Genomic DNA, 54,071 nt, shown 5'->3' on the forward strand with positions numbered 1-54,071 from the left:
TGTCCTTGACCGCCAGCGCGCTGAAGGTGACACCGAGCTTGATGGCGGAGTTGCGGGCCAGGGACATCTCCTCGGTGTCCGTGACGTGGCCGCGCGGGATGACGAACCGGTAGATCACCGAGCTTCCGTCGGTGAACTCGATGCCCAGGGCCCGCTCGTTGACCTCCGGGTTGGTCGCCACCTCGTACTTGTAGACACCGGAGCTGGCGGCGGTCTCGGTGATGCTGCCCCCGCCCATGAAGAAGGGCAGGGTGTCCTCGTTCATCTGCATCATCTGGAACTTGACCGTCAGGTCGCGGTCGGAGAGGACGAACCGGGCCGGGGAGAGCGACTGCCAGGTGTCGATCGGGTCCAGCTTGTCCTTCTTCGACAGCTTGATGCCGTCGGTGGAGGTGTAGCCGAGGTCCTTCCACGCGGCGCCCCACGCGACGGTGGTGTCGGCCGGACCGGCCGTCTCGGCCGGGGCCACCAGGATGCGGCCGCTGCCGGCGACTCGGATCTCCTTGACGCTGTTGCCTGCCATGCGTAACTCCTCTGATTCTTACGGTGGTTGGGCCATCTCCGGGTCCGGACATGGCGAAGGCCCCGCCGATGCCGTGAAAGGCGGGCAGGGCCGGTACGGGGGAGAGCGGGCCGGGTGGCGCGCTCAGGCGGGCTGGATGGCCAGCCGGACCGTGGAGTAGTAGCGGTTCGCCGCGGAGCGGTTCCAGTCGGGCAGCCAGCGCGGTCCGTCGGCCTCGACGACGTCGGCCACGTATGTGGTGCCGTACGTCGTGCCCCGCAGGGCGAGCAGTGCGGAGCGGACCTTCAGGGACAGCGTGTGCGCGGCGGTCTTGTCGGGGCCGTAGACCTCGAAGTCGACCAGCGGCTGGTCCAGGTGCTGGTCGTCGATCCAGGCCCCGCCGGCGCGGGAGACCAGCACGACCGGCTCCGCGCCGGTGAAGCCGGGCGGCGGCACGTTGTCCACGGTGGCGGTTGCGAGTTCGGTGCGATCGGTCAGGAAGTCGACGACGAGTCGCTCGACGTCGGGGAAGGTGACCGCAGGGTCGGCCACGGGGGCCTCCCTTCTGTCAGGCCGACGGCGCGGGGCCGCCGGCGGTACGGCCCGGTGGAGGCGGGCCCATGCGAAACGGCGGGCCGCACCCGGTCGTGGGCACAGCTCCGCCGCTGCATCTACTGTGACATGTTGCGAGCGCGAGCGCAACTAGTGATTCCGGGGCGGGTGGGGCGGTCCCTGGATCCGGGGGAGCGGACGCGGACAGAAAAACGCCCCGCTGCATGTGAATGCGGCGAGGCGGTGCGAGGGGGAGCGGGGGAGGCGGGCGTCAGCGGACCGGCGTCGTCACTCCGCTCCCGTGGACGTTCCCGTGCCGGACGCCGCCCCGGGCTCTGCGGGCAGGAACTGCTCCACGACCCTGACGAAGACCTCGCGCCGGTCCGCGGGCACGCCGAGCAGCTCGGCCACCTCCGCCGGCGTGACCCGGTGGCGGCGCTCGGGGCCGGAGGGGGCGGTCGTCAGGTAGTCGTGCGGGTCGGCCAGTTCCTCGGCGGTCAGCCGGCCGGAACGGATGAGCATCTCGCGCACCGGGACGTCGAGCGCCCTGGCCAGCCGCCGTGTGGTCTCCAGGTCCGGCATGCTCTGGCGCTGGAGCATGCGGGTGACGGCGGCGCGGTGGACGCCCGCCTCGTCCGCGATCCGCGACTTCCCGCCGCCGCGCGGGCTGTCGATGTCGTACCCGCGTGCCCGCATCAGGTCTTCGACCCATGCGGCGAACGTGTTCAGGTCCTGACTGGTCATGTGGTGTTCGCCCCCCTTCGGAAGTCCTGAGTTTAGCTTGCTTGCGCGCGCGGTATTACGTGTCGTCTGCAAGCCCTGTGAAAAAACCGTGCAGAAAGTGGGGGATTTGGCCGGTTGCGACCGGCTCTCCAGGGCGGTACGAGCTTCGGGGCCTGAAAATACGTTGCGAGCGCGCGCGCAATCTGTGAGGCTGGTGGGGCTCGCTCGTCATCCGCCCACCAGGAGGCTCCATGTCCGTGGCCGGCTCATGCCCGCCGAGAGTTCCGGGCGCACCCCATGCCCCTCGCCCTTTCACACACCGGGAACCGCTGGAGCCGACGGGCCGCCCGGTGCCCTGCGGCGGGGAGCGGACGCCGGGAGGTCACGGTGCCTGAGACACGACACCCGCGCCCGTCCGGCCCGCCTGCGACCGACGACCGCCCCGTCGACCAGGCCGCGCTCTGGATCGGCACCCTGCTCCAGCAACTCCCGGAGCTGTCGGCCGAACTCGTACCGGGCCGCACCTCGTCGGCGCACCGCCCCGGCCCGCCCCAGCCGCCACCCGCCGACCTCGCCGCGCGTCTGCGCGAGGAACGCGCCGAGGCACTGCTGCTCCAGCAGCGGCACGGCCTGACCGCCCCCGGCCACAGCGCGGCCCCGCTGCGGCTCCACGTCTCCGACGCCCTGCGCGACATCACCGACGGTGTCGTCGAACTGGAGGAGGCCGTCCGCGACCGGCTCGGCCTGCCGCGCGCCCGCCGGGCCCCGGTGCCCGAGCGGCTGCGCCGGATCGCGGCCCTGCTCGACGAGGTGGCCGCCGACCCCGTTCTCGCCGCGCACGTACGGGACGAGACGCGCCGCATGGCCCGCCGCTGCGCCCATGCCCTCGGCGACACGGAGACTGTGGTCCGGGTCTCCGGCCGCTGCCCCTGGTGCGACTCGGTCTCCCTGCGCGCCTTCGCGGACCGCGGCGCCGTGCTGTGCATCAACCCGGCCTGCCGCTGCACGGACGAACTGTGCGGCTGCCACGACGACCCGGCCTACCGGCACAGCTGGGACGAGACGGAGTGGCGGCGTACGTCCATCGAGGGGGAGGAGTCCCGATGAGCGGCTGCCCCGACCTGCCGACGCTGATCCCCGGGCCCCTCGCGGCCCAGGAGGCCGGCGTCGCGCCCGCCACCATCCGCAAGTGGGTCCAGCTGGGCCGCCTCGCACCGGCCGCGCGGGCCGGACGCGCCCAGCTCTTCCGCCTGGAGGACGTCTTCGCGGCCGAACGCGCCTCCCGCGCGGGCAGGCGCCGATCACGGGCCTCCGCGCCCACCGTCACCCCCGCCCCACGGCCACGCTCCGACCTCCGGCGCGAGGACGCCGCAACCGAGGAGACACCCCGCCCGAAGCGCCCGTGACCGCCCCCGCACTCCCTGATGACGGCCCCCGGAGCCCTGGGCCCGGCAACCAAGGACTCGGCCCTGGGGGCCGGCACCGACGAGCCGCCCCGCCCTCCCGGCGCCCGCCCTCCCGGCGCCCTCCCGGTCGCGCCCGGCGCGGCGCGGACGGCCCGGGTCGCCGTTCCGCGTCAGCTGTGGTATAGCGGCGTTCACCGGAGAAACCCCAGTTCACGCCCCCCTGAGCGGCCGGCTCCCCCGTGCCGTTCCATTGGTTTTGACCGGAGTCTGTGCGGTAGGTACGCTCAGACCTTGTGCCTGGGGTGTGCCCTGGCCCTCGTGCGTGCCTACAAACCGCATACGGGCCGAGAGCGGCCACCGTAATCTGCGCCCTTTTCGCCTCGCGGCGGGAGTCTGCCGGATTCGACACACCCGACCGCGTGGGTCGGCGACGTTCCAGGTTAGCTGTACCCATCGGCACACAGAAACCGGAGAAGTAGTGCCTACGATCCAGCAGCTGGTCCGCAAGGGCCGGCAGGACAAGGTCGAGAAGAACAAGACGCCCGCACTCGAGGGTTCCCCTCAGCGTCGTGGCGTCTGCACGCGTGTGTTCACGACCACCCCGAAGAAGCCGAACTCGGCCCTGCGTAAGGTCGCGCGTGTGCGTCTGACCAGCGGCATCGAGGTCACCGCTTACATTCCGGGTGAGGGACACAACCTGCAGGAGCACTCCATCGTGCTCGTGCGCGGCGGCCGTGTGAAGGACCTGCCGGGTGTTCGCTACAAGATCATCCGTGGCTCGCTCGACACCCAGGGTGTCAAGAACCGCAAGCAGGCTCGCAGCCGTTACGGCGCCAAGAAGGAGAAGTAAGAATGCCTCGTAAGGGCCCCGCCCCGAAGCGCCCGGTCATCATCGACCCGGTCTACGGTTCTCCTCTGGTGACCTCCCTGATCAACAAGGTGCTGCTGAACGGCAAGCGCTCCACCGCCGAGCGCATCGTCTACGGCGCCATGGAGGGTCTGCGCGAGAAGACCGGTAACGACCCGGTCATCACGCTCAAGCGCGCCCTCGACAACATCAAGCCGACCCTCGAGGTCAAGTCCCGCCGTGTCGGTGGCGCCACCTACCAGGTCCCGGTCGAGGTCAAGCCCGGCCGTGCCAACACCCTGGCGCTGCGCTGGCTGGTCGGTTACTCCCGCGCCCGTCGCGAGAAGACCATGACCGAGCGTCTGCTCAACGAGCTCCTCGACGCCAGCAACGGCCTCGGTGCCGCTGTGAAGAAGCGCGAGGACACGCACAAGATGGCCGAGTCCAACAAGGCCTTCGCGCACTACCGCTGGTAGTCGCTACCCACATCGAGACCGAGAGAAGACTGAAGCCTTATGGCTACCACTTCGCTTGACCTGGCCAGGGTGCGCAACATCGGCATCATGGCCCACATCGACGCGGGCAAGACGACCACCACCGAGCGGATCCTGTTCTACACCGGTGTGTCCTACAAGATCGGTGAGGTCCACGACGGCGCTGCCACCATGGACTGGATGGAGCAGGAGCAGGAGCGTGGCATCACGATCACCTCTGCTGCCACCACCTGCCACTGGCCGCTGGAGAACGTCGACCACACCATCAACATCATCGACACCCCGGGTCACGTCGACTTCACCGTCGAGGTGGAGCGCTCCCTGCGCGTGCTCGACGGTGCCGTGACGGTGTTCGACGGCGTCGCCGGCGTTGAGCCCCAGTCCGAGACGGTGTGGCGTCAGGCGGACCGCTACGGCGTTCCGCGTATCTGCTTCGTCAACAAGCTCGACCGTACCGGTGCCGAGTTCCACCGCTGCGTCGACATGATCGTCGACCGTCTGGGCGCCCAGCCGCTGGTCATGCAGCTGCCGATCGGTGCCGAGGCGGACTTCAAGGGCGTCGTCGACCTGGTGAAGATGAAGGCTCTCGTCTGGTCCGCCGAGGCGACCAAGGGCGAGATGTACGACACCGTCGACATCCCCGACACGCACGTCGAGGCCGCCGAGGAGTGGCGCGGCAAGCTGATCGAGGCCGTCGCCGAGAACGACGAAGAGATCATGGAGCTGTACCTGGAGGGCGAGGAGCCTTCCGAGGAGCAGCTGTACGCCGCGATCCGTCGTATCACCATCGCGTCCGGCAAGGGCGGCGGCACCACCGTCACCCCCGTGTTCTGCGGCACCGCGTTCAAGAACAAGGGCGTTCAGCCCCTGCTCGACGCGGTCGTGCGCTACCTGCCGTCGCCGGTCGACATCGAGGCCATCGAGGGCCACGACGTCAAGGACCCCGAGCAGGTCATCAAGCGCAAGCCGTCCGACGACGAGCCGCTCGCGGCGCTGGCGTTCAAGATCATGAGCGACCCGCACCTCGGCAAGCTCACCTTCGTCCGCGTGTACTCCGGCCGCCTGGAGTCCGGCACCGCCGTGCTGAACTCCGTCAAGGGCCGCAAGGAGCGCATCGGCAAGATCTACCGCATGCACGCCAACAAGCGTGAGGAGATCGAGTCGGTGGGCGCCGGTGACATCGTCGCCGTCATGGGTCTGAAGCAGACCACCACCGGTGAGACGCTGTCCGACGAGAAGAACCCGGTGATCCTGGAGTCCATGGACTTCCCGGCCCCGGTCATCCAGGTCGCCATCGAGCCCAAGTCGAAGGGCGACCAGGAGAAGCTCGGCGTCGCGATCCAGCGTCTGGCCGAGGAGGACCCGTCCTTCCAGGTCCACTCGGACGAGGAGACCGGCCAGACCATCATCGGTGGTATGGGCGAGCTGCACCTCGAGGTGCTGGTCGACCGTATGCGCCGTGAGTTCAAGGTCGAGGCCAACGTCGGCAAGCCGCAGGTCGCGTACCGCGAGACCATCCGCAAGGCCGTCGAGAAGGTCGAGTACACCCACAAGAAGCAGACGGGTGGTACCGGCCAGTTCGCCCGCGTCATCATCGCGATCGAGCCCATCGAGAGTGGCGACACCTCGTACGAGTTCGTGAACCAGGTGACCGGTGGCCGCGTGCCGAAGGAGTACATCCCTTCGGTCGACGCCGGTGCGCAGGAGGCCATGCAGTTCGGCATCCTCGCCGGCTACGAGATGACCGGCGTGCGCGTCACGCTGCTCGACGGCGCCTACCACGAGGTCGACTCATCCGAGCTCGCCTTCAAGATCGCCGGTTCGCAGGCCTTCAAGGAGGCCGCGCGCAAGGCGTCCCCCGTGCTCCTTGAGCCGATGATGGCCGTCGAGGTCACCACGCCCGAGGACTACATGGGTGAGGTCATCGGCGACATCAACTCCCGCCGTGGCCAGATCCAGGCCATGGAGGAGCGGGCCGGTGCCCGCGTCGTGAAGGGCCTCGTGCCCCTCTCGGAGATGTTCGGTTACGTCGGCGACCTGCGCAGCAAGACGTCCGGCCGCGCCAGCTACTCCATGCAGTTCGACTCCTACGCCGAGGTTCCGCGGAACGTCGCCGAGGAGATCATCGCGAAGGCCAAGGGCGAGTAACGCACCGCGTTCACACGCCGTAGGCTTGACTCCGGAGCCTCACGGGGCAAACGCACACGATCGTGGGTGTTTGCCCCGGGTTCCGGGACTTAACAGCAAAGATCACCTGGCGCCGATGAAGTAAGGCGTACCAGAACCACTCCCAGGAGGACCCCAGTGGCGAAGGCGAAGTTCGAGCGGACTAAGCCGCACGTCAACATCGGCACCATCGGTCACATCGACCACGGTAAGACGACCCTCACGGCCGCCATTACCAAGGTGCTGCACGACGCGTACCCGGAGCTGAACGAGGCCACCCCGTTCGACAACATCGACAAGGCTCCTGAGGAGCGCCAGCGCGGTATCACCATCTCCATCGCGCACGTCGAGTACCAGACCGAGGCGCGTCACTACGCCCACGTCGACTGCCCCGGTCACGCGGACTACATCAAGAACATGATCACCGGTGCCGCCCAGATGGACGGCGCGATCCTCGTGGTCGCCGCGACCGACGGTCCGATGCCGCAGACCAAGGAGCACGTGCTCCTGGCCCGCCAGGTCGGCGTGCCGTACATCGTCGTCGCCCTGAACAAGGCCGACATGGTGGACGACGAGGAGATCCTGGAGCTCGTCGAGCTCGAGGTCCGTGAGCTCCTCTCCGAGTACGAGTTCCCGGGCGACGACCTGCCGGTCGTCAAGGTCTCCGCGCTCAAGGCCCTCGAGGGCGACGCCGAGTGGACGCAGTCCGTCCTCGACCTGATGAAGGCCGTCGACGAGTCCATCCCGGAGCCCGAGCGTGACGTCGACAAGCCGTTCCTGATGCCGATCGAGGACGTCTTCACGATCACCGGTCGCGGTACGGTCGTCACCGGCCGTATCGAGCGTGGTGTCCTCAAGGTCAACGAGACCGTCGACATCATCGGCATCAAGCCGGAGAAGACCACCACCACGGTCACCGGCATCGAGATGTTCCGCAAGCTGCTCGACGAGGGCCAGGCCGGTGAGAACGTCGGTCTGCTGCTCCGCGGCATCAAGCGCGAGGACGTCGAGCGCGGCCAGGTCATCATCAAGCCGGGCTCGGTCACCCCGCACACGGAGTTCGAGGCCACGGCGTACATCCTGTCCAAGGACGAGGGTGGCCGCCACACGCCGTTCTTCAACAACTACCGCCCGCAGTTCTACTTCCGTACCACGGACGTGACCGGCGTCGTGCACCTCCCCGAGGGCACCGAGATGGTCATGCCGGGCGACAACACCGACATGCGCGTCGAGCTGATCCAGCCCGTCGCCATGGAGGAGGGCCTGAAGTTCGCCATCCGTGAGGGTGGCCGGACCGTGGGCGCCGGCCAGGTCACCAAGATCGTCAAGTAAGTTCCGCTTGCTTGAGGGTCCGTTGACCCGGTAGCTCCATCGAGCTCCAGAGGGGGCCCGTACGACCTCGGTCGTGCGGGCCCCTTCGCCATGTCCGGGGCGGGGCCGGTGAAGGGTTCGGGAACGGGGGAGGGCGAGTGGGGCAACACCTGGTGAGGCGCGGGGGTTATGGGGGCCTGTGTCCGTAACGCGCGGAAGGTGCCCCCGTAGCGTGCCGGTGTGCCCCGATCGTCGATAGCCATGAGCGGTGTCGCCGTCGCCGAGCGCCCCGGGCCGCCGCCCGCGCCGGCCCGCACGCCCCAGGACCCCGCCGCCCGCACACGCCCCCGGCTCTACCTCGTGGACGGCATACGGCTGCTCGCCGCGCTGCTGGTGGTGGCCCACCACTTCGCCGGCACACGGCGCGCCGACCGGCCGGGCAACGCCATCTGGGACCGGCCGGTGTCGGACATCATGCCGACGGTGTTCCGGGTGGCGTCCTTCGGCTGGATCGGCGTCGAGATCTTCTTCGTGATCAGCGGCTTCGTGATCTGCATGTCCTGCTGGGGGCGCACGCCCCGGCAGTTCTTCGTCTCCCGCGTGACCCGCCTCTACCCGGCGTACTGGTTCGCGGTGCTGTTCACCACCGGCGTGCTGGTCGCCCTGCCCGGCGTCTGGGAGCGGCTGCCGCTGCGGGAGGTGCTGGTCAACCTCACGATGCTCCAGTCGGGCTCGCGCGTGCCCCATGTCGACGCCGTCTACTGGACCCTCTGGTCCGAGCTGCGCTTCTACCTGCTGTTCCTGGTCGTCGTCGCGATGGGCCTGACATACCGCCGGGTCGTCGCCTTCGCCTGCCTCTGGGGTGCCGCGGCCATGCTCGCGCCGGTCGCCGGGCTCCCGCTGCTCACCCTCGTGGCCCAGCCCGACGGCGCCTGGTACTTCATCGCGGGCCTCGCCCTGTACCTGATGCACCGCTTCGGCCAGGACCTGCTCCTGTGGGGCATCCTCGGCATGTCCTGGCTGATGGCCCAGCACGAGCTGGCGGAGCGCGTCGCCTACGAGGGCGTCTCCAGCTGGCGCGGCGCGGTCCTGATCTACACCGTGTTCCTGCTGGTCATGGTGGCCGTGGCGCTCGGCCGGGCGGACCGCTTCCAGTGGCGCCGGCTGGCGACGGCGGGCTGTCTGACCTACCCCCTCTACCTCCTGCACTACGTCGCCGGCACGACGCTCATCAACCGGCTGCGCGACACCATGGACGCCCGCCTGCTGCTCGTCCTGGTCACCGCCGGGTTCCTGCTGCTGGCCTGGCTGGTGCACCGGTACGTGGAGCGGCCGGTGTCACGGGTGCTGAAGCGGGGGCTGGACAGGGCGTTCACGCGGCCGCGCGCGGGCACTTCCTGAGAAGGCCGGGGGTTCCTCCGGCCGCGGGCGTGCCCTTCTCCCGCCTCCCGGTCCGCCGGCACCCCCGAAGGACTCGACCGGCGTGCGGGGTGTGTCCGGGCCGTGTTTGACCTGCGTCACTCTCGGGGTATTCTCTCCGGCTCGATTGGCGCCGCACATGCCCCGTATGGCAGACTGTCGGAGTTGCTCGGTCGAGTGTTGATGCTGCGCGCCTCCCGCCGGGAGGACCGGAAGCGAGTCCCACAGTACTCGTCGCCCTACCTGCCAGATGGCAGCACTGGGGCGGACGTACGGGAATCTTCCGGGAAGTGTATGCGCGGCACCGGCCAGGCACCCGGTGGGCCGACGCGTCAGCACGATGACGCAGCGCCCCCGGCCTGCGGTTCCGGAAGGGCCGTGTGCATTCCCCACAGGGATGTTCGAACAAGGGACATCTGTGTCAGCGGGAGCGCGACACGCCCGACCGCGTGGGTCGGAGAAACGCAAGATTCCCCGGGTACCAGAGCGTGAAGAGACAAAGGACTACTGAGTAGCCATGGCGGGACAGAAGATCCGCATCCGGCTCAAGGCCTACGACCACGAGGTCATCGACTCCTCGGCGAAGAAGATCGTCGAGACGGTGACGCGCACTGGTGCGTCGGTCGCGGGCCCGGTGCCGCTGCCCACTGAGAAGAACGTGTACTGCGTCATCAAGTCGCCGCACAAGTACAAGGACTCGCGCGAGCACTTCGAGATGCGCACGCACAAGCGCCTGATCGACATTCTCGACCCCACCCCCAAGACCGTTGACTCTCTGATGCGACTCGACCTCCCGGCCGGTGTCGACATCGAGATCAAGCTCTGAGGGTCGGTGAGCTGAGAATGGCTAAGCAGATCAAGGGCATCCTGGGCGAGAAGCTCGGCATGACGCAGGTGTGGGACGAGAACAACCGTGTTGTTCCGGTCACCGTCGTCAAGGCCGGCCCCAACGTCGTCACCCAGGTCCGTACGAACGACGTCGACGGCTACGAGTCGGTCCAGATCGCCTTCGGCGAGATCGACCCGCGCAAGGTGAACAAGCCCCTCAAGGGCCACTTCGCCAAGGCCGACGTCACCCCGCGTCGCCACCTCGTCGAGATCCGCACCGCGGACGCCTCCGAGTACACGCTCGGCCAGGAGATCACCGCCGAGGTGTTCGAGGCCGGCACGAAGGTCGACGTCACCGGCAAGAGCAAGGGCAAGGGCTTCGCCGGTGTCATGAAGCGTCACAACTTCGGTGGCCTCGGCGCCGGTCACGGCACCCAGCGCAAGCACCGCTCGCCCGGTTCCATCGGTGGCTGCGCCACCCCGGGCCGTGTGTTCAAGGGCCTCCGCATGGCGGGTCGTATGGGCAACGAGCGGGTCACCACCCAGAACCTGACCGTCCACGCCGTTGACGCGGAGAAGGGTCTGCTGCTCATCAAGGGCGCGGTTCCCGGTCCGAACGGCGGCCTCGTCCTGGTCCGCACCGCGGCCAAGGGGGCCTGAGGTAACCGATGAGCACTGTTGACATCCTTTCGCCGGCTGGCGACAAGGCCGGTTCCGTCGAGCTCCCCGCGGAGATCTTCGACGCCAAGGTCAGCGTTCCGCTGATCCACCAGGTCGTCGTCGCGCAGCTGGCCGCTGCCCGCCAGGGCACGCACAAGACCAAGACCCGTGGCGAAGTCCGTGGTGGTGGCAAGAAGCCGTACCGCCAGAAGGGCACCGGTCGCGCCCGTCAGGGTTCGACCCGCGCGCCGCAGTTCGCCGGTGGTGGCGTCGTGCACGGTCCCGTGCCGCGTGACTACTCGCAGCGGACCCCGAAGAAGATGAAGGCCGCCGCCCTGCGCGGTGCCCTCACCGACCGGGCCCGCCACAACCGCATCCACGTCGTCTCCGGCGTGGTCGAGGGCGAGATCTCCACCAAGGCCGCCAAGACGCTGTTCGGCAAGATCTCGGAGCGCAAGAACCTGCTCCTGGTCGCCGAGCGCTCCGACGAGGCCGCGTGGCTGTCCGCCCGCAACCTGCCCCAGGTCCACATCCTGGAGCCGGGCCAGCTGAACACGTACGACGTTCTCGTCTCCGACGACGTGGTCTTCACCCAGGCCGCTTTCGAGTCCTTCGTGTCCGGCCCGAAGGCCACCGACACCGAAGGGACTGAGGCCTGATGGCTATCCGTCACCCCGCCGTCGCCTCGAAGGCCGCCAAGAAGGCCAAGGAGGCGCGCGTCAAGAAGGCGCGTCGTCACGCCGCCGAGGGCAAGAACACGGTCATCACCCCGGTCAGCAAGGCGTACACGGACCCCCGTGACGTGCTGATCAAGCCGGTGGTCTCCGAGAAGAGCTACGCGCTCCTGGACGAGAACAAGTACACGTTCATCGTCGACCCGCGCTCCAACAAGACCCAGATCAAGCAGGCCGTCGAGACGGTCTTCGAGGTCAAGGTCACCGGGGTCAACACGATCAACCGCGTCGGCAAGCGCAAGCGCACCCGCACCGGTTTCGGCCAGCGTGCCGCGACCAAGCGCGCGATCGTGACCCTCGCCGAGGGCGACCGTATCGACATCTTCGGCGGTCCGACCGCGTAAGCGGTCAGGATCGTCCGAATATCGGACGAGGACTGAGAAATGGGTATCCGCAAGTACAAGCCGACGACTCCTGGCCGTCGTGGCGCCAGCGTCGCCGACTTCGTCGAGGTCACGCGGTCCACGCCGGAGAAGTCGCTGGTTCGCCCCCTGCACAGCAAGGGTGGCCGTAACAACTCCGGTCGCGTGACCGTCCGCCACCAGGGTGGTGGCCACAAGCGCGCCTACCGCGTGATCGACTTCCGTCGTCACGACAAGGACGGCGTGCCGGCGAAGGTCGCTCACATCGAGTACGACCCCAACCGCACCGCGCGCATCGCGCTCCTGCACTACGCGGACGGCGAGAAGCGCTACATCCTGGCCCCCAAGGGCCTCAACCAGGGCGACCGGATCGAGAACGGCCCCGCGGCCGACATCAAGCCCGGCAACAACCTGGCGCTGCGCAACATCCCGGTCGGTACGACGATCCACTCCGTGGAGCTTCGTCCCGGTGGCGGCGCGAAGTTCGCCCGCTCCGCCGGTGCCTCCGTGCAGCTGCTCGCGAAGGAGGGCTCGATGGCCCACCTCCGCATGCCCTCCGGTGAGATCCGCCTGGTCGACGTGCGCTGCCGCGCCACCGTCGGCGAGGTCGGCAACGCCGAGCAGAGCAACATCAACTGGGGCAAGGCCGGCCGTAAGCGGTGGCTGGGCGTTCGCCCGACCGTCCGTGGTGTGGTCATGAACCCGGTCGACCACCCGCACGGTGGTGGTGAGGGCAAGACCTCCGGTGGCCGCCACCCGGTCAGCCCGTGGGGCAAGAAGGAAGGCCGTACTCGTTCGCCCAAGAAGGCGTCGAACAAGTACATCGTCCGCCGCCGCAAGACGAACAAGAAGCGCTAAGGACGGGTTGAGATGCCTCGTAGCTTGAAGAAGGGGCCCTTCGTCGACGACCACCTGATGAAGAAGGTGGACGCCCAGAACGAAGCGGGCACCAAGAACGTCATCAAGACCTGGTCCCGTCGCTCGATGATCGTGCCGGCCATGCTCGGCCACACGCTCGCGGTGCACAACGGCAAGACCCACATCCCGGTGTTCGTCACCGAGTCGATGGTCGGCCACAAGCTCGGCGAGTTCTCGCCGACGCGCACCTTCCGGGGTCACGTCAAGGAAGACCGGAAGTCGAAGCGCCGCTAAGCGGATCGCATTCAGACACGTAAGTAACTGAAGGGACAACCATGGAAGCCAGGGCCCAGGCGCGGTACATCCGCGTCACGCCCATGAAGGCCCGCCGCGTGGTGGACCTCATCCGTGGCATGGACGCCACGGAGGCCCAGGCGGTCCTGCGATTCGCTCCGCAGGCTGCCTCTGTGCCGGTCGGCAAGGTGCTCGACAGCGCCATCGCCAACGCCGCGCACAACTACGACCACACGGACGCCTCCTCGCTGTACATCAGCGAGGCGTACGTCGACGAGGGCCCGACCCTGAAGCGGTTCCGGCCGCGCGCCCAGGGCCGTGCCTACCGGATCCGCAAGCGGACCAGCCACATCACCGTGGTCGTCGCCAGCAAGGAAGGAACCCGGTAATGGGCCAGAAGGTAAACCCGCACGGGTTCCGGCTCGGTGTCACCACGGACTTCAAGTCCCGGTGGTACGCCGACAAGCTGTACAAGGACTACGTCAAGGAAGACGTCGCCATCCGTCGGATGCTGACGTCCGGCATGGAGCGCGCCGGCATCTCCAAGGTGGAGATCGAGCGCACCCGTGACCGTGTCCGCGTGGACATCCACACCGCGCGTCCGGGCATCGTCATCGGCCGCCGCGGTGCGGAGGCCGACAAGATCCGCGGTCAGCTGGAGAAGCTGACGGGCAAGCAGGTCCAGCTGAACATCCTCGAGGTCAAGAACCCCGAGACCGACGCTCAGCTGGTTGCTCAGGCCGTCGCCGAGCAGCTGTCCTCCCGCGTCTCCTTCCGTCGGGCCATGCGCAAGAGCATGCAGTCCGCCATGAAGGCCGGCGCCAAGGGCATCAAGATCCAGTGCGGTGGCCGCCTCGGCGGCGCCGAGATGTCCCGCTCGGAGTTCTACCGCGAGGGCCGTGTGCCCCTGCACACGCTCCGCGCGAACGTGGACTACGGCTTCTTCGAGGCCAAGACGACCTTCGGCCGCATCGGTGTGAAGGTCTGGATCTACAAGGGCGACGTCAAGAACATCGCCGAGGTCCGCGCCGAGAACGCTGCCGCCCGTGCGGGTAACCGCCCGGCCCGCGGTGGCGCCGACCGCCCGGCCCGTGGTGGCCGTGGTGGCGAGCGGCGCGGTCGCAAGCCGCAGCAGCAGGCTCCCGCCGCCGAGGCCCCCCAGGCCGAGGCCGGTGCCGCCGCTCCGGCTGAGAGCACCGGAACGGAGGCCTGACCACCATGCTGATCCCCCGTAGGGTCAAGCACCGCAAGCAGCACCACCCGAAGCGCAACGGTATGTCCAAGGGTGGAACGCAGGTTGCGTTCGGCGAGTACGGCATCCAGGCGCTGACCCCGGCGTACGTCACGAACCGCCAGATCGAGGCGGCTCGTATCGCCATGACCCGCCACATCAAGCGTGGCGGCAAGGTCTGGATCAACATCTACCCGGACCGTCCCCTCACCAAGAAGCCGGCCGAGACCCGCATGGGTTCCGGTAAGGGTTCTCCGGAGTGGTGGATCGCCAACGTCAAGCCCGGACGCGTCATGTTCGAGCTGTCGTACCCCAACGAGAAGATCGCCCGTGAGGCTCTGACTCGTGCGGCCCACAAGCTGCCGATGAAGTGCCGGATCGTCAAGCGCGAGGCAGGTGAAGCGTGATGTCGGCCGGTACCAAGGCGTCCGAGCTGCGCGAGCTGGGCAACGAGGAGCTTCTGGCGAAGCTCCGCGAGGCCAAGGAAGAGCTGTTCAACCTCCGCTTCCAGGCGGCGACGGGCCAGCTCGAGAACCACGGCCGTCTGAAGGCGGTCCGCAAGGACATCGCCCGGATCTACACCCTCATGCGTGAGCGTGAGCTCGGCATCGAGACGGTGGAGAACGCCTGATGAGCGAGAAGAACGTGACTGAGAACACCGAGGCGCGCGGATTCCGCAAGACCCGCGAGGGTCTGGTCGTCAGCGACAAGATGGACAAGACCGTCGTCGTCGCCGTCGAGGACCGCGTCAAGCACGCGCTGTACGGCAAGGTCATCCGCCGTACCAACAAGCTCAAGGCGCACGACGAGCAGAACGCCGCGGGTGTCGGCGACCGCGTCCTCCTCATGGAGACCCGGCCGCTGTCCGCGACGAAGCGCTGGCGCGTCGTCGAGATCCTCGAGAAGGCCAAGTAATTCCTGCGGGCATCCCCGCAGGACAGTTCCGCCAGGCTCCGGGGGCCGCTCGCTGAGCGGCCCCCGGGGAACCGGCAGACGATCAGGAGATAGACGTGATCCAGCAGGAGTCGCGACTGCGTGTCGCCGACAACACTGGTGCGAAGGAGATCCTTTGCATCCGTGTGCTCGGTGGCTCCGGTCGCCGCTACGCGGGCATCGGTGACGTCATCGTCGCCACCGTCAAGGACGCGATCCCCGGTGGCAACGTGAAGAAGGGCGACGTCGTCAAGGCTGTCGTCGTGCGCACCGTCAAGGAGCGCCGTCGTCCGGACGGCTCGTACATCCGCTTCGACGAGAACGCCGCTGTCATTCTGAAGAACGACGGCGACCCTCGCGGCACCCGTATCTTCGGCCCGGTCGGCCGTGAGCTGCGCGAGAAGAAGTTCATGAAGATCATCTCGCTCGCGCCGGAGGTGCTGTAAGCATGAAGATCAAGAAGGGCGACCTGGTCCAGGTCATCACCGGTAAGGACAAGGGCAAGCAGGGCAAGGTCATCGCGGCCTACCCCCGCGAGGACCGCGTCCTGGTCGAGGGTGTCAACCGGGTCAAGAAGCACACGAAGGCCGGTCCGACCGCTCGCGGTTCCCAGGCCGGCGGCATCGTGACCACCGAGGCGCCGATCCACGTCTCCAACGTCCAGCTGGTCGTGGAGAAGGACGGCAAGAAGGTCGTCACGCGTGTCGGCTACCGCTTCGACGAAGAGGGCAACAAGATCCGCGTTGCCAAGCGGACGGGTGAGGACATCTGATGGCTACCACCACCACTCCGCGTCTGAAGACGAAGTACCGCGAGGAGATCGCGGGCAAGCTGCGTGACGAGTTCAAGTACGAGAACGTCATGCAGGTTCCCGGCCTCGTGAAGATCGTGGTCAACATGGGTGTCGGCGACGCCGCCCGTGACTCGAAGCTGATCGAGGGCGCGATCCGCGACCTGACCACCATCACCGGTCAGAAGCCGGCCGTCACCAAGGCCCGCAAGTCCATCGCGCAGTTCAAGCTGCGTGAGGGCCAGCCGATCGGTGCCCACGTCACGCTCCGTGGCGACCGCATGTGGGAGTTCCTGGACCGCACCCTGTCGCTCGCGCTGCCGCGCATCCGCGACTTCCGCGGCCTGTCCCCCAAGCAGTTCGACGGCCGTGGCAACTACACCTTCGGTCTCACGGAGCAGGTCATGTTCCACGAGATCGACCAGGACAAGATCGACCGTGTCCGGGGTATGGACATCACCGTGGTCACCACGGCGACCAACGACGAAGAGGGCCGCGCGCTCCTCCGTCACCTCGGCTTCCCGTTCAAGGAGGCGTGAGCGAGATGGCGAAGAAGGCTCTCATCGCGAAGGCTGCTCGCAAGCCCAAGTTCGGCGTGCGTGCGTACACCCGCTGCCAGCGCTGCGGTCGTCCGCACTCCGTGTACCGCAAGTTCGGCCTGTGCCGCGTGTGCCTTCGTGAGATGGCTCACCGTGGCGAGCTGCCGGGCGTGACCAAGAGCTCCTGGTAATCCCCGTAAAAAGGGATTCCTGGACCTCTCGGTAAGCAACCGGGACGGCAGGGGCACCGGCCCTCATGGCTTAGGCTAGGAGGGTTGGGCCTCTGCCGCCCTGAACGACTTACTACGCCGTAGGTCCCCGCGCCGCACCCGTCCTGTCCATGTATGGGGAGAGGGATGGCGCATATAGGAAACCCCGGCGAGAAAGGCCACAGGCCAATTCATGACCATGACTGATCCGATCGCAGACATGCTTACGCGTCTGCGGAACGCGAACTCGGCATACCACGACTCCGTGTCGATGCCGCACTCGAAGATCAAGTCGCACATCGCGGAGATCCTCCAGCAGGAGGGCTTCATCACGGGCTGGAAGGTCGAGGACGCCGAGGTCGGCAAGAACCTCGTTCTCGAGCTGAAGTTCGGCCCGAACCGTGAGCGCTCCATCGCGGGCATCAAGCGGATCTCCAAGCCCGGTCTCCGGGTGTACGCGAAGTCCACCAACCTGCCGAAGGTGCTGGGCGGCCTCGGCGTGGCGATCATCTCCACGTCGCACGGGCTCCTCACCGACAAGCAGGCCGGCAAGAAGGGCGTGGGTGGGGAAGTCCTCGCCTACGTCTGGTAGCAGAAGGGAACGGAGGAAACAGCTATGTCGCGCATCGGCAAGCTCCCCATCGCGGTTCCCGCCGGCGTGGACGTCACCATCGACGGCCGTACGGTCAAGGTCAAGGGCCCCAAGGGCGAACTGACCCACACCGTCGTGGCGCCGATCGAGATCGCCAAGGGCGAGGACGGCACCCTGCAGGTGACCCGCCCCAACGACGAGCGTCAGAGCAAGGCCCTGCACGGCCTCTCCCGCACGCTGGTGGCGAACATGATCACCGGCGTGACCCAGGGTTACGTGAAGAAGCTCGAAATCAGCGGTGTCGGTTACCGCGTGACCGCCAAGGGCTCGAACCTCGAGTTCGCGCTCGGTTACAGCCACCCGATCGTTGTCGAGGCCCCCGAGGGCATCACCTTCAAGGTGGAGACCCCGACCCGTTTCCAGGTCGAGGGCATCGACAAGCAGAAGGTCGGCGAGGTCGCCGCCAACATCCGCAAGCTGCGCAAGCCCGACCCGTACAAGGCCAAGGGCGTCAAGTACGAGGGCGAAGTCATCCGCCGCAAGGTCGGAAAGGCGGGTAAGTAAGCCATGGCATACGGGCAGAAGATCCTGAAGGGCGACGCCTACAAGCGCGCCGCGATCAAGCGCCGCCACCTGCGGATCCGCAAGCGGATCAACGGTACGGCGGAGCGTCCCCGTCTCGTCGTGACCCGCTCCAACCGCCACATCGTGGCGCAGGTGATCGACGACCTGAAGGGCCACACCCTGGCGTCGGCGTCGTCTCTGGACGCGTCGATCCGCGGTGCCGAGGACAAGTCCTCGCAGGCCAAGAAGGTCGGCGCCCTGGTCGCCGAGCGTGCCAAGGCCGCCGGTGTCGAGGCCGTCGTGTTCGACCGTGGTGGCAACCAGTACGCCGGGCGCATCGCCGCCCTGGCGGACGCCGCCCGCGAAGCCGGGCTCAAGTTCTGAGCCGCTTGTAGCTAGCGGAAAGAGAGAGGTAATCCAATGGCTGGACCCCAGCGCCGCGGAAGCGGTGCCGGTGGCGGCGAGCGGCGGGACCGGAAGGGCCGTGACGGCGGCGCTGCTGCCGCCGAGAAGACCGCGTACGTTGAGCGCGTCGTCGCGATCAACCGCGTCGCCAAGGTTGTGAAGGGTGGTCGTCGCTTCAGCTTCACCGCGCTGGTCGTGGTGGGCGACGGTGACGGCACCGTGGGTGTCGGTTACGGCAAGGCCAAGGAGGTGCCGGCCGCCATCGCCAAGGGCGTTGAGGAGGCCAAGAAGCACTTCTTCAAGGTCCCCCGGATCCAGGGCACCATCCCTCACCCCATCCAGGGTGAGAAGGCGGCCGGTGTCGTTCTCCTCAAGCCGGCTTCGCCGGGTACCGGTGTGATCGCCGGTGGTCCCGTGCGTGCCGTCCTGGAGTGCGCCGGTATCCACGACGTGCTGTCGAAGTCGCTCGGCTCCGACAACGCCATCAACATCGTGCACGCGACCGTGGAGGCCCTCAAGGGCCTGCAGCGTCCCGAGGAGATCGCGGCCCGCCGTGGTCTGCCCCTCGAGGACGTCGCTCCCGCGGCTCTCCTTCGTGCGCGTGCCGGGGCGGGTGCGTAATCATGGCGCAGCTCAAGATCACGCAGGTCAAGTCCTACATCGGCAGCAAGCAGAACCACCGTGACACCCTGCGGTCGCTTGGTCTCAAGGGGATCAACACCGTGGTCGTCAAGGAGGACCGCCCCGAGTTCCGCGGCATGGTGCACACCGTCCGCCACCTCGTGACGGTCGAGGAGGTCGACTGATCATGGCGGAGAACAACCCGCTGAAGATCCACAACCTCCGTCCCGCCCCGGGCGCCAAGACCGCCAAGACCCGTGTGGGTCGTGGTGAGGCGTCGAAGGGTAAGACGGCCGGTCGTGGTACCAAGGGCACCAAGGCCCGCTACCAGGTTCCGGAGCGCTTCGAGGGTGGCCAGATGCCGCTCCACATGCGTCTCCCGAAGCTGAAGGGCTTCAAGAACCCGTTCAAGACCGAGTACCAGGTCGTGAACCTCGACAAGCTGGCCGCGCTGTACCCGGAGGGTGGCGAGGTCACCGTCGAGGGTCTGGTCGCCAAGGGTGCCGTTCGCAAGAACAGCCTCGTCAAGGTCCTCGGCCAGGGCGAGATCTCCGTGGCGCTGCAGGTGACGGTCGACGCCGTCTCCGGCTCCGCCAAGGAGAAGATCACCGCCGCCGGCGGTACCGTCACCGAGCTCGTCTGAGTCCATCAGGCGTCTCGATGACTTGAGCGATCCCGACCGGGGATACCCCACAAATGGGGTATCCCCGGTTGGTCGTTCCTAGGGTGGCAGTCTCGCCGGTAAGGTGGCCTGCACTGCCAACTTTCACTGGATGCTTCACATGGGGCACTCAGAGCGGCAGTTGACCGTTACGTATTCGTCGAACCTCAAGACCGTCACCCTTGACGCACTGGCGCGGGGGTCGCAGGAGGCACCGTGCTCACCGCGTTCGCCCGGGCGTTCAAGACGCCCGACCTGCGCAAGAAGCTGCTCTTCACGCTCGGCATCATCGTGATCTACCGGGTCGGTACACACGTCCCGATCCCCGGTGTCGACTACCGGGCCGTGCAGGCATGTGTGGACCAGGTAGAGACCAACCAGGGTCTGTTCGGTCTGGTCAACATGTTCAGCGGCGGTGCGCTGCTCCAGATCACGATCTTCGCGCTGGGCATCATGCCGTACATCACGGCGAGCATCATTCTTCAGCTGCTGACCGTGGTCATCCCGCGCCTGGAAGCCCTCAAGAAGGAGGGACAGTCCGGCACGGCGAAGATCACGCAGTACACCCGTTACCTGACCGTGGCGCTCGCCATTCTCCAGGGCACCGGTCTGGTCGCCACCGCCCGCAGCGGCGCGCTGTTCGGCAACTGCCCGCAGGCCGCCTCGATCGTGCCGGACCAGTCCATCTTCATCACCATCACGATGGTGATCACCATGACCGCCGGTACCGCCCTCGTCATGTGGCTCGGTGAGCTGATCACCGACCGCGGCATCGGCAACGGCATGTCGATCCTGATGTTCATCTCGATCGCCGCGACCTTCCCGGCCGCGCTGTGGGCCATCAAGCAGGAGGGCTCCCTGGCCGACGGCTGGATCGAGTTCGGCACCGTCATGCTCGTCGGGTTCGTCATGGTCGGCCTGGTCGTCTTCGTCGAGCAGGCCCAGCGCCGCATTCCGGTGCAGTACGCGAAGCGCATGATCGGCCGCCGTTCCTACGGCGGAACCTCGACGTACATCCCGCTGAAGGTGAACCAGGCGGGTGTGATTCCTGTCATCTTCGCGTCGTCGCTGCTCTACATCCCGGCTCTGATCGTCCAGTTCGCCAACTCCACGTCCGGCTGGGCGGTATGGATCCAGAAGAACCTGGCGGACACCGGGGCGCCGGTTCACATCGCTCTCTATTTCTTCCTGATTGTCTTCTTCGCGTTCTTCTACGTGGCCATCACGTTCAACCCCGAAGAAGTCGCCGACAACATGAAGAAGTATGGTGGCTTCATCCCGGGCATCCGGGCTGGCCGACCGACCGCTGAGTACCTCTCCTACGTACTCAACCGGATCACCTGGCCGGGTTCGCTGTATCTGGGCCTGATCGCTCTTGTCCCAACGATGGCGTTGGCTGGTTTCGGGGCGAACCAGAACTTCCCGTTCGGCGGGACCAGCATCCTGATCATCGTGGGTGTCGGTCTCGAGACGGTGAAGCAGATCGAGAGCCAGCTCCAGCAGCGCAATTACGAAGGGTTCCTCCGCTGATGCGAATCGTCCTCGTCGGGCCACCGGGCGCGGGTAAGGGTACGCAGGCCACACGCCTCGCCGAGAAGCTGCGGGTGCCGCACATCTCCACGGGCGACCTGTTCCGCGCCAACATCAGCCAGCAGACGGAGCTCGGCAAGCTCGCCAAGTCCTACATGGACGCCGGCAACCTCGTCCCGGACGAGGTGACCATCGCCATGGCCAAGGACCGCATGGAGCAGCCGGACGCCGTGAACGGCTTCCTGCTGGACGGCTTCCCCCGCAACGTCTCCCAGGCCGAGGCGCTGGACGAGCTGCTGAACACCGAGGGCATCAAGCTGGACGCCGTGCTCGACCTCGAAGCCCCCGAGGAGGAGGTCGTCAAGCGGATCGCCGGCCGGCGCATCTGCCGCAACGACTCCGCGCACGTCTTCCACGTGACGTACAAGAAGCCGGCCAAGGAAGGCGTCTGCGACGTCTGCGGCGGTGAGCTCTACCAGCGCGACGACGACTCCGAGGAGACCGTCCGCAAGCGGCTGGAGGTCTACCACACGCAGACCGAGCCGATCATCGACTACTACAAGGCCCAGGGCCTTGTCGTGACCATCGAGGCCATGGGCCAGGTGGACGAGGTCACCGCGCGCGCCCTGGCCGCGCTCAAGCGCGAAGACGCGTAGTCCGTCGGTACGCCGCCGTAGCCGCGGTCCCTTGTCACAAGGGGCCGCGGCTGCTGTGTGGCTGCGCCGTTTATCGTGGATGGGTAGCTCATCCGCTCCCCACCGCTCTCCCGGTCCCTTCCGGTCCAGAAAGGCCGTAGTCCTCATGGTGCAGATCAAGTCCCCGGAGCAGATCGCCAAGATGCGTGCGGCGGGCCTGGTCGTCGCCGCGATCCACGCGGCCACCCGTGAGGCCGCCGTGCCCGGGGCCACCACCAAGGACCTGGACGAGGTCGCGCGCAAGGTGCTGGCCGAGCACGGGGCGAAGTCGAACTTCCTCGGGTACGGCGGCTTCCCGGCGACCATCTGCACCTCGGTGAACGAGGTCGTGGTGCACGGCATCCCGTCCGAGGACGTCGTCCTCAAGGACGGCGACATCATCTCCATCGACTGCGGCGCGATCGTCGACGGCTGGCACGGCGACGCCGCCTACACGGCCTTCGTGGGCTCCGGCCACGCTCCGGAGCTGGTCGAGCTCTCGCGGGTGACCGAGGAGTCGATGTGGGCCGGCATCGCGGCGATGAAGCAGGGCAACCGGCTCGTCGACATCTCCCGTGCCATCGAGACGTACATCCGCCGCCAGCCGAAGCCGGGCGGCGGCCGGTACGGGATCATCGAGGACTACGGCGGCCACGGCATCGGCACCGAGATGCACATGGACCCGCACCTGCTGAACTACGTCGACCGGCGCCGCGGCAAGGGCCCCAAGCTGGTCCCCGGCTTCTGCCTGGCCATCGAGCCGATGGTGTCCCTGGGCACTCCGCGCACCGAGGTCCTCGAGGACGACTGGACGGTCATCACGACCGACGGCACCTGGTCCTCCCACTGGGAGCACTCCGTCGCCCTGACCGAGGCCGGCCCCCTGGTGCTGACCGCCCCCGACGGCGGCAAGGCCAAGCTCGCCGAGTACGGCGTCACGGCGGCCCCGGACCCGCTGGCCTGAGCGCGCGTAACGATCTGCGTGCCGGGGCAGACTGTCCCCGGTCGTTCTCGATTCGTCTTTCCGGGTGCGCTGACGTAGACTGACTCGTCGGCTCTTGTGTACCCGCATGTCTGCATGCCCCCAGAGGTTGCGGAGGGTGCACGGCGGAGTCGATCAAGGTAGTCGATTCGAAGGGCGAAGCGTGGCCAAGAAGCAAGGTGCCATCGAGATCGAGGGCACTGTCGTCGAGTCTCTGCCGAACGCCATGTTCAAGGTCGAGCTCCAGAACGGCCACCAGGTCCTGGCACACATCAGCGGCAAGATGCGTATGCACTACATCCGCATCCTCCCTGACGACCGGGTCGTGGTGGAGCTGTCTCCGTACGACCTGACGCGTGGCCGGATCGTCTACCGGTACAAGTAGATCTTGCCCGCGCCCCGGGACCTCCCGCGGCGGTGGCACTGACCCGGAGAACCTCACCCAATGAAGGTCAAGCCGAGCGTCAAGAAGATCTGCGACAAGTGCAGGGTGATCCGCCGTCACGGCCGGGTCATGATCATCTGCGAGAACCCGCGCCACAAGCAGCGCCAGGGCTGATCGCAGCAGATCACACCCTCTGCACCTCTATTGCAGAGTCTTCGCGCGACGCGAGCTGAATTTGTTCATACGCAGAATCCAGGCAGGGATCTCTTCCTGCCTGACACCCCCGGTTCGGAGGCCGGGGACCCAGTTCGTACCTGGTACGGCGGCTGGGAGTCGGTTCTGCGGAAGACCTCCGAAGATCACCAGGAGCCATTGAATGGCACGCGTTTCCGGTGTTGACATCCCGCGCGACAAGCGCGTGGAGGTCGCCCTCACCTACGTGTTCGGCATCGGCCGGACCCTCTCGAAGGCGACGCTGGCTGCGACCGGCGTCGACCCGAACACCCGCGTCCGCGACCTCTCCGAGGAGCAGCTCGTCGCGATCCGCGAGTACGTCGACAACAACATCAAGACCGAGGGTGACCTCCGTCGCGAGATCCAGGCCGACATCCGCCGCAAGGTCGAGATCGGCTGCTACCAGGGTCTGCGTCACCGTCGCGGTCTGCCCGTCCGCGGCCAGCGCACCAGCACCAACGCTCGCACCCGCAAGGGCCCGCGTCGCGCCATCGCCGGCAAGAAGAAGCCGGGCAAGAAGTAGTCCGCAGCGGACACCTGTCCACGGTCTTCGCTGTAGGACCGACCACCTCCCGTAGGAGTTAAAGGATGCCCCCCAAGGGACGTCAGGGCGCTGCCAAGAAGGTGCGCCGCAAGGAAAAGAAGAACGTCGCTCACGGCCACGCGCACATCAAGAGCACGTTCAACAACACGATCGTGTCGATCACGGACCCGTCCGGCAACGTGATCTCCTGGGCCTCCGCCGGCCACGTCGGCTTCAAGGGCTCCCGGAAGTCCACGCCGTTCGCCGCGCAGATGGCCGCCGAGTCGGCTGCCCGCCGCGCCCAGGAGCACGGCATGCGCAAGGTCGACGTGTTCGTCAAGGGCCCGGGCTCCGGTCGTGAGACCGCGATCCGCTCCCTGCAGGCCACGGGCCTCGAGGTCGGCTCCATCCAGGACGTTACCCCGACCCCGCACAACGGCTGCCGTCCGCCGAAGCGTCGTCGCGTCTGACCTCGCTTTCTCGGGCTTCTCGGGCGGTACGGCTCTTTCGGGTCGTGCCGCCCGTACCCTTGCAGTACCCGTCCCTTTTGCCGGGGCGGTTCCGTCGGACGTCAAATAGCGGGCGTCCACGAAAGAAGGATCTGATCCACACATGCTGATCGCTCAGCGTCCCTCGTTGACCGAAGAGGTCGTCGACGAGTTCCGCTCCCGGTTCGTGATCGAGCCGCTGGAGCCGGGCTTCGGCTACACCCTCGGCAACTCCCTCCGCCGCACCCTCCTGTCGTCGATCCCCGGCGCTGCTGTCACCAGCATCCGCATCGACGGTGTCCTGCACGAGTTCACCACCGTGCCGGGCGTCAAGGAGGACGTCACCGACCTGATCCTCAACATCAAGCAGCTGGTCGTCTCCTCGGAGCACGACGAGCCGGTCGTGATGTACCTGCGCAAGCAGGGTCCGGGTCTGGTCACCGCCGCCGACATCGCGCCCCCGGCCGGTGTCGAGGTGCACAACCCCGACCTCGTCCTCGCTACGCTCAACGGCAAGGGCAAGCTGGAGATGGAGCTGACCGTCGAGCGCGGTCGCGGCTACGTCTCCGCCGTGCAGAACAAGCAGGTGGGTCAGGAGATCGGCCGGATCCCGGTCGACTCGATCTACTCGCCGGTTCTCAAGGTCACGTACAAGGTCGAGGCCACGCGTGTCGAGCAGCGCACCGACTTCGACAAGCTGATCGTCGACGTCGAGACCAAGCAGGCGATGCGTCCGCGTGACGCCATGGCCTCCGCGGGTAAGACCCTGGTCGAGCTGTTCGGTCTCGCCCGCGAGCTGAACATCGACGCCGAGGGCATCGACATGGGTCCGTCCCCGACGGACGCCGCGCTCGCCGCCGACCTCGCCCTGCCGATCGAGGAGCTGGAGCTCACCGTTCGGTCGTACAACTGCCTCAAGCGTGAGGGCATCCACTCCGTGGGTGAGCTCGTCGCCCGCTCCGAGGCCGACCTGCTGGACATCCGCAACTTCGGTGCGAAGTCCATCGACGAGGTCAAGGCGAAGCTGGCCGGCATGGGCCTGGCCCTCAAGGACAGCCCGCCCGGATTCGACCCGACCGCCGCCGCTGACGCGTTCGGTGCCGACGACGACGCTGACGCCGGTTTCGTGGAGACCGAGCAGTACTGAGTCGGCTGCCGGTCCGTTGTGGCTGGTCGCGCAGTTCCCCGCGCCCCTGAGGGGCGCGGACCCTTCCGGGCGTCCGAAAAGGCGCCCGGATCTCCGACGGGCAACCGCTCGCTCGGATACTGACCCCGGTACCTGATACGGCCGGGGCAGACACACAGGAGAAAGATCATGCCGAAGCCCACCAAGGGTGCCCGTCTGGGCGGCAGCGCCGCGCACGAGAAGCTGCTCCTCGCGAACCTGGCGAAGAGCCTCTTCGAGCACGGCCGCATCACCACCACCGAGGCGAAGGCGCGTCGTCTGCGTCCGTACGCCGAGCGTCTGATCACCAAGGCGAAGAAGGGCGACCTTCACAACCGCCGCCAGGTGCTCCAGGTCATCACGGACAAGAGCGTCGTCCACACGCTCTTCACCGAGATCGGCCCGCGCTACGAGAACCGCCCCGGCGGTTACACCCGCATCACCAAGATCGGTAACCGCCGTGGCGACAACGCGCCCATGGCTGTCATCGAGCTGGTCGAGGCGCTGACCGTCGCGCAGCAGGCCACGGGTGAGGCCGAGGCCGCCACCAAGCGTGCGGCCAAGGAGGCCGAGGAGACCAAGGTCGAGAAGACGACCGAGGCTCCGGAGGCCGCCGAGGCTCCCGCCGAGGAGTCCAAGGACGCGTAAGCGTTCTGCCGGGGACCGTTCGCCGGCGGCTGCGGCTTCGTCGCGGTGGTTCGCGCGGTTCCCGTGCCCCTTCAGGGCGTTTGCGGGCCCGTTCCTTCCGAGGAGCGGGCCCGCTTCCGTGTAAGGGCAACCCTTCGGCGGGTTCGGTGGTCATGCAGGTGACGTCCGATCTTTCACGGGGGGTTCCATGCCTTCACTCGTCGCTGTGCGGCGAACCGTCTCCGCCGTCGCGCTGGCCGCGCTGGCCGGTACGGCGTTCACCGGCCCGGCCCTGGCGCAGGAAGAGCCGCTGCCGGTCGCCGTGACCGGCCCCGAGAGTGTCAACGTCTCCCTGCACCAGGAGCCCGGTGATCCGGTCGAGCCGCAGGTCGAGCTCGGGCTGCGGGCGCCCGGTGAGGCGGTGCCGGACGAGAACGGGGTGATCTGGCCGATCCACACCGGGGACTACACCGTCACCGTGGACGCGAGCTCGCTGGCCGGGGTCGCCGCGGTGGACTTCGCCGGACTGGACGGCTGCTCCGTGGCGGGGCTGGTGGCCACCTGCCACGGCTCCGAGATCTACGCCGGGTCGGACTACAACCGGCTCGGCGGCATCCGGCTCGACGTGACCGAGGAGAGCGCCGCGGGGGACGCCGGCGCCATCGAGATCACGGCCGCGGGGGAGGGGCTGGCGTTCACCGGGCACACGGTGGACGTGCTGGTCGGTGGGCCCGAGCTGCTGAACAAGCAGCTGGCCGAGCCCGCCGGGTTCCGGGCCGGCGACACCTTCCAGGCGGGCCTGGGCTTCCGCAACGTCGGCGGGCTGGGCGGCGACGGGGTCGTGCTGCGGGTTTACGTGAGCCGGGGCCTGTCCTTCCCGGGCACCTTCCAGAACTGCTGGTACGACCCGCGGGACCCCGAGGACCTGTTCGGGCGTTCCGAGGCGCTGTGCGTCTTCGACAGCCAGTTCGCCGGGGACGCCGCCTACGGGCTGAGCGCACCCTTCCCGGTCGCGACCGCCGGTTTCGCGCTGCACGACGCGCTGTCCTACCGCTTCAGCGCGGTGCCCGCCGACGAGGCCCGCCGGCTGGTGGCCGAGGGCGACTACCAGGCCGGTACGGGTCCCGCGCTGGAGCTGGTCCGGCTGCCGCAGGCGGACCCGGCCGGCTACACGCGCTGGGCGGAGCTGGACCTGCCGACCACGAACACCTTCGACCTGGACCTGACCGGTGAGCGGCTGCGGGCCCGCCAGGGCGACACGGTGTCCGTGGACATCGGCTTCGCCAACCACGGCCCCGCCTGGCTGGCCCTGCTCCGCTCCGGCGGCGAGCCGATCTCCTTCTGGGTCGACCTGCCCCCGGGCACCACGGCCACCTCGGTGCCCGAGGGCTGCCAGGCGGCGGGCTGGGAGGGCGCCGAGGGCGACTACCTCTGCTTCGTGTCCACGCCGGTCCTGGAGAACGACTCCCGTACCTTCACCTTCGGCCTCCGGGTCGACGAGGTGATCCGCGGCGCCGCGGGGCGGGCGTTCTTCCCGTACACGATGCCGAACGAGGGCGACCCGGCGAACGACTCCGGTGAGATCGTGCTGAACCCCAGGGGCAGGGTCTGAGCGCTGTGCCCCGGCGGGCCCGCCCTTCGGGGCGGGCCCGTTCCCCGTTCCTGAGAGGATTCAGGGGTGAGTGAAGAAGTACAGCCCGGACATGTGCGGCTACGCCTGGACCTTTCCTACGACGGCACCGAGTTCTCCGGCTGGGCCAAGCAGGCCGGCGGCCGGCGGACCGTGCAGGGGGAGATCGAGGACGCCCTGCGGACGGTGACCCGCTCCCGCGAGACCTATGAGCTGACCGTCGCCGGGCGGACCGACGCGGGAGTGCACGCGCGCGGGCAGGTGGCGCACGTGGACCTGCCCGAGGGCCTCTGGCGCGAGCACCACGAGAAGCTGCTCAAGCGGCTCGCCGGGCGGCTGCCCCGCGATGTGCGGGTGTGGGCCCTGCGGGAGGCGCCCCAGGGCTTCAACGCACGCTTCTCGGCGGTCTGGCGGCGGTACGCGTACCGGGTCACGGACAACCCGGGGGGCGTGGACCCCCTGCTGCGCAACCATGTGCTGTGGCACGACTGGCCGCTCGACGTGGACGCCATGAACGAGGCGGCGCGCGCGCTGCTCGGGGAGCACGACTTCGCGGCGTACTGCAAGAAGCGCGAGGGCGCGACCACCATCCGTACGCTCCAGGAGCTGAGCCTGGTGCGCGGGGAGGACGGGATCGTCACCGCGACCGTGCGGGCCGACGCCTTCTGCCACAACATGGTGCGCTCGCTGATCGGGGCGCTGCTGTTCGTCGGCGACGGGCACCGGCCGCCGGACTGGCCGGGCAAGGTGCTGGCGGCGGGCGTGCGGGACTCGGCCGTGCATGTCGTACGACCGCACGGGCTGACCCTGGAGGAGGTCGGCTACCCCGCCGACGAGCTGCTGGCCGCCCGGTCCAGGGAGGCCCGCAACAAGCGCACGCTGCCGTCGGCGGGGTGCTGCTGAGCTACTGGACCGCGGCGGCCGATGCCTGGGCCTCGCCGCGGCGGCGGATCTGGCGGAAGGTGAACTCGGCGAGGTCGTCGCCCTGCCGGAACACCGCGGTGTCCTTGGTGGTGACGTCCTTGCCGTCGGTGAAGCCGGTCACCGTGAAGTAGGCGTAGCGGCCGTAGCTGTTCGTGGTCGAGCGGCACACGGCGCCGTTGCAGAAGTCCTTGATCCCGTTGCCGGACAGGGAGCGCACCAGGCTCTTGGAGTCGGCCTGGCCCTTGGCCGCGGTGGCCCGTGCCTCGGTGTCGAACACGGCGACGCCGACGGTGACCGCGACTCCGCTCCTGATGTACGTCACCCGCAGCAGGCGCCGGCAGCCGTTGTCCTTCAGGACCTTCGGGAGGGTGCCTCGGGTGGCCGAGGCGCAGTTCGTGGTGTCGGCGGTGGGGCCCTTGCGGTAGACCGTCTCGCCCATGGTCAGCCGGGTGCCGGGGAAGAGGATGTCCGGGCTGAGCGGGGCGGTGTCCTTGTTCTTGCTGGAGACGAAGTCCTTCGGGTCCAGCGGGGGCGGCGCGGTGGTCGGCGCGAAGGACGGGTCCGGGGCGGTGGAGCTGGGGATGTCGGCCGTGGCGGGCAGCTGGGAGGCCGGTCCGTTCGCCTCGGTGCCGCTGTCGTTCGCCGAGACCACGGCCACGGCGACGGCCGCGCCGACCGCGACCGTGGCGAGCGCCCCGCCGGCGATCATCAGCAGCCGGCGCCGCTTGGCGCGCGCCTCGGACGCCTCGGCGAGTGCCGCCCAGTCCGGGGACTGGTCGGCGCCGCTGTTCCAGGACTGCTGCGAATGCGGTGTCCAGGGATCCCACTGGGACTGGGGTCCCCCCTGCCCATAGCTCATGGGGGTGCATCTTAGAGGGGTGGGGCATCTCTCATCCGGGCCGGTGGGCGCCTCGGACCGGGGATCGGGGGCGCCGGGCCCGTAGACTGGGTCCCTCGAACAGACCCCAGCGGTGGCGTCCCGGCTCGTTTTGACCCGGCCGTGGCGCCGCAGGTATCCTGCATGTTCGTTGTGTATTGGCTTGCTCATTCTCACGGGACGGGCCCTTACACCGGTCCACCGGGCCGATGACCAGCGACCAGCACGCGGTTTGCGTCACCGCAGTGCGGTCAAGGCTGTCGTGATCGTTTCGGTGACCTTGTCTAGGACCATTCACTCGAAGCGAAGGCTACGAACCGTGCGTACGTACAGCCCCAAGCCCGGCGATGTGACGCGCCAGTGGCACGTCATCGACGCCCAGGACGTTGTCCTCGGCCGTCTCGCCAGCACCGCCGCCTCCATCCTGCGGGGCAAGCACAAGCCGATCTACGCGCCCCACGTCGACACCGGTGACTTCGTCATCATCATCAACGCCGACAAGGTGCACCTGTCCGGCAACAAGCGGACCCAGAAGATGGCCTACCGCCACTCCGGCTACCCGGGTGGTCTGCGCTCCGTCCGTTACGACGAGCTGCTGGCCAAGAACCCCGAGAAGGCCATCGAGAAGGCCGTCAAGGGCATGCTCCCCAAGAACACCCTGGGCCGTCAGATGCTCTCCAAGCTGAAGGTCTACTCGGGCGACCAGCACCCGCACGCTGCGCAGCAGCCGGTGCCGTTCGAGATCACCCAGGTCGCGCAGTAAGTCCGGCCACCCCCTAAGACTGAAGAGAATCTGAGGAGAATCGTGGCCGAGACCACTGCCGAGCAGCCGTTCGAAGAGCTCGACATCGACAGCTACACCACCGAGTCCGAGGTGCCCGTCGAGGGCGAGTACACCTCGGAGTCCCTCGCCTCCCGCTTCGGCGAGCCCCAGCCGGCCGCCGGCCTGGGCCGTCGCAAGAACGCCATCGCCCGTGTCCGGATCGTTCCGGGCACCGGCAAGTGGAAGATCAACGGCCGCACCCTTGAGGACTACTTCCCCAACAAGGTGCACCAGCAGGAGGTCAACGAGCCCTTCAAGGTGCTGGAGCTTGAGGGTCGTTACGACGTCATCGCCCGCATCGCCGGTGGCGGTGTCTCCGGTCAGGCCGGTGCGCTCCGTCTCGGTGTCGCCCGTGCGCTGAACGAGGCCGACGTCGACAACAACCGTGGCCCGCTGAAGAAGGCCGGCTTCCTCAAGCGCGACGACCGTGCGGTCGAGCGCAAGAAGGCCGGTCTGAAGAAGGCCCGCAAGGCTCCGCAGTACAGCAAGCGCTAAGCTTCGCTGCCTGCTCGTACAAGGGCGGGGTTCAGCACCCCGCCCGCGTACTCCGATCGCCCCGGCGGCACGCCACTGTGCCGTCCGGGGCGTTCGTTTATCCCAGCGATGGGCGTATAACGACACAAGGCGATCGACGGCTTGTGCGATGTGAGGACCGGGCGCCGCGTTTCCCGCGTACCCGGTGACGGAAGCGCCGTGCCCGAGCCGCACAGGTGGCACGCCTTCCCGAACTGACGCTTTTCTCAGGAGGACAAGTGGGACGACTCTTCGGCACGGACGGCGTGCGCGGTGTCGCCAACGCGGATCTGACGGCCGAGATGGCCCTCGGTCTCTCCGTCGCGGCGGCCCACGTACTGGCCGAGGCGGGCACCTTCGAGGGGCACCGGCCGACCGCGGTGGTCGGCCGGGACCCGCGTGCGTCCGGGGAGTTCCTGGAGGCCGCGGTCGTCGCGGGCCTCGCCAGTGCCGGGGTGGACGTGCTGCGGGTCGGCGTGCTGCCGACGCCCGCCGTCGCCTATCTCACCGGTGCGCTCGGCGCGGACCTGGGCGTGATGCTCTCCGCCAGCCACAACGCCATGCCCGACAACGGCATCAAGTTCTTCGCCCGCGGCGGCCACAAGCTCGCCGACGAGCTGGAGGACCGGATCGAGGCCGTCTACGAGGAGCACCGCACCGGAGCGCCGTGGGACCGGCCGACGGGCGCGGGCGTGGGCCGGGTCCGCAACTACGACGAGGGCTTCGACAAGTACGTCGCCCATCTCGTCGGCGTCCTCCCGAACCGCCTGGACGGGCTGAAGATCGTCCTCGACGAGGCGCACGGCGCCGCCGCCTGGGTGTCGCCGGAGGCGTTCTCGCGGGCCGGCGCCGAGGTCGTCACCATCGGTGCGGAGCCGGACGGGCTCAACATCAACGACGGCTGCGGGTCGACGCACCTCGACAAGCTGAAGGCCGCGGTGGTCGAGCACGGGGCCGACTTCGGTGTCGCGCACGACGGTGACGCGGACCGGTGCCTCGCCGTGGACCACACCGGTGAGGAGGTGGACGGCGACCAGATCCTGTCCGTCCTCGCGCTGGCGATGAAGGAGCGGGGGGCGCTGCGGTCGGAGACCGTGGTGGCGACCGTGATGTCCAACCTCGGCTTCAAGCTGGCCATGGAGCGTGAGGGCATCCAGCTGGTGCAGACCGCGGTCGGCGACCGGTATGTGCTGGAGTCGATGAAGCAGCACGGCTACGCGCTGGGCGGCGAGCAGTCCGGCCACGTGATCATCCTCGACCACGCGACGACCGGCGACGGCACGCTGACCGGCCTGATGCTCGCCGCGCGGGTCGCGGAGACCGGGCGGTCGCTGCGGGAGCTGGCCTCGGTGATGGAGCGGCTGCCGCAGGTGCTGATCAATGTGCCCGACGTGGACAAGTCGCGGGTGTCCAGTTCCGCGGACCTCGCTGCGGCTGTCTCCGACGCGGAGCGGGAGCTCGGGGCGACGGGGCGGGTGCTGCTGCGGCCCTCGGGAACCGAGCCGCTGGTGCGGGTGATGGTGGAGGCCGCGGACATCGAGCAGGCTCGGTCTGTGGCGGGGCGGTTGGCCGACGCGGTCAAGTCCGCGCTGGGTTAGGTGATCTGCCGGGTGTGTGCGCGGGGTTGTGTGCGGCGGGCCGCGGGTCGGTCGTGGCTTGTCGCGCCCACGCGGCGGTAGCCGCATACGAGACACAGCCCCGCGCCCCTTCGGGGCGTTGCACCTAGGGACGCCTCCACAGCAGCTTCTGGGCCAGCAGGGTCAGGGTGCCCGCTGCCACGATTCCGCCCAGATTGGCCAGGAGTTGGGCGGCGGAGCCCCAGGTCTGGGAGTAGTCGCTGTAGCTGAAGGCCATCGCGGCGTTGGCGGCCGCGGGGACCGTGGTCACCGAGATGGCGACGCCGATGAGCGCGCCCGACTTGGCGGACGTCAGGGAGAGGGTGCCGACGATGCCGGCCAGGAAGGCGACGACGAAGGACATCATGTCGGGCTGCCAGATGAAGGCGGTGTTGGGGCGGGCGGCCTCGATCATGTCCTTCTCGAAGAGCCCGAAGGCGTCCATCAGCCAGCCGAAGCCCGCCGTCAGGAGCATCGCGGCGGCGAAACCGGCGAGCAGCGCCCACAGGGAACGCCACACCAGCTTCGGGGTGCGCTGCACCAGGGCCGTGCAGATGCCGGCGAGGGGCCCGAACTCCGGGCCGACGGCCATCGCGCCGACGATCAGGACGGCGTTGTCCAGCATCACACCGCAGGCCGCGAGCATCGTGGCCACGGACAGGAACGCCACATAGGTGACGCTGAGCGTCGACTCCTCGTGGGTGAGGTCGCTCAGCTGCTCCCACACGACGGCGTCGGCGCCCTCGCCGGGGGCCTCCTTCTGGGCCTTCTCCGCCCGCTTCGACAGCGACAGGTCGATGCTCTCGACGGCGATCGAACCGGTCGTGTCCAGACCCAACTCCTGAAGCCCGCCGATGAGTTCGTCGGCGGCCTCGCGGGCCACGTCGCACATCACCACATCGCCCGCGGGGTTGCGGGCGGCGCCCGGGACCACGACGAGATGGGTGCAGCCCACCGTGGTCTCCAGTAGGCGGACCGCGGAGTCGGTCTTCTCGGCCGGTGTGATCAGGCGCAGATGCAGCATGCGGCCTTTGTAGCAGGCAGGGTCGGCGTCAGAGCTTGCGCAGGCTCAGGCGCTGGACCTTGTGGTCGGGGCCCTTGCGCACGACGAGGGTGGCGCGGCCGCGGGTGGGGGCGATGTTCTCCACCAGATTGGGCTTGTTGATGGTCCGCCACATCGTGCGCGCGTAGTCCAGGGCCTCCTCCTCGGAGACCTGGGTGTAGCGGCGGAAGTACGAGGACGGGTTCTGGAACGCCGTCTCGCGCAGCCGCTTGAAGCGGTTGAGGTACCAGCGCTCGATGTCCTCGGTGCGGGCGTCGACGTACACGCTGAAGTCGAAGTAGTCCGCGAGGCCCACGCGGGTGCGGCCGTCCTTGCCGGGCAGGGCCGGCTGCAGGACGTTCAGGCCCTCGACGATCAGGATGTCCGGGCGGCGGACGCTGAGCTTCTCGCCGGGGATGATGTCGTAGATCAGGTGGGAGTAGACGGGCGCGGTGACCTCGTCCTTGCCCGCCTTGATGTCGGCGACGAACCGGGTCAGCGCCCGGCGGTCGTACGACTCGGGGAAGCCCTTGCGCGACATCAGGCCGCGGGCCTGGAGCTCGTGGGTGGGCAGCAGGAAGCCGTCGGTGGTGACCAGCTCGACGCGCGGGTGCTCGGGCCAGCGGGACAGCAGGGCCTGGAGGAGGCGGGCGACCGTGGACTTCCCCACGGCGACCGAACCGGCGACCCCTATGACGAACGGGGTGCCCGACTGGGAGCCCTGCTCGCCGAGGAAGGTGTTCAGGGCGCCGCGCAGGCCGTCCGTGGCGCCGACGTAGAGATTGAGGAGCCGGGACAGCGGCAGATAGATGTCCCGCACCTCGTCGAGGTCGATGACGTCGCCGAGGCCGCGCAGCTTCTCGACCTCTTCCGCGCTGAGCGGCAGCGGCGTCTTGTCGCGCAGCGCGCTCCACTCGGCTCGGGTGAGGTCGACGTAGGGAGTCGCCTCCGGCCTGGGCCGGTGGGCGCTCCGGGGCATCGGGGAGACCGGAGAGATCACAGTCCATTGTTAACGGAGTTTGAAGGGGGTGGCGGGTGTGCTCCGTCACGCCCGCACCCGGTACGCCGTGCCGTGAGGGGCGTAAGGTGCGATTCAAGACGCCGAACGGGCCTGATTATTTCCGAATCCGGGCACGCGGAGCCGTGTTCTGACCATGATCGCGCCGTAGGCTGCGGCACATGTGCGGAATCGTGGGATACGTAGGGCCGCAGTCGGCGCTCGATGTCGTCATGGGCGGACTGAAGCGGCTGGAGTACCGGGGGTACGACTCGGCGGGCGTCGCCGTGCTCGCGGACGGCGGGCTGGCCACCGCCAAGAAGGCCGGGAAGCTGGTCAACCTGGACAAGGAGCTGGCCGAGCGCCCGCTGCCGACCGGGTCGACCGGCATCGGACACACCCGCTGGGCCACACACGGCGGCCCGACCGACGCCAACGCCCATCCTCACCTGGACAACGCCGGGCGGGTGGCGGTCGTGCACAACGGGATCATCGAGAACTTCGCGCTGCTGCGGGCCGAGCTCGCCGAGCGCGGGCACCGGCTGGCGTCCGAGACGGACACCGAGGTGGTGGCCCACCTGCTGGCCGAGGAGTTCTCCGCGACGGCGGATCTGGCGGAGGCCATGCGGCTGGTGTGCCGGCGGCTGGAGGGCGCGTTCACCCTGGTCGCGGTGCACGCGGACGAGCCGGACGTGGTGGTGGGCGCGCGCCGCAACTCGCCGCTGGTGGTCGGGGTCGGCGAGGGCGAGGCGTTCCTCGCCTCGGACGTCGCCGCGTTCATCGCCCACACCCGCTCCGCGATCGAGCTGGGCCAGGACCAGGTCGTGGAGCTGCGCCGGGACGGGGTGACGGTGACGGGCTTCGACGGCGGCCCCGCCGACGTCCGTTCCTACCACGTCGACTGGGACGCCTCGGCCGCGGAGAAGGGCGGCTACGCCTCCTTCATGCTCAAGGAGATCGCCGAGCAGCCCAAGGCGGTCGCCGACACCCTGCTGGGCCGCATCGACGCCTCCGGCGCGCTCGCGCTCGACGAGGTGCGGATCTCGCCCGGCGAGCTGCGCGAGGTGGACAAGGTCGTCATCGTCGCGTGCGGTACGGCGTACCACGCGGGCCTGATCGCCAAGTACGCCGTCGAGCACTGGACGCGGATCCCGTGCGAGGTGGAGCTGGCGAGCGAGTTCCGCTACCGCGACCCGATCCTGGACGCGCGCACGCTGACCGTCGCCATTTCCCAGTCCGGCGAGACCATGGACACCCTGATGGCGCTGCGGCACGCCCGCGAGCAGGGCTCGAAGGTGCTGGCGATCTGCAACACCAACGGCTCCACGATCCCGCGCGAGTCCGACGCCGTGCTGTACACGCACGCCGGTCCGGAGGTGGCCGTCGCCTCGACGAAGGCGTTCCTCACCCAGCTCGTGGCCTGCTACCTGGTCGCGCTGTACCTGGGGCAGGTGCGGGGCACCAAGTGGGGCGACGAGATCCAGGCGGTGATCCGGGACCTCGCGAAGATCTCCGGCGAGGTCGAGGAGGTCCTGCGGACCATGGAGCCGGTACGGGAGCTGGCGCGGTCGCTGGCGGCGAAGGAGACGGTGCTGTTCCTCGGCCGGCACGTGGGCCACCCGGTCGCTCTGGAGGGGGCGCTCAAGCTCAAGGAACTCGCCTATATGCACGCCGAGGGCTTCGCGGCGGGCGAGCTCAAGCACGGGCCGATCGCGCTGATCGAGGACGATGTGCCGGTGGTCGTGATCGTGCCGTCCCCGCGCGGGCGGTCGGTGCTCCACGACAAGATCGTCTCCAACATCCAGGAGATCCGGGCCCGCGGCGCCCGCACGATCGTGATCGCGGAGGAGGGCGACGAGGCGGTCGTGCCCTACGCCGACCATCTCATCCGCATCCCGGCCACCCCCACCCTGCTCCAGCCGCTGGTGTCGACGGTCCCCCTCCAGGTCTTCGCCTGCGAACTGGCGACGGCCCGCGGCAACGAGGTGGACCAGCCCCGCAACCTCGCGAAGTCGGTGACGGTGGAGTAGGCGCCCGGCGGTGCCCGGCCGGGGTGCTGCCCGGCCGGGCGCGGCAGGCGCTCAGCCGCGTACGTCGCGCCAGGCCCGGGGGATCGACTCCGCGACGTCCTGGGCGGAGGCGGGGGCCCCGGCCGCCGCGTACCGGCCCGCCAGGCCGTGGAGGTACGCCGCCGCGCTCGCCGCGTCGCGGGGCCGCAGGCCGGCGGCGAGCAGGGAGCCGGCGAGGCCGGAGAGGACATCGCCGCTGCCGGCCGTGGCGAGCCAGGAGGTGCCCGTCGGGTTCACCCGGACCGGCGTACCGTCCGCCGCGTCGGCGACCAGGGTCGTCGAGCCCTTCAGCAGCACCGTCGCCCCGTAGCGCGCGGCCAGCTCCCGCACCGCCGAGAGCCGGGCGCCCTCGACCTCCTGCCGGGTGACCCCGAGGAGCGCCGCCGCCTCTCCGGCGTGCGGGGTCATCAGGGTGGGGGCGGTACGGGCCTGTACGGTCCGCCGGTCCGCCAGGCGCAGGCCGTCGGCGTCCACGAGGACGGGGACCTCGGCCGCCAGGGCCTCGGCGACCGTCGCCGCGTCGTCGCCGGCGCCCGGTCCCACCACCCATGCCTGGACGCGGCCGGCCTTCGCGGGGCCGCGGTCCGACACCAGCGTCTCGGGGAAGCGGGTGATCACCGCGTCGCCCGCGGGGCCGACGTAGCGGACCGCGCCCGCGCCGCCGCGCAGCGCCCCGGCCACGGCCAGCACCGCCGCCCCCGGATAGCGGGCCGAGCCCGCCGCCACGCCCACCACACCGCGCCGGTACTTGTCGCTCTCCGGCGCGGGGACCGGCAGCAGCCGGGCCACGTCCGCGTGCTGGAGCGCCTCCAGGGCGGCGGTGGCGGGGAGTTCGGGGGCGAGGCCGATGTCGATCAGGCGGACCGTGCCCGCGTGGTCCCGCGCCGGGTCGATCAGCAGGCCCGGCTTGTGGGTGCCGAAGGTGACCGTGAGGTCGGCCCGGACCGCGGCGCCGTGCACCTCGCCGGTGTCCGCGTCCACGCCGCTCGGCAGGTCCACGGCGACGACGGCTGCCGCGGAGCGGGCGGCGGCGCCCGCCAGGCGCTCGGCGTCCGGGCGCAGGCCGCCCCTGCCGCCGATGCCGACGATGCCGTCCAGCACCAGATCGGCCCGGGCGATCCACCGCTCGGCGTCCTCGGTGCCGGTCACCGTCCCGCCCGCCCGGCGCAGGGCCGTGAGGCCGCCGGGGTGCGCGCGGGCCGGGGAGAGCAGCACGGCCGTGACACCGGCCCCGCGCCGGGCCAGCCGCGCCCCCGCGTAGAGGGCGTCGCCGCCGTTGTCCCCGCTGCCGACCAGCAGGACGACCCGGCTGCCGTAGACCCTGCCGAGCAACTCGGCGCAGGCGGTGGCCAGTCCGGCCGCGGCCCGCTGCATCAGCGCGCCCTCCGCAAGCCGCGCCATCAGCTGCCGCTCGGCGGTCCGCACCGTTTCCACGCTGTACGCAGTACGCATGCCGACGAGTCTGCCGCGCCCCCGCGGCGATCACCAGCGGCCCGGCGGTGGCCGCGTTCTGCCGGGTCGGCCGCGCCCCGGCACCGCTCACCGGGTCAGCGCCTCCCCCGCGAGGTGCCTCACCCCTCCGCGATCACCACCGCCGACGCCACTCCGGCGTCATGGCTGAGCGACACATGCCAGGAGCGGACGCCGAGTTCCGCCGCGCGGGCGGCCACCGTGCCGCGGACGCGCAGGCGGGGCCGGCCGCTGTCCTCGACGTAGACCTCCGCGTCGGTCCAGTGCAGCCCGGCCGGGGCGCCCAGGGCCTTGGCCAGGGCCTCCTTGGCCGCGAACCGGGCGGCGAGGGAGGCGACACCGCGGCGCTCCCCGCTGGGGAGCAGCAACTCGCTCTCCAGGAAGAGGCGTTCGGCGAGTGCGGGCGTGCGTTGCAGGGACGCGGCGAAACGGTCGATCTCCGCCACGTCGATACCGACCCCGATGATGCTCATGCCGAGCACCCTAGGTGCCGTACAAGGGTGGCGTACGTCCGGGTGACCCGTGCCGCGCGGCGGCCGCCCGCCGGCCGGGGCGGCGGTTTTGCTGATGGTGTGATCAGTACGAAGACCGTCGCTCCGCTGCTCGCCCTCGCGCTCCTCCTCCCCGCCGGCACCGCCGTGGCCGACCCCGCACCGGTCGCCGACGCCGAGGGCGAGCTGGTGCCCGGCGTGGCGCCCGGACCCGGACAGCCGTGGACCGTGGACACGCCGGACCAGGTCCTCCCGCCGCGGGTGTACACGCCCTCGGCGCGGGAGGACGCCGTCGAGCCGAAGGAGGCGCCGCCGGGGACGTACGACCCGGTCGAGTACGTGCCGCTCGGTGACGCCGTCGCCCGCGTCGCGTGCAGCAAGCAGACCGGGCCGTACCAGCGGCAGGTGGAGAAGTGGCTGAAGCTGAAGGTGGACGGCAAGCAGTCGCCGGCCGACTGCAAGGCCATCCGGGCGTTCCAGCTGAAGTACGGGATCAAGCCCGCGATCGGGTTCGCCGGGCCCGTCACCTGGGCGCACATGATGCTGGTGTCCGCCCGCAAGAACCCCAACGCGGCCGGTAGGTGCCCGGTGCGGACCTACCAGGTGGCCTGCGTGGACCTCAGCCGTCAGCTGACGTGGGTGCAGAAGGGGAAGAAGGTCGTCTTCGGACCCGTACCGATGAGGAGCGGCCGGGCCGGCTACCGGACCCGGACCGGATGGCACAAGATCTTCTGGAAGCACAAGAACCACGTGTCGACGCTCTACCACCAGCCCATGCCCTACGCGCAGTTCTTCAGCGGGGGACAGGCGTTCCACGCCGTGTACGGGACGATCTTCACCACCGTCGGCTCGATGGGCTGCGTCAACCTGCGCCTCGGGGACGCGAAGAAGCTGTGGAACGTGACCAGGACGGGCGACCGGGTGTACGTGTGGGGGCGGCGGCCGGGGACCTGAGCCGTGCCCGCCCAGGGCTGTCCGGGCCCTCTGAGACACTGGGCGGGATGAGTGAGACTGCAAGCCTGCCCTCCGCCCCGCTGCGCGCCCGCGCCGAGATCGACCTGGCCGCGCTGCGGGCCAATGTGCGCACCCTGCGCGCGAAGGCGTCCGGCGCGGCCGTGATGGCCGTGGTGAAGTCCGACGCCTACGGCCACGGGGCCGTGCCGTGCGCCCGTGCGGCGCTGGCGGCGGGGGCGACCTGGCTGGGCACCGCCACTCCCGAGGAGGCCCTCGTGCTGCGGGCCGCCGGGCTGACGGACGTCAGGATCCTGTGCTGGCTGTGGACGCCCGGCGGACCCTGGCGGGAGGCCGTCGAGGCCGACCTCGACGTGGCGGTCAGCGGGATGTGGGCCCTGCGGGAGGTCACGGCGGCCGCCCGGCAGGCGGGCCGCCCCGCGCGGGTGCAGCTCAAGGCCGACACCGGCCTCGGCCGCAACGGCTGCCAGCCCGGCGACTGGGCCGGGCTCGTCACCGAGGCCCTGCGCGCCGAGCGCGACGGCCTGATCCGGATCACCGGACTGTGGTCCCACTTCGCCTGCGCCGACGAGCCCGGCCACCCCTCCATCGCCGCCCAGCTCACCCGCTTCCGGGAGATGCTGGCGTACGCGGAGGGCCAGGGCGTGACGCCCGAGGTGCGGCACATCGCCAACTCGCCCGCCACCCTCACCGTTCCCGAGAGCCACTTCGACCTCGTACGGACGGGGATCGCGCTCTACGGCGTCTCGCCCGCCCCCGAGCTCGGCACCCCCGCCGAGCTGGGGCTGCGCCCGGTGATGACGCTGTCCGCGTCCGTCGCCCTGGTCAAGCAGGTGCCCGGTGGGCACGGCGTCTCCTACGGCCACCACTACACGACCGCCGGTGAGACGACCCTCGGCCTGATCCCCGTCGGCTACGCGGACGGCGTCCCGCGCCACGCCTCCGGTGCCGGACCGGTGCTGGTCGGCGGCAAGTGGCGCACGGTCGCCGGGCGGATCGCGATGGACCAGTTCGTCGTCGACCTCGGCGGCGACGAGCCGGCGGAGGGGGAGGAAGCCGTCCTCTTCGGGCCCGGCGACCGCGGCGAGCCCACCGCGCAGGACTGGGCGCGGGCCGCGGGCACCATCGCCTACGAGATCGTCACCCGGATCGGAAGCCGCGTGCCGCGCGTCTATGTCGACGAGGACCGAGAGGACCGGCGCACCCAGTGAGGAGCGGTACGTGAGCGAGAGCAGCACGGAGGCCGCCGCGGCCGTCGCCGCCGCCACGGGGGCGGCGGGGAACTGGCGCCGTGCCACCGGGATCGCGGGCGTGGCGATAGGCGTGGTGGCGGCGGGCGCGGCGGCCGGTGTCGCCATAGAGCGGATGACCGTGGGACGCGGCATGCGCAGAAAGGCGCAGCTCGCCCTCGACTCCGCCGGCCCGTACGGGGCGCTGCGCGGCACGCCCGGCAAGGCGTACGCCGACGACGGCACCGAGCTGTACTACGAGGTCGACGACGTGGACCCGGAGGGCGGCACCGCGCCGCGCCGGCGCCGGCTGTTCGGCCGCAAGGCACCGGCTCCGGTCACCGTCGTCTTCAGCCACGGCTACTGCCTCAGCCAGGACTCCTGGCACTTCCAGCGGGCCGCGCTGCGCGGTGTCGTGCGGACCGTGCACTGGGACCAGCGCAGCCACGGCCGCTCCGGGCGCGGGGTCGGGCAACTGCGGGACGAGGTGCCGCTGAGCATCGACCAGCTGGGGCGGGATCTGAAGGCCGTGATCGACGCGGCCGTGCCCGAGGGGCCGATCGTGCTGGTCGGGCACTCCATGGGCGGGATGACCGTGATGGCGCTGGCCGCGCAGTTCCCCGAGCTGATCCGGGAGCGGGTGGTCGCGGTCGCCCTGGTCGGTACGTCGTCGGGGCGGCTCGGCGAGGTCAACTTCGGGCTGCCGGTCGCCGGCGTGAACGCCGTGCGGCGGGTGCTGCCGGGCGTGCTGAAGGCGCTGGGGCAGCGGGCCGAGCTGGTGGAGAAGGGGCGCCGGGCGACGGCCGACCTGTTCGCCGGGATCATCAAGCGGTACTCGTTCGCGTCCCGTGACGTGGATCCGGCGGTGGCGCGGTTCGCCGAGCGGATGATCGAGGGCACGCCGATCGATGTGGTCGCGGAGTTCTATCCGGCGTTCACCGACCACGACAAGACGGAGGCGCTGGCGCACTTCGCCGGGCTGCCGGTGCTGGTGCTGGCGGGCGTGCGGGATCTGGTGACGCCGAGCGAGCACAGCGAGGCGATCGCCGATCTGCTGCCCGACGCCGAGCTGGTGCTGGTGCCGGACGCGGGGCATCTGGTGATGCTGGAGCACCCGGAGGTGGTCACCGACCGGCTCGCCGATCTGCTCACCCGTGCGGGGGCGGTGCCCGCAGGGGCTACCGTGGGTGGCTATGGAAGCAGCAGTACCGCAGGGCCCCGTTGAGGCCCGGCTGACCGTCACCTCCCCCGAGCAGATGCGCGAGCTGGGCCGGCGCCTGGCGAAGGTGTTGCGGGCGGGGGACCTCGTGATGCTCAGCGGGGAGCTGGGGGCCGGGAAGACGACGCTGACGCGCGGGCTCGGGGAGGGGCTGGGGGTCCGCGGGGCCGTCACTTCGCCGACGTTCGTGATCGCGCGGGTGCATCCGTCCCTGGGGGACGGCCCGCCGCTGGTGCACGTCGACGCGTATCGCCTGGGCGGCGGGCTCGACGAGATGGAGGACCTCGACCTCGATGTGTCGCTGCCGGAGTCGGTGGTGGTCGTGGAGTGGGGCGAGGGCAAGGTCGAGGAGCTGACCGAGGACCGGTTGCAGGTCGTCATTCACCGGGCCGTGGGGGACACGGACGACGAGGTGCGGCAGGTGACGCTCACGGGGCTCGGGGAGCGGTGGGCTTCGGTGGATCTGGGGGTGCTGGGCGCCTGAGCGTGTGCGGGGTTCTGTCGTCTCGCGGGTGCCGCCCTTCGTCGTGGCTTGTCGCGCCCACCCGGCGGTGGCCGCACAGCGGGCAGAACCCCGCGCCCCCGACGGCGTTGCCCTCACCCGCGTTTCGTGGTTAGGTCTACCTAACTTCGCCCGCCCCCAGTCCCCAGGAGGCGTCTGTGCACCCCACCGAGCGAGACGAGAAGCAGCCCCCCGCGCTGTCCGTCGTTCCCATGCGTGACCTGCTCGCCGCCTGTGCGGCCGCCGCCCTCGTGTCCACGCCGCCTCCCGTGCCCCAGCCGGGGACCCAGGCCGCTTAGCCCCGAGGCGGGTCGCTAGCGGATCACGACCACCTTCTGGCCGATCGTCGCGAAGTCCCACATCGCGTCACCGTCCTTGCGTGACTCGCGGATGCCGCCGGTCTTGACGCGAGGGTTGGGACGCGGGGTGGAGCCGTCGACGGCGGCGCTGAAGCCGATGGAGACGCCCTGGGCGCTGGTGAAGCGGACGACGTGTTCGACGGGGGTGCCGTCGGTGCCGGTGACGGCGTTGGAGCGGGATGTGACGGCGTAGGTGCCGGGGGCGGGGTCGACGGTGCCGGGGGTGACCCGGAAGGTGCGCAGGACCTTGTTGCCGCCGCCGACCAGCCAGACCCGGTCGTCGTCCACCGAGTACACGACACGTTCACCCGAACCGGAGCCGGACGGCAGGGCGGCGGGGTGCGCCTTGTCGCGGGGCACCTTGGTGGCCGAGACGTCCTTCGGTGAGGCCAGGTGCGGGTTGCCGAGCTCCGGCGGGACGTCCGCCGCGGCCTGGAAGGCGAGCAGGCCGACCGTCGCCACGGCCGCCGCGGTGAGTCCGGCCACGAACCCGGCGCTGCTGCTTGTCACGGTCGTCCACCTCTGTGTCGTACGTCCTATTTCGTGGTGACGTTAGCAGTCGCCGCGCGACCGACCGGGGCGGCCGTACGGGCGGCGCGGTGGCCGTAGGCTGTTTGCGTGCTCTTGCTCGCTCTGGATACCGCCACCCCCGCCGTCACCGTCGCCCTGCACGACGGGACGGACGTCATCGCCTCGTCGAGCCAGGTCGACGCGCGCCGGCACGGCGAGCTGCTGCTGCCCGCCGTGGACCGCGTGCTCGCGGAGGCGGGGCTGAAGCTCGACGCCGTGACCGGCATCGTCGTCGGGATCGGACCCGGCCCGTACACCGGACTGCGCGTCGGTCTGATGACCGCCGACACCTTCGGGCTCGTGCTCGGCGTCCCCGTGCACGGCGTGTGCACGCTGGACGGCCTCGCCTACGCCGCCGACATCGAGAAGGGCCCCTTCGTCGTGGCCACCGACGCCCGGCGCAAGGAGGTCTACTGGGCCACGTACGCCGACTCCCGGACCCGGCTCACCGACCCGTCCGTCGACCGGCCCGCCGACATCGCCGAGAAGGTCGCGGGGCTGCCCGCCGTCGGCGCGGGCGCGCTGCTGTACCCGGACACCTTCCCCAGCGCCCATGAGCCCGAGCATGTGTCGGCGGCGGCCCTCGCGTCGCTGGCCGCCGAGCGGCTCGCCGCGGGGCAGGAACTGCCGGCGCCGCGGCCGCTGTATCTGCGCCGGCCGGACGCCCAGGTGCCCAAGAACTACAAGGTGGTCACCCCCAAGTGACCGCGCCCGTGACGACACTGCGCGAGATGCGCTGGTGGGACATCGACTCCGTGCTGGAGCTGGAGCGGGACCTCTTCCCCGAGGACGCCTGGTCGCGGGGCATGTTCTGGTCCGAGCTGGCCCATGCGCGCGGTCCTGGGGCGACCCGCCGCTATGTCGTCGCCGAGGACGGCGAGCGGCTCGTCGGCTACGCGGGACTGGCCTCCTCCGGCGACCTCGCCGACGTGCAGACCATCGCCGTGGCCCGCGACCACTGGGGCACCGGCCTCGGCGCGCGGCTGCTGACCGAGCTGCTGCGGGCGGCGACCGCCTTCGAGTGCACCGAGGTCATGCTCGAGTGCCGGGTGGACAACGTCCGCGCGCAGAAGCTCTACGAGCGCTTCGGCTTCGAACCCATCGGGTTCCGGCGCGGCTACTACCAGCCGGGGAACGTGGACGCCCTGGTGATGCGCCTGACCGACCCACAGAACTCCGCACAAGGAACCGAGATCAATGGCTGACGAACCCCTGGTTCTGGGGATCGAGACCTCCTGCGACGAGACCGGCGTCGGCATCGTCCGGGGCACCACGCTGCTCGCGGACGCCGTCGCCTCCAGCGTCGACGAGCACGCCCGGTTCGGCGGCGTCGTGCCCGAGGTGGCCTCGCGCGCCCATCTGGAGGCGATGGTCCCCACCATCGACCGCGCCCTGAAGGAGGCCGGGGTCACCGCCAAGGACCTCGACGGCATTGCCGTGACCGCCGGCCCCGGCCTCGCCGGCGCGCTGCTGGTCGGCGTCTCCGCGGCCAAGGCGTACGCCTACGCCTTGGGCAAGCCGCTGTACGGCGTCAACCACCTGGCCTCGCACATCTGCGTGGACCAGCTGGAGCACGGCCCGCTGCCCGAGCCGACGATGGCGCTGCTGGTCAGCGGCGGCCACTCCTCGCTGCTGCTGTCCGCCGACATCACCTCCGACGTCCGTCCGCTGGGCGCGACGATCGACGACGCGGCCGGCGAGGCATTCGACAAGATCGCCCGTGTGCTGAACCTGGGCTTCCCCGGCGGTCCGGTCATCGACCGGTACGCGCGCGAGGGTGACCCGGAGGCCATCGCCTTCCCGCGCGGGCTGACGGGGCCGCGCGATCCGGCGTACGACTTCTCCTTCTCCGGCCTGAAGACGGCCGTCGCCCGCTGGATCGAGGCCAAGCGGGCCGCGGGCGAGGAGGTGCCGGTGCGCGATGTGGCGGCGTCCTTCCAGGAGGCGGTCGTGGACGTGCTGACCCGCAAGGCCGTGCGTGCCTGCAAGGACGAGGGCGTCGACCATCTGATGATCGGCGGCGGTGTCGCGGCCAACTCCCGGCTGCGGGCGCTGGCCGAGGAGCGCTGCGAGCGCGCCGGCATCCGGCTGAGGGTGCCGCGGCCCAAGCTGTGCACCGACAACGGCGCGATGGTGGCCGCCCTCGGCGCCGAGATGGTCGCCCGGGGCCGGGCCGCCTCCGGCTGGGAGCTGTCGGCCGACTCCTCCCTGCCGGTGACCGACCCGCACGTGCCGGGCCACGACCACGTCCACGAGGTCAGCAAGGAGAACCTGTACCCGTGACCGTCGCCCTGATGTGGGAGGCCCGCGCCGTGCCCGGCCGCGGCGCGGAACTGCTGGCCTGGGCACGGGCGCAGGAGCTCACGGCCGAGCCCCTGCGCCGGGAGACCTTCCGCGCGCCCGAGGACCGGGTGCTGGTCATCACCTGGTGGGACGCGGCGTACGACGCCGACCTGCCGGAATTGCCCGAGCCGGACGGCGAGCTGGTGACCCGCTCGGTGCACCGCTGGCGCTTCGAGTCGGCCGGCGAGGGCTGACCGTCACGGGCCGGGCGGCGCAGACCCACCGTCGAGGGGGGCGCGCCGGTACCGGTCCGGTGCGAACCCGTCAGTCGACGGGGTACGCGGCCGACGCGCAGCGCAGCCGGCGGGTCCCGTCGAGTACCCGCGTCTCACCCGTCAGACGGATGTGCGCCACCTGCCGTACGTCCGTGCTGGAAGCGGCCAGCCGCAGCTCCAGGGCGCCCGGTTCCACGATCCGCCGGCCGTGGGTGTCCGTGAAGGACGACAGGTCGGCGTGGAAGCGGAAGGTGACGCGGGCGGCCTCGCCGGGAGCCAGGTCGACGCGGTGGTAGCCGACGAGGCGGACGTCGGGGCGGGTGACGGAGGCGACCGGGTCGTGGAGGTAGAGCTGGACCACCTCGGTGCCCTCGCGCTCGCCCGTGTTGCGGACGGTGACGGCGAGGTCGAGGGAGCCGTCCGTCGGGATGTCCGTGCCGTCGGTGAAGTCCTCCCAGGCGAAGGTCGTGTAGGAGCGGCCGTGGCCGAAGGGGTACAGCGGGGTCGGGTCCAGGCTGCTGACGTCGCCGGCCAGGCCGAGGGGCGGCTGGAGGTAGGTCCAGGGCTGGCCGCCGGGGGTGTGCGGGACGCTCACCGGGAGGCGGCCGGAGGGGTTGACCCGGCCCGACAGGACGCCTGCGAGGGCCGGGCCGCCCTCCTCGCCGGGGAAGAACGCCTGGACGGCGGCCCCGAGCCGGTCGTGCCAGCGGCCCAGGGCGTAGGGGCGGCCGGTGAGCAGGACCAGGACGACGGGGACGCCGGTCGCCGTCAGCGCGTCCAGCAGTTCGCCCTGGACGCCCGGCAGCCGCAGGTCCGCCACGTCGCAGCCCTCGCCGGACGTGCCCCGCCCGAACAGGCCCGAGCGGTCGCCGAGCACGGCCACGCACACGTCCGCCTCGGCGGCGCGGGCGACGGCCTCCTCGAAACCGCTGGTGTCGGGGTCGTCGACGCCGCAGCCCTCGGTGAAGGTGACCTTGGCGTCGGGGAGTTCGGCGCGCAGCGCCTCCAGGACCGTGGGGATGTCGATGCCCATGGGCACCTCGGGGTGCTGGACGCCGACGTGGGAGGGGAAGGAGTAGCAGCCGAGCATCGCCAGGGGGTCGGTCGCGCGGGGGCCGACCACCGCGATGCGGGCGTCCGGGGACAGGGGGAGGACGTCGTCCGGGTTGGCCAGCAGCACCACCGACTGCTCCGCCAGGCGGCGGGCCAGCGCGCGGTTCGCGGGCGGGTCCAGGTCGACCGTCTCCGGGACCTCCGGTTGCCAGTCCTCGTCCAGCAGGCCCAGTTCGCACTTCTGCGTCAGGACGCGGCGGGCCGCGCGGTCGATCAGCTCCTCGGGGACCGTGCCCTCCTGCACGGCCTTCAGCAGCGGGTCGCCGTAGCAGTTCAGGGTGGGCAGTTCGACGTCGATGCCGGCCGCGAGGGCCGCGTGCGCCGCACCGGCCGGGTCGGCCGCCACGCGGTGCAGGGTGCGCAGGAAGTCGACGCCGAAGTAGTCGGACACGACCGTGCCGGTGAATCCCCACTCCTCGCGCAGCAGTTCGGTGAGCAAGCGGGCGTCGGCGCTCGCCGGGACGCCGTCGGTCTCGTTGTAGGCCGCCATGACCGACCGCGCCCCGCCCTCGCGCAGCGCCATCTCGAAGGGCGGCAGCGTCACATCGGCGAACTCGCGGGTGCCGGCCCGCACGGGGGCGAGGTTGCGGGCGCCGACGGAGGCCGCGTACCCGGCGAAGTGCTTGAGGGTGGCCACGATCCCCGCCGACTCCAGGCCCCGGACGTAGGCGGTGGCGATCGTGCCGACCAGGTACGGGTCCTCCCCGATGGTCTCCTCGACCCGGCCCCAGCGGGGATCGCGGACGACGTCCAGGACGGGCGCGAGGCCCTGGTGGACGCCGACCGTGCGCAGGTCGTGGCCGATGCGCCGGCCCATCTCCTCCACCAGCGCGGGGTCGAAGGCGGCGCCCCAGGCCAGCGGCACCGGGTACGCGGTCGCGCCCCAGGCGGTGAAGCCGGCCAGGCACTCCTCGTGGGCCAGGGCCGGGATCCCGAAGCGGTTGGCGGCGGCGATCCGGCGCTGGGCGGCGGCCAGGGAGCGGGCGCCGGCCGCCGGGTCGACGGGGGCGGTGCCGAAGGGGCGGGTGAGCTGGCCGAGCCCTCGGGTGATCAGCTCGTCCCAGTCGTAGTCGGTGTTCATCTGGTCCTGGTGCGGGGCGACACCGTCGCCGTCCGTCCCCGCGCCCACCCACACGCCGTAGAGCTGGGCGGTCTTCTCCTGGAGGGTCATCCGGGAGAGCAGGTCGGTGACGCGGTCGGCGGCGGGCAGGGCGCGGTCACGCCAGGGAGCGGTGGTCATGGAACTCCTGTCAGAGTCGAGGGGCACGGCGGGGCGGTGTCGGCTCACTTGCCGCCCACGCCCATCAGGCCGCCGACGAGGGCGCGCCGGGCCACCAGGTAGACGGCGAAGATCGGGATGCCGGAGAGGACGACCGAGGCCAGCAGGGCGGGGATGTTCACGCCGAACTGGCTGACGTAGTTGAACAGGCCGAGGGTCAGCACCCGGGGGCCGTCGGACTGGGTGAAGATCAGCGGGAAGAGGAAGCCGTTCCACGCCTGGAGCGCCGAGTAGACGACGACCGTGCTGATACCGCCCTTGGCCAGCGGGATCGTCAGCCGGAACAGCATCCTGAGCGGACTCGCCCCGTCCAGCGCCATCGCCTCGTACAGCTCCTCGGAGATGTCCCGGAGCGTGCCGACGAGCACCAGCACCGAGACCGGCATCGCGAAGGCCGCCGTCGGCAGGATGACGGCGAGCAGGGTGTCGTAGAGGTCGAGCTTGGCGATCAGCAGGTACAGCGGGACGACCACGGCCTGCGCGGGGATCGCCACGCCCAGCAGGAACAGCCGGAAGGCGGCCCCCGACCAGCGGTTGCGGGTGCGGACGACGACATAGGCGAGCGGCACGCACAGCAGAAGGACGATGCCGACGACGGCCACGGCGACGATCGCGGTGTTGGCCAGCAGATGGCCGAAGCCGCTGTTCAGGACGGTGTTGTAGTTGTCGAGGGTGGGGTCGCTCGGTGGCTTGAGGGGGTTGCCGGTGAGGGCCTTGTCCGGGCCGGTCAGGGACGCGGAGAGCATCGCGTAGACCGGGATCAGGACGACCACCAGCCAGATCAGGGCGCCGGCGCCCGCGACCGGGTTGGGGCGGCGGGTCCAGTGGCGTCGGCGGCGGGGCGGTCGGGGCGGCGCGGGCGCGGCGCCGGTGGTCTTCGTGGGGCGCGGCAGGGTGTCGTGGGACATCGCGTCACATCCCTTCGCGGGTGCTGCGCATGCCGCCGAAGCCGGTCAGCCGCACCAGCAGCAGGGACAGTCCGGTGGCGGCCAGGACCAGGAAGGAGGCGATGGCGCTGGCGTAGCCGAAGTCGTAACTGCGGAAGCCCGCCTCGTACATCAGGTACGGCAGGATCGCGGTGTCCGTGCCGGGGCCGCCCTTGGTGAGGATCAGGACCGTCTCGAAGTAGGTCAGGGAGCCCACCACGATCAGGACCGTGGACGTGGTGATGGTGTGCCGCAGCTGCGGCAGGGTGATGGAGAAGAACTGCCGGTAGCGGCCGGCGCCGTCGATGGCCGCCGCCTGGTAGAGGACCGGCGGGATCTGGCGGGCGCCGCCTTGGTAGATCAGGGTGTGCAGCGGGATGAACTGCCAGCCGCCGACGAACACGATCGCGAGGAACGCGCCGGAGGACGAGCCGAGGGTGTCCTTCTGGATGATGCCGAAGTTCGGGTCGAGCAGGGCGTAGAACAGCAGGGCGACGGCGGTCGAGGACAGCAGCAGCGGGATGAAGAAGATCGCCGACAGCACGGCCCGGTTGCGCTGGGGCCCTGCCGCCCAGACGCCGAGCAGCAGGGAGACGACCGTCTGGAACAGCCAGCTGGCCAGGGTCAGCAGGACGGTGAGCTTGAAGGACTGGGTCAGGCGCGGGTCGTCGAGCAGCTTCTGCCAGTTGTCCAGGCCCACCGGGCGGGGGTCGCCCAGGCCGTCCCAGGAGGTGAAGGACAGGTAGAAGGCCAGGGCCATCGGGACGACCGCGAAGAACGTGAAGAACAGCACCGCGGGCAGGGCCCAGGAGGCGTGCGGACGGGATTTCGCGGCGCTCACTTCAGCCCCTTGCACGCCGCCACGAAGTCGGCGGGGGAGGACTTGCCCGCGAACAGCTTGCCTATCTCCGTGTGCATCCGGGTGCCCAGCTCGTCACCGAGCGCCTGGTCCCAGGAGAGGGTGAAGGCGGGCGCGTCCTCGACCATCTTGTACTGGAAGAGCGCGTACTCGGGGTTCGGGGACTTGCCGAGCAGCAGGGCCGCGTTCGACGTCGTGGGGACGTCGCCGTTGGCGACCAGCGCCTGGGCGTACTCCTTGGACGCGCACGTCTTGAGGAAGGCGATCGCGGCGTCCTTGTTGCGGGTGCGGGCGTTGACCGACCAGTAGTTGGTGGGGTTGCCGACCACATTGCGCGCGGACCCCTTGCCGCCCTCGATCTGCGGGAACGGGGCCCAGCCCAGGTGCTTCCTGGCGAAGTCGGGGAACTTGCCGAGCTGCGTGGAGTACTCCCAGGACCCCATCAGGTGCATGGCCGCCTTGCCGCGCGCGAAGACCGCGGGAGCGCCGCCGTTGACGTACGACACGGAAGTGAACTTGGAGCCGAAGGCGCCGTCGTCGATCAGCTCCTTCACCATCTCGGCGGCCCTGAGCACCGCCGGGTCGCCCCAGCCCTCGGCGTCTCCGTCCTGGATGCGCCGGAACACCTCGGGGCCGCCGAGCCGGTCCACGAGGTACTCCAGCCACATCAGCTCCGGCCAGATGTCGGAGCCGCCGAGCGCGAAGGGGGTGATGCCGGCCCGCTTGAGCTTGGCGTTGATGTCGAGCAACTGGTCCCAGCTGGTGGGCGGTTGCAGCTTGTGCTCGGCGAAGACGGACTTGTTGTAGAAGAGGATCACCGGCTGCATGCCGCGCATCGGGATGCCGTAGTGGCGGCCCCCCAGGTCACCGGCAGACAGCACCGAGGGCAGGAAGCCGTCCCTGAGGACCGGGTCGGACTCGATGATGCCGGTGAGGTCGACGAGCTTGCCCGCCTCCTCGTACGCCTTGATGGAGCCGCCGCCCCAGTTGAAGAACACATCCGGGGCGCTGGGCGAGCCCATGGCCGTGCGCAGCTTGGGCGAGTAGTCGGAGCCGGGCACCTTCTGCAGGCGGACCTTGCCGCCCGTCTTCCTGGCGGCGGCCGAGGCGTTGAAGCGGTCGACGGCGGCCTGCTGCACCTTCACGGCGTCGTCGCCGTAGACGAAGGCGGTGATCGTGCCGCCGCCGGAGCCGGACCCGTCGTCCCCGCCGCAGGCGGCCAGGGCCGGTGTGAGCAGGGCGGCGGCACCCGCCCCGAGGATCCCGCGTCTGCTGAACGTACGGCCACCGTGGGTCGGCGTGATGGACCCCATGAGAGCACCTCTCCCGGAAGATCGAGCAGTGAGTCGGCGAAAGATTCGGATTGAACTTCGAATGTTCCGGGAAGGTATGGCGGCAGAAGGGGTCCGTCAAGACCATGCGCAGAGATACGATCGCCGGCATGACAGCTCCGGAATCCGCTGAAACCCCGACGGCGGCGCGCTCCACCCAGACCGCGACCCTTGCCGAGATCGCCCGTGAGGCCGGAGTCTCCGCGCCGACTGTTTCGAAAGTCCTCAACGGGCGGGCCGATGTGGCGCCGGGCACCCGGATGCGGGTCGAGGAGCTGCTGCGCGCCCACGGCTACCGGCGGCGGCGGGCCGAGTCGACCCGCTCCCCGCTGATCGACCTGGTCTTCCACGAGCTGGAGAGCGCCTGGGCGCTGGAGGTCATCCGGGGTGTGGAGAACGTGGCCCGCGACGCCGGGCTCAGCGTGGTGCTCTCCGAGATCGCCGGGCGGCTCACCCCCGGCCGGACCTGGGCCGACCAGGTCGCGGCCCGGCGCCCGCACGGCGTGATCCTGGTGCTGTCCGAGCTGGACGAGTCCCAGCGGGCGCTGCTGACCAGCCGGTCCATCCCGTTCGTGGTGATGGACCCGGCGGGCGACCCCGGCGCGGACGTGCCCTCGATCGGCGCCACCAACTGGCAGGGCGGCCTCGCCGCCACCCGGCACCTGGTGGATCTCGGCCACACCCGGATCGGCGCGATCAGCGGGCCCTCGCGGATGATGTGCAGCCGCGCCCGGGTGGACGGCTACCGGGCCGCGCTGGAGACCGCGGGGCTGCCGGTCGATCCGTCGCTGATCGTCACCGGCGACTTCCACCACGAGGCCGGCTACCGACTGGGCCTGGAGCTGCTGCGCCGGCCCGACCGGCCGACCGCCGTCTTCGCGGGCAACGACCTCCAGGCGCTGGGCCTGTACGAGGCGGCCCGCGAGCTGGGGCTGCGCATCCCGGAGGACCTGAGCGTGGTCGGGTTCGACGATCTGCCGGTCGCCCGCTGGGTGGGGCCGCCGCTGACGACCGTACGGCAGCCGCTGACCGAGATGGCCGAGGCGGCGGCCCGGCTGGTGCTGGAGCTGGGGCGCGGGGACGCGGGGGCGCCGACGTCGAGCCGGGTGGAGCTGGCCACGAGCCTGGTGGTGCGCAGCAGCACCGGCGCTCCGCAGGGGGCGCAGGAGGCGGCGTTGGCCGAAAGTTGACATATTGACGAGGGGGACGGGCCCCTCCACACTCCTCCGAAGCCAATCGGTTGCACCACCGAAACTTTCGGAGGCACCCGCACATGAGATTGCTCAGATCAGGCTTCGCACCCCTCGCCACCGGCCTCACCGCGCTCGCCGCGCTGCTGGTCGCCGCCCCCGCGGCCCAGGCCGCCGACGCCCCGCTGCGCGACCTCGCGCACGCCAAGGGCAGGGCGATCGGCACGGCGGTGACCGGCTCCAAACTGACCGGCACCTACGGCGAGATCGCGGGCCGCGAGTTCAACTGGCTCACCCCCGGCAACGCCATGAAGTGGGAGTCGGTCGAGCCCAGCCGCGGCACCTTCAACTGGGCCGAGGCCGACCGGATCGTCGAGTTCGCCGAGGCCAACGGGCAGCAGGTGCGCGGCCACACCCTGGTCTGGCACAGCCAGAACCCCGGCTGGCTGACCAACGGCACCTGGACCCCGGCCCAGCTGAGCACCCTGCTCAAGGACCACATCGACACCGAGATGACCCGCTACAAGGGCCGGGTCGATGCCTGGGACGTGGTCAACGAGCCGTTCAACGAGGACGGCACCTACCGCTCCACGATCTGGTCGAACGGCCTCGGCACCGACTACATCGCCCAGGCCCTCACCTGGGCGCGGGCCGCCGACCCGAGCGCCGAGCTGTACATCAACGACTACAACGTCGAGGGCGTCAACGCGAAGTCCACCGCCCTGTACAACCTGGTCCGGTCGCTGAAGCAGCGCGGCGTCCCGATCGACGGCGTGGGCCTGCAGGCCCATCTGATCCTCGGCCAGGTGCCCTCCACCCTCCAGCAGAACATCCAGCGCTTCGCCGACCTCGGCGTGGACGTGCACATCACCGAGCTGGACATCCGGATGCAGCTGCCGGCGACCGAGGCCAAGCTCACCCAGCAGGCCGGTGACTACCGGGCGGTCATGGACGCCTGTCTGGCCGTCAGCCGCTGCACCGGCGTGACGGTGTGGGGCTTCACCGACTCCGACTCCTGGATCCCGGACTGGTTCGAGGGCTACGGGGCGGCCACGCCGTACGACGAGAACTTCGCGCCGAAGCCGGCGTACCACGCGATCGCGGCCTCGCTGGGCGGCGGCACCACCGAGCCTCCGGGCGACGGCTGCAAGGCCACCTACCGTGTCGTCAACCAGTGGGGCGGCGGCTTCACCGGCGAGGTGC

At 69.9% G+C, this 54,071-nt stretch carries 65 protein-coding genes and 1 pseudogene (2 of these 66 cut by a window edge); 53 read left to right on the forward strand and 13 right to left on the reverse strand.

Annotated elements, in window-relative coordinates; translation table 11 throughout:
* The 3 genes from ACSU6M_RS20420 to ACSU6M_RS20430 all read right to left on the reverse strand — a co-directional run.
* Positions 1-523: the 5' portion of a phage tail protein gene (locus ACSU6M_RS20420; protein WP_437071187.1), read on the reverse strand. Its footprint begins 53 nt before the window's first position; the window shows 523 of its 576 coding nt (coding positions 1-523); its start codon is at positions 521-523; its stop codon lies beyond the left edge, outside the window.
* Between the two features lie 123 nt (positions 524-646).
* Complete coding sequence (locus ACSU6M_RS20425) at positions 647-1,054, reverse strand: hypothetical protein (protein ID WP_437071188.1); 408 nt, start codon at positions 1,052-1,054, stop codon at positions 647-649.
* 288 nt (positions 1,055-1,342) lie between these two features.
* Positions 1,343-1,798: a helix-turn-helix domain-containing protein gene (locus ACSU6M_RS20430; RefSeq protein WP_437071189.1), complete on the reverse strand. Its 456-nt coding sequence runs from the start codon at positions 1,796-1,798 to the stop codon at positions 1,343-1,345.
* A 366-nt stretch (positions 1,799-2,164) separates the two neighbouring features.
* Between ACSU6M_RS20430 and ACSU6M_RS20435 the strand changes: the two genes are divergently transcribed.
* The 39 genes and pseudogenes from ACSU6M_RS20435 (at position 2,165) to truA (ending at position 28,842) form a co-directional block, all read left to right on the forward strand.
* A complete protein-coding gene (locus ACSU6M_RS20435; protein ID WP_437071190.1) occupies positions 2,165-2,884 on the forward strand; it encodes a hypothetical protein in 720 nt (239 codons plus the stop codon).
* A pseudogene (locus ACSU6M_RS20440) lies at positions 2,881-3,063 on the forward strand (hypothetical protein); the annotation flags it as partial. The gene ACSU6M_RS20435 and the pseudogene ACSU6M_RS20440, both read left to right, overlap by 4 nt.
* Before the next feature lie 598 nt (positions 3,064-3,661).
* Positions 3,662-4,033, forward strand: a complete 372-nt coding sequence (rpsL, locus tag ACSU6M_RS20445) for a 30S ribosomal protein S12 (protein ID WP_003948652.1) — start codon at positions 3,662-3,664, stop codon at positions 4,031-4,033.
* Between the two features lie 2 nt (positions 4,034-4,035).
* The gene (rpsG, locus tag ACSU6M_RS20450; RefSeq protein ID WP_413951258.1) at positions 4,036-4,506 is read left to right on the forward strand and encodes a 30S ribosomal protein S7; all 471 of its coding nucleotides are present in this window, start codon (positions 4,036-4,038) and stop codon (positions 4,504-4,506) included.
* A 39-nt stretch (positions 4,507-4,545) separates the two neighbouring features.
* The gene (fusA, locus tag ACSU6M_RS20455) at positions 4,546-6,672 is read left to right on the forward strand and encodes an elongation factor G (protein ID WP_437071191.1); all 2,127 of its coding nucleotides are present in this window, start codon (positions 4,546-4,548) and stop codon (positions 6,670-6,672) included.
* A gap of 156 nt (positions 6,673-6,828) precedes the next feature.
* Positions 6,829-8,022, forward strand: coding sequence for an elongation factor Tu (gene tuf, locus ACSU6M_RS20460; protein ID WP_437071192.1), 1,194 nt, complete (start codon positions 6,829-6,831; stop codon positions 8,020-8,022).
* Between the two features lie 240 nt (positions 8,023-8,262).
* Entirely contained in the window at positions 8,263-9,402 is a 1,140-nt protein-coding gene (locus tag ACSU6M_RS20465) for an acyltransferase family protein (protein WP_437071193.1), read from the forward strand.
* A gap of 535 nt (positions 9,403-9,937) precedes the next feature.
* Positions 9,938-10,246, forward strand: coding sequence for a 30S ribosomal protein S10 (gene rpsJ / locus ACSU6M_RS20470; protein WP_003948644.1), 309 nt, complete (start codon positions 9,938-9,940; stop codon positions 10,244-10,246).
* 17 nt (positions 10,247-10,263) lie between these two features.
* A complete protein-coding gene (rplC, locus tag ACSU6M_RS20475) occupies positions 10,264-10,908 on the forward strand; it encodes a 50S ribosomal protein L3 (protein WP_110629818.1) in 645 nt (214 codons plus the stop codon).
* Positions 10,909-10,916: 8 nt separating this feature from the next.
* A complete protein-coding gene (gene rplD, locus ACSU6M_RS20480) occupies positions 10,917-11,567 on the forward strand; it encodes a 50S ribosomal protein L4 (RefSeq protein ID WP_437071194.1) in 651 nt (216 codons plus the stop codon).
* Entirely contained in the window at positions 11,567-11,986 is a 420-nt protein-coding gene (gene rplW, locus ACSU6M_RS20485) for a 50S ribosomal protein L23 (RefSeq protein WP_437071195.1), read from the forward strand. Before rplD ends, rplW begins: the two co-directional genes overlap by 1 nt.
* A 39-nt stretch (positions 11,987-12,025) precedes the next feature.
* The gene (gene rplB / locus ACSU6M_RS20490) at positions 12,026-12,862 is read left to right on the forward strand and encodes a 50S ribosomal protein L2 (protein WP_437071196.1); all 837 of its coding nucleotides are present in this window, start codon (positions 12,026-12,028) and stop codon (positions 12,860-12,862) included.
* A 12-nt stretch (positions 12,863-12,874) separates the two neighbouring features.
* A complete protein-coding gene (rpsS, locus tag ACSU6M_RS20495) occupies positions 12,875-13,156 on the forward strand; it encodes a 30S ribosomal protein S19 (protein WP_030233885.1) in 282 nt (93 codons plus the stop codon).
* A gap of 41 nt (positions 13,157-13,197) precedes the next feature.
* The gene (rplV, locus tag ACSU6M_RS20500; RefSeq protein ID WP_366130434.1) at positions 13,198-13,545 is read left to right on the forward strand and encodes a 50S ribosomal protein L22; all 348 of its coding nucleotides are present in this window, start codon (positions 13,198-13,200) and stop codon (positions 13,543-13,545) included.
* A complete protein-coding gene (rpsC, locus tag ACSU6M_RS20505; RefSeq protein WP_437071197.1) occupies positions 13,545-14,369 on the forward strand; it encodes a 30S ribosomal protein S3 in 825 nt (274 codons plus the stop codon). The genes rplV and rpsC overlap by 1 nt, the downstream gene beginning before the upstream one ends.
* Positions 14,370-14,374: 5 nt before the next feature.
* The gene (gene rplP / locus ACSU6M_RS20510; RefSeq protein WP_009190136.1) at positions 14,375-14,794 is read left to right on the forward strand and encodes a 50S ribosomal protein L16; all 420 of its coding nucleotides are present in this window, start codon (positions 14,375-14,377) and stop codon (positions 14,792-14,794) included.
* A complete protein-coding gene (rpmC, locus tag ACSU6M_RS20515; protein ID WP_007494763.1) occupies positions 14,794-15,018 on the forward strand; it encodes a 50S ribosomal protein L29 in 225 nt (74 codons plus the stop codon). The genes rplP and rpmC overlap by 1 nt, the downstream gene beginning before the upstream one ends.
* Positions 15,018-15,302 (forward strand): 30S ribosomal protein S17, encoded by a 285-nt coding sequence (rpsQ, locus tag ACSU6M_RS20520; protein ID WP_153539280.1) that lies wholly within the window; start codon positions 15,018-15,020, stop codon positions 15,300-15,302. The genes rpmC and rpsQ overlap by 1 nt, the downstream gene beginning before the upstream one ends.
* A gap of 95 nt (positions 15,303-15,397) precedes the next feature.
* Positions 15,398-15,766 carry a 50S ribosomal protein L14 gene (gene rplN / locus ACSU6M_RS20525; RefSeq protein WP_055718836.1) on the forward strand — a complete coding sequence of 123 codons (369 nt, stop codon included), beginning with the start codon at positions 15,398-15,400 and terminating at the stop codon, positions 15,764-15,766.
* Between the two features lie 2 nt (positions 15,767-15,768).
* Entirely contained in the window at positions 15,769-16,092 is a 324-nt protein-coding gene (gene rplX, locus ACSU6M_RS20530; protein WP_350962687.1) for a 50S ribosomal protein L24, read from the forward strand.
* Positions 16,092-16,649 carry a 50S ribosomal protein L5 gene (gene rplE, locus ACSU6M_RS20535; RefSeq protein WP_014674377.1) on the forward strand — a complete coding sequence of 186 codons (558 nt, stop codon included), beginning with the start codon at positions 16,092-16,094 and terminating at the stop codon, positions 16,647-16,649. The genes rplX and rplE overlap by 1 nt, the downstream gene beginning before the upstream one ends.
* Positions 16,650-16,654: 5 nt before the next feature.
* Positions 16,655-16,840, forward strand: coding sequence for a type Z 30S ribosomal protein S14 (locus ACSU6M_RS20540; RefSeq protein ID WP_003956452.1), 186 nt, complete (start codon positions 16,655-16,657; stop codon positions 16,838-16,840).
* A gap of 211 nt (positions 16,841-17,051) precedes the next feature.
* Entirely contained in the window at positions 17,052-17,450 is a 399-nt protein-coding gene (rpsH, locus tag ACSU6M_RS20545; RefSeq protein ID WP_014674378.1) for a 30S ribosomal protein S8, read from the forward strand.
* Between the two features lie 24 nt (positions 17,451-17,474).
* Positions 17,475-18,014: a 50S ribosomal protein L6 gene (rplF, locus tag ACSU6M_RS20550; protein WP_399649792.1), complete on the forward strand. Its 540-nt coding sequence runs from the start codon at positions 17,475-17,477 to the stop codon at positions 18,012-18,014.
* Between the two features lie 3 nt (positions 18,015-18,017).
* Positions 18,018-18,398: a 50S ribosomal protein L18 gene (gene rplR, locus ACSU6M_RS20555; protein WP_399649794.1), complete on the forward strand. Its 381-nt coding sequence runs from the start codon at positions 18,018-18,020 to the stop codon at positions 18,396-18,398.
* A 36-nt stretch (positions 18,399-18,434) separates the two neighbouring features.
* On the forward strand, positions 18,435-19,040 hold the full coding sequence (rpsE, locus tag ACSU6M_RS20560) for a 30S ribosomal protein S5 (RefSeq protein ID WP_019753099.1): 606 nt from the start codon (positions 18,435-18,437) through the stop codon (positions 19,038-19,040).
* A gap of 2 nt (positions 19,041-19,042) precedes the next feature.
* A complete protein-coding gene (gene rpmD / locus ACSU6M_RS20565) occupies positions 19,043-19,225 on the forward strand; it encodes a 50S ribosomal protein L30 (protein ID WP_003998814.1) in 183 nt (60 codons plus the stop codon).
* 2 nt (positions 19,226-19,227) lie between these two features.
* A complete protein-coding gene (rplO, locus tag ACSU6M_RS20570; RefSeq protein WP_067018996.1) occupies positions 19,228-19,683 on the forward strand; it encodes a 50S ribosomal protein L15 in 456 nt (151 codons plus the stop codon).
* 234 nt (positions 19,684-19,917) lie between these two features.
* A complete protein-coding gene (gene secY, locus ACSU6M_RS20575) occupies positions 19,918-21,231 on the forward strand; it encodes a preprotein translocase subunit SecY (protein ID WP_437071200.1) in 1,314 nt (437 codons plus the stop codon).
* The gene (locus tag ACSU6M_RS20580) at positions 21,231-21,887 is read left to right on the forward strand and encodes an adenylate kinase (RefSeq protein WP_437071201.1); all 657 of its coding nucleotides are present in this window, start codon (positions 21,231-21,233) and stop codon (positions 21,885-21,887) included. The genes secY and ACSU6M_RS20580 overlap by 1 nt, the downstream gene beginning before the upstream one ends.
* Positions 21,888-22,032: 145 nt before the next feature.
* Entirely contained in the window at positions 22,033-22,869 is an 837-nt protein-coding gene (gene map / locus ACSU6M_RS20585) for a type I methionyl aminopeptidase (protein ID WP_437071203.1), read from the forward strand.
* Positions 22,870-23,050: 181 nt separating this feature from the next.
* Positions 23,051-23,272 carry a translation initiation factor IF-1 gene (gene infA / locus ACSU6M_RS20590; RefSeq protein ID WP_003948620.1) on the forward strand — a complete coding sequence of 74 codons (222 nt, stop codon included), beginning with the start codon at positions 23,051-23,053 and terminating at the stop codon, positions 23,270-23,272.
* A gap of 60 nt (positions 23,273-23,332) precedes the next feature.
* Positions 23,333-23,446: a 50S ribosomal protein L36 gene (gene rpmJ / locus ACSU6M_RS20595; RefSeq protein WP_004984509.1), complete on the forward strand. Its 114-nt coding sequence runs from the start codon at positions 23,333-23,335 to the stop codon at positions 23,444-23,446.
* Positions 23,447-23,648: 202 nt separating this feature from the next.
* Entirely contained in the window at positions 23,649-24,029 is a 381-nt protein-coding gene (rpsM, locus tag ACSU6M_RS20600) for a 30S ribosomal protein S13 (protein WP_437071205.1), read from the forward strand.
* 65 nt (positions 24,030-24,094) lie between these two features.
* On the forward strand, positions 24,095-24,499 hold the full coding sequence (gene rpsK, locus ACSU6M_RS20605) for a 30S ribosomal protein S11 (protein ID WP_003956432.1): 405 nt from the start codon (positions 24,095-24,097) through the stop codon (positions 24,497-24,499).
* A 142-nt stretch (positions 24,500-24,641) separates the two neighbouring features.
* Complete coding sequence (locus tag ACSU6M_RS20610; protein WP_003966937.1) at positions 24,642-25,664, forward strand: DNA-directed RNA polymerase subunit alpha; 1,023 nt, start codon at positions 24,642-24,644, stop codon at positions 25,662-25,664.
* A gap of 168 nt (positions 25,665-25,832) precedes the next feature.
* Positions 25,833-26,330 (forward strand): 50S ribosomal protein L17, encoded by a 498-nt coding sequence (gene rplQ / locus ACSU6M_RS20615; RefSeq protein ID WP_437071207.1) that lies wholly within the window; start codon positions 25,833-25,835, stop codon positions 26,328-26,330.
* Positions 26,331-26,535: 205 nt separating this feature from the next.
* Positions 26,536-27,921, forward strand: a complete 1,386-nt coding sequence (locus ACSU6M_RS20620) for a hypothetical protein (RefSeq protein ID WP_437071209.1) — start codon at positions 26,536-26,538, stop codon at positions 27,919-27,921.
* Positions 27,922-27,987: 66 nt separating this feature from the next.
* The gene (gene truA, locus ACSU6M_RS20625; RefSeq protein WP_437071211.1) at positions 27,988-28,842 is read left to right on the forward strand and encodes a tRNA pseudouridine(38-40) synthase TruA; all 855 of its coding nucleotides are present in this window, start codon (positions 27,988-27,990) and stop codon (positions 28,840-28,842) included.
* A gap of 1 nt (position 28,843) precedes the next feature.
* Here truA and ACSU6M_RS20630 read toward each other — a convergent pair whose 3' ends face one another.
* Positions 28,844-29,722 carry a hypothetical protein gene (locus tag ACSU6M_RS20630; RefSeq protein WP_437071213.1) on the reverse strand — a complete coding sequence of 293 codons (879 nt, stop codon included), beginning with the start codon at positions 29,720-29,722 and terminating at the stop codon, positions 28,844-28,846.
* A gap of 337 nt (positions 29,723-30,059) precedes the next feature.
* Here ACSU6M_RS20630 and rplM point away from each other — a divergent pair, with 337 nt between their 5' ends.
* From rplM to glmM, 3 genes are all read left to right on the forward strand, one after another.
* On the forward strand, positions 30,060-30,503 hold the full coding sequence (rplM, locus tag ACSU6M_RS20635; RefSeq protein WP_019526965.1) for a 50S ribosomal protein L13: 444 nt from the start codon (positions 30,060-30,062) through the stop codon (positions 30,501-30,503).
* Positions 30,504-30,545: 42 nt separating this feature from the next.
* Positions 30,546-31,058, forward strand: coding sequence for a 30S ribosomal protein S9 (gene rpsI, locus ACSU6M_RS20640; RefSeq protein ID WP_225836003.1), 513 nt, complete (start codon positions 30,546-30,548; stop codon positions 31,056-31,058).
* Between the two features lie 257 nt (positions 31,059-31,315).
* Positions 31,316-32,674 carry a phosphoglucosamine mutase gene (gene glmM / locus ACSU6M_RS20645; RefSeq protein WP_437071215.1) on the forward strand — a complete coding sequence of 453 codons (1,359 nt, stop codon included), beginning with the start codon at positions 31,316-31,318 and terminating at the stop codon, positions 32,672-32,674.
* A 124-nt stretch (positions 32,675-32,798) separates the two neighbouring features.
* Here glmM and ACSU6M_RS20650 read toward each other — a convergent pair whose 3' ends face one another.
* Both ACSU6M_RS20650 and coaA read right to left on the reverse strand, forming a co-directional pair.
* Entirely contained in the window at positions 32,799-33,716 is a 918-nt protein-coding gene (locus ACSU6M_RS20650; protein WP_437071217.1) for a DUF389 domain-containing protein, read from the reverse strand.
* A gap of 28 nt (positions 33,717-33,744) precedes the next feature.
* Positions 33,745-34,713 carry a type I pantothenate kinase gene (coaA, locus tag ACSU6M_RS20655; RefSeq protein WP_437075258.1) on the reverse strand — a complete coding sequence of 323 codons (969 nt, stop codon included), beginning with the start codon at positions 34,711-34,713 and terminating at the stop codon, positions 33,745-33,747.
* A gap of 200 nt (positions 34,714-34,913) precedes the next feature.
* On the opposite strand from coaA, the gene glmS reads away from it, so the two are divergent.
* Positions 34,914-36,761, forward strand: coding sequence for a glutamine--fructose-6-phosphate transaminase (isomerizing) (glmS, locus tag ACSU6M_RS20660; protein ID WP_437071218.1), 1,848 nt, complete (start codon positions 34,914-34,916; stop codon positions 36,759-36,761).
* A gap of 51 nt (positions 36,762-36,812) precedes the next feature.
* On the opposite strand, the gene ACSU6M_RS20665 is transcribed toward glmS, so the two are convergent.
* Positions 36,813-38,252, reverse strand: a complete 1,440-nt coding sequence (locus ACSU6M_RS20665; RefSeq protein ID WP_437071220.1) for an NAD(P)H-hydrate dehydratase — start codon at positions 38,250-38,252, stop codon at positions 36,813-36,815.
* Positions 38,253-38,371: 119 nt separating this feature from the next.
* A complete protein-coding gene (locus tag ACSU6M_RS20670) occupies positions 38,372-38,743 on the reverse strand; it encodes a holo-ACP synthase (protein ID WP_437071222.1) in 372 nt (123 codons plus the stop codon).
* 102 nt (positions 38,744-38,845) lie between these two features.
* Here ACSU6M_RS20670 and ACSU6M_RS20675 point away from each other — a divergent pair, with 102 nt between their 5' ends.
* Genes ACSU6M_RS20675 through tsaE form a run of 4 tightly spaced genes read left to right on the forward strand, consistent with a single transcriptional unit; the run spans position 38,846 to position 42,665 of the window.
* On the forward strand, positions 38,846-39,715 hold the full coding sequence (locus tag ACSU6M_RS20675; protein ID WP_437075260.1) for a L,D-transpeptidase family protein: 870 nt from the start codon (positions 38,846-38,848) through the stop codon (positions 39,713-39,715).
* 47 nt (positions 39,716-39,762) lie between these two features.
* The gene (gene alr, locus ACSU6M_RS20680; RefSeq protein ID WP_437071224.1) at positions 39,763-40,944 is read left to right on the forward strand and encodes an alanine racemase; all 1,182 of its coding nucleotides are present in this window, start codon (positions 39,763-39,765) and stop codon (positions 40,942-40,944) included.
* A gap of 10 nt (positions 40,945-40,954) precedes the next feature.
* Positions 40,955-42,187, forward strand: coding sequence for an alpha/beta fold hydrolase (locus tag ACSU6M_RS20685; RefSeq protein ID WP_437071226.1), 1,233 nt, complete (start codon positions 40,955-40,957; stop codon positions 42,185-42,187).
* Positions 42,156-42,665, forward strand: coding sequence for a tRNA (adenosine(37)-N6)-threonylcarbamoyltransferase complex ATPase subunit type 1 TsaE (gene tsaE, locus ACSU6M_RS20690; RefSeq protein WP_437071227.1), 510 nt, complete (start codon positions 42,156-42,158; stop codon positions 42,663-42,665). Before ACSU6M_RS20685 ends, tsaE begins: the two co-directional genes overlap by 32 nt.
* Positions 42,666-42,997: 332 nt before the next feature.
* Here tsaE and ACSU6M_RS20695 read toward each other — a convergent pair whose 3' ends face one another.
* On the reverse strand, positions 42,998-43,552 hold the full coding sequence (locus tag ACSU6M_RS20695) for a hypothetical protein (RefSeq protein WP_437071229.1): 555 nt from the start codon (positions 43,550-43,552) through the stop codon (positions 42,998-43,000).
* 108 nt (positions 43,553-43,660) lie between these two features.
* Here ACSU6M_RS20695 and tsaB point away from each other — a divergent pair, with 108 nt between their 5' ends.
* The 4 genes from tsaB to ACSU6M_RS20715 are packed head-to-tail and all read left to right on the forward strand — an operon-like array spanning position 43,661 to position 46,149.
* A complete protein-coding gene (gene tsaB, locus ACSU6M_RS20700) occupies positions 43,661-44,317 on the forward strand; it encodes a tRNA (adenosine(37)-N6)-threonylcarbamoyltransferase complex dimerization subunit type 1 TsaB (RefSeq protein ID WP_437071230.1) in 657 nt (218 codons plus the stop codon).
* Entirely contained in the window at positions 44,314-44,817 is a 504-nt protein-coding gene (rimI, locus tag ACSU6M_RS20705; RefSeq protein WP_437071232.1) for a ribosomal protein S18-alanine N-acetyltransferase, read from the forward strand. The genes tsaB and rimI overlap by 4 nt, the downstream gene beginning before the upstream one ends.
* Positions 44,810-45,895 carry a tRNA (adenosine(37)-N6)-threonylcarbamoyltransferase complex transferase subunit TsaD gene (gene tsaD, locus ACSU6M_RS20710; protein WP_437071233.1) on the forward strand — a complete coding sequence of 362 codons (1,086 nt, stop codon included), beginning with the start codon at positions 44,810-44,812 and terminating at the stop codon, positions 45,893-45,895. The genes rimI and tsaD overlap by 8 nt, the downstream gene beginning before the upstream one ends.
* Positions 45,892-46,149 (forward strand): hypothetical protein, encoded by a 258-nt coding sequence (locus ACSU6M_RS20715; protein ID WP_437071235.1) that lies wholly within the window; start codon positions 45,892-45,894, stop codon positions 46,147-46,149. The genes tsaD and ACSU6M_RS20715 overlap by 4 nt, the downstream gene beginning before the upstream one ends.
* 70 nt (positions 46,150-46,219) lie before the next feature.
* Here the strand turns inward: ACSU6M_RS20715 and ACSU6M_RS20720 are convergent, their stop codons facing one another.
* From ACSU6M_RS20720 to ACSU6M_RS20735, 4 genes are read right to left on the reverse strand one after another with little or no spacing between them, the layout of a single operon-like run.
* Positions 46,220-48,523: a glycoside hydrolase family 3 N-terminal domain-containing protein gene (locus ACSU6M_RS20720; protein WP_437071236.1), complete on the reverse strand. Its 2,304-nt coding sequence runs from the start codon at positions 48,521-48,523 to the stop codon at positions 46,220-46,222.
* A gap of 44 nt (positions 48,524-48,567) precedes the next feature.
* Positions 48,568-49,470: a carbohydrate ABC transporter permease gene (locus tag ACSU6M_RS20725; protein WP_437071238.1), complete on the reverse strand. Its 903-nt coding sequence runs from the start codon at positions 49,468-49,470 to the stop codon at positions 48,568-48,570.
* A gap of 4 nt (positions 49,471-49,474) precedes the next feature.
* Complete coding sequence (locus tag ACSU6M_RS20730; RefSeq protein ID WP_437071239.1) at positions 49,475-50,329, reverse strand: carbohydrate ABC transporter permease; 855 nt, start codon at positions 50,327-50,329, stop codon at positions 49,475-49,477.
* Positions 50,326-51,660 carry an ABC transporter substrate-binding protein gene (locus ACSU6M_RS20735; protein ID WP_437071241.1) on the reverse strand — a complete coding sequence of 445 codons (1,335 nt, stop codon included), beginning with the start codon at positions 51,658-51,660 and terminating at the stop codon, positions 50,326-50,328. Before ACSU6M_RS20735 ends, ACSU6M_RS20730 begins: the two co-directional genes overlap by 4 nt.
* Positions 51,661-51,788: 128 nt before the next feature.
* On the opposite strand from ACSU6M_RS20735, the gene ACSU6M_RS20740 reads away from it, so the two are divergent.
* Both ACSU6M_RS20740 and ACSU6M_RS20745 read left to right on the forward strand, forming a co-directional pair.
* Positions 51,789-52,868 (forward strand): LacI family DNA-binding transcriptional regulator, encoded by a 1,080-nt coding sequence (locus ACSU6M_RS20740; protein ID WP_437071243.1) that lies wholly within the window; start codon positions 51,789-51,791, stop codon positions 52,866-52,868.
* Positions 52,869-52,951: 83 nt separating this feature from the next.
* Positions 52,952-54,071: the 5' portion of an endo-1,4-beta-xylanase gene (locus ACSU6M_RS20745; protein WP_437071245.1), read on the forward strand. Its footprint extends 230 nt past the window's final position; only the first 1,120 of its 1,350 coding nucleotides appear in the window; the start codon lies at positions 52,952-52,954; its stop codon lies beyond the right edge, outside the window.

The organism is Streptomyces sp. enrichment culture, assembly GCF_964272895.1.
Lineage (GTDB): Bacteria > Actinomycetota > Actinomycetes > Streptomycetales > Streptomycetaceae > Streptomyces.

Bases quoted from the DNA above. Each gene is read 5' to 3' on its own strand.
- ACSU6M_RS20430 (WP_437071189.1), bottom strand. From the start codon at position 1,798: ATGACCAGTCAGGACCTGAACACGTTCGCCGCATGGGTCGAAGACCTG.
- rpsG (WP_413951258.1), top strand. From the start codon at position 4,036: ATGCCTCGTAAGGGCCCCGCCCCGAAGCGCCCGGTCATCATCGACCCG.
- fusA (WP_437071191.1), top strand. From the start codon at position 4,546: ATGGCTACCACTTCGCTTGACCTGGCCAGGGTGCGCAACATCGGCATC.
- ACSU6M_RS20465 (WP_437071193.1), top strand. From the start codon at position 8,263: ATGAGCGGTGTCGCCGTCGCCGAGCGCCCCGGGCCGCCGCCCGCGCCG.
- rpsJ (WP_003948644.1), top strand. From the start codon at position 9,938: ATGGCGGGACAGAAGATCCGCATCCGGCTCAAGGCCTACGACCACGAG.
- rplC (WP_110629818.1), top strand. From the start codon at position 10,264: ATGGCTAAGCAGATCAAGGGCATCCTGGGCGAGAAGCTCGGCATGACG.
- rplD (WP_437071194.1), top strand. From the start codon at position 10,917: ATGAGCACTGTTGACATCCTTTCGCCGGCTGGCGACAAGGCCGGTTCC.
- rplW (WP_437071195.1), top strand. From the start codon at position 11,567: ATGGCTATCCGTCACCCCGCCGTCGCCTCGAAGGCCGCCAAGAAGGCC.
- rplB (WP_437071196.1), top strand. From the start codon at position 12,026: ATGGGTATCCGCAAGTACAAGCCGACGACTCCTGGCCGTCGTGGCGCC.
- rpsS (WP_030233885.1), top strand. From the start codon at position 12,875: ATGCCTCGTAGCTTGAAGAAGGGGCCCTTCGTCGACGACCACCTGATG.
- rplV (WP_366130434.1), top strand. From the start codon at position 13,198: ATGGAAGCCAGGGCCCAGGCGCGGTACATCCGCGTCACGCCCATGAAG.
- rpsC (WP_437071197.1), top strand. From the start codon at position 13,545: ATGGGCCAGAAGGTAAACCCGCACGGGTTCCGGCTCGGTGTCACCACG.
- rplP (WP_009190136.1), top strand. From the start codon at position 14,375: ATGCTGATCCCCCGTAGGGTCAAGCACCGCAAGCAGCACCACCCGAAG.
- rpmC (WP_007494763.1), top strand. From the start codon at position 14,794: ATGTCGGCCGGTACCAAGGCGTCCGAGCTGCGCGAGCTGGGCAACGAG.
- rpsQ (WP_153539280.1), top strand. From the start codon at position 15,018: ATGAGCGAGAAGAACGTGACTGAGAACACCGAGGCGCGCGGATTCCGC.
- rplX (WP_350962687.1), top strand. From the start codon at position 15,769: ATGAAGATCAAGAAGGGCGACCTGGTCCAGGTCATCACCGGTAAGGAC.
- rplE (WP_014674377.1), top strand. From the start codon at position 16,092: ATGGCTACCACCACCACTCCGCGTCTGAAGACGAAGTACCGCGAGGAG.
- ACSU6M_RS20540 (WP_003956452.1), top strand. From the start codon at position 16,655: ATGGCGAAGAAGGCTCTCATCGCGAAGGCTGCTCGCAAGCCCAAGTTC.
- rpsH (WP_014674378.1), top strand. From the start codon at position 17,052: ATGACCATGACTGATCCGATCGCAGACATGCTTACGCGTCTGCGGAAC.
- rplF (WP_399649792.1), top strand. From the start codon at position 17,475: ATGTCGCGCATCGGCAAGCTCCCCATCGCGGTTCCCGCCGGCGTGGAC.
- rplR (WP_399649794.1), top strand. From the start codon at position 18,018: ATGGCATACGGGCAGAAGATCCTGAAGGGCGACGCCTACAAGCGCGCC.
- rpsE (WP_019753099.1), top strand. From the start codon at position 18,435: ATGGCTGGACCCCAGCGCCGCGGAAGCGGTGCCGGTGGCGGCGAGCGG.
- rpmD (WP_003998814.1), top strand. From the start codon at position 19,043: ATGGCGCAGCTCAAGATCACGCAGGTCAAGTCCTACATCGGCAGCAAG.
- rplO (WP_067018996.1), top strand. From the start codon at position 19,228: ATGGCGGAGAACAACCCGCTGAAGATCCACAACCTCCGTCCCGCCCCG.
- ACSU6M_RS20580 (WP_437071201.1), top strand. From the start codon at position 21,231: ATGCGAATCGTCCTCGTCGGGCCACCGGGCGCGGGTAAGGGTACGCAG.
- map (WP_437071203.1), top strand. From the start codon at position 22,033: ATGGTGCAGATCAAGTCCCCGGAGCAGATCGCCAAGATGCGTGCGGCG.
- rpmJ (WP_004984509.1), top strand. From the start codon at position 23,333: ATGAAGGTCAAGCCGAGCGTCAAGAAGATCTGCGACAAGTGCAGGGTG.
- rpsM (WP_437071205.1), top strand. From the start codon at position 23,649: ATGGCACGCGTTTCCGGTGTTGACATCCCGCGCGACAAGCGCGTGGAG.
- rpsK (WP_003956432.1), top strand. From the start codon at position 24,095: ATGCCCCCCAAGGGACGTCAGGGCGCTGCCAAGAAGGTGCGCCGCAAG.
- ACSU6M_RS20610 (WP_003966937.1), top strand. From the start codon at position 24,642: ATGCTGATCGCTCAGCGTCCCTCGTTGACCGAAGAGGTCGTCGACGAG.
- rplQ (WP_437071207.1), top strand. From the start codon at position 25,833: ATGCCGAAGCCCACCAAGGGTGCCCGTCTGGGCGGCAGCGCCGCGCAC.
- ACSU6M_RS20630 (WP_437071213.1), bottom strand. From the start codon at position 29,722: ATGAGCTATGGGCAGGGGGGACCCCAGTCCCAGTGGGATCCCTGGACA.
- ACSU6M_RS20650 (WP_437071217.1), bottom strand. From the start codon at position 33,716: ATGCTGCATCTGCGCCTGATCACACCGGCCGAGAAGACCGACTCCGCG.
- coaA (WP_437075258.1), bottom strand. From the start codon at position 34,713: ATGCCCCGGAGCGCCCACCGGCCCAGGCCGGAGGCGACTCCCTACGTC.
- glmS (WP_437071218.1), top strand. From the start codon at position 34,914: ATGTGCGGAATCGTGGGATACGTAGGGCCGCAGTCGGCGCTCGATGTC.
- ACSU6M_RS20665 (WP_437071220.1), bottom strand. From the start codon at position 38,252: ATGCGTACTGCGTACAGCGTGGAAACGGTGCGGACCGCCGAGCGGCAG.
- ACSU6M_RS20670 (WP_437071222.1), bottom strand. From the start codon at position 38,743: ATGAGCATCATCGGGGTCGGTATCGACGTGGCGGAGATCGACCGTTTC.
- alr (WP_437071224.1), top strand. From the start codon at position 39,763: ATGAGTGAGACTGCAAGCCTGCCCTCCGCCCCGCTGCGCGCCCGCGCC.
- tsaE (WP_437071227.1), top strand. From the start codon at position 42,156: ATGGAAGCAGCAGTACCGCAGGGCCCCGTTGAGGCCCGGCTGACCGTC.
- tsaD (WP_437071233.1), top strand. From the start codon at position 44,810: ATGGCTGACGAACCCCTGGTTCTGGGGATCGAGACCTCCTGCGACGAG.
- ACSU6M_RS20720 (WP_437071236.1), bottom strand. From the start codon at position 48,523: ATGACCACCGCTCCCTGGCGTGACCGCGCCCTGCCCGCCGCCGACCGC.
- ACSU6M_RS20725 (WP_437071238.1), bottom strand. From the start codon at position 49,470: ATGTCCCACGACACCCTGCCGCGCCCCACGAAGACCACCGGCGCCGCG.
- ACSU6M_RS20735 (WP_437071241.1), bottom strand. From the start codon at position 51,660: ATGGGGTCCATCACGCCGACCCACGGTGGCCGTACGTTCAGCAGACGC.
- ACSU6M_RS20740 (WP_437071243.1), top strand. From the start codon at position 51,789: ATGACAGCTCCGGAATCCGCTGAAACCCCGACGGCGGCGCGCTCCACC.